This is a genomic window from Bacteroides sp., assembly GCF_028690125.1.
GTDB lineage: Bacteria > Bacteroidota > Bacteroidia > Bacteroidales > Bacteroidaceae > Bacteroides.
In genome coordinates this window covers 57672-115342 of sequence record NZ_JAQVBV010000013.1, presented here as the reverse complement: position 1 = coordinate 115342, position 57671 = coordinate 57672, and the positions used below count along the sequence as shown (strand labels likewise).

The 57671-nt window shown below is 38.7% G+C and carries 35 protein-coding genes, 1 tRNA gene and 1 pseudogene (2 of these 37 cut by a window edge); 17 read left to right on the top strand and 20 right to left on the bottom strand.

What is annotated here, in order from left to right:
* On the bottom strand, nt 1-1147 hold the 5' portion of the coding sequence (locus PHO71_RS10745) for a glycoside hydrolase family 99-like domain-containing protein (RefSeq protein WP_300202909.1). Its footprint begins 29 nt before the window's first position; 1147 of the gene's 1176 nt are visible here — the first part of the coding sequence; its start codon is at nt 1145-1147; its stop codon lies off the left edge, out of view.
* A gap of 325 nt (nt 1148-1472) precedes the next feature.
* Between PHO71_RS10745 and PHO71_RS10740 the strand changes: the two genes are divergently transcribed.
* The 5 genes from PHO71_RS10740 to PHO71_RS10720 all read left to right on the top strand — a co-directional run bounded on the left by PHO71_RS10740 (nt 1473) and on the right by PHO71_RS10720 (nt 7513).
* Nucleotides 1473-2372 (top strand): AraC family transcriptional regulator, encoded by a 900-nt coding sequence (locus tag PHO71_RS10740; RefSeq protein WP_300202906.1) that lies wholly within the window; start codon nt 1473-1475, stop codon nt 2370-2372.
* Between the two features lie 358 nt (nt 2373-2730).
* Nucleotides 2731-5376, top strand: coding sequence for a DNA gyrase/topoisomerase IV subunit A (locus tag PHO71_RS10735; protein ID WP_300202903.1), 2646 nt, complete (start codon nt 2731-2733; stop codon nt 5374-5376).
* A gap of 55 nt (nt 5377-5431) precedes the next feature.
* Entirely contained in the window at nt 5432-6304 is an 873-nt protein-coding gene (locus PHO71_RS10730) for a DUF3316 domain-containing protein (protein WP_300202928.1), read from the top strand.
* Between the two features lie 32 nt (nt 6305-6336).
* A complete protein-coding gene (locus tag PHO71_RS10725) occupies nt 6337-7359 on the top strand; it encodes a S41 family peptidase (protein ID WP_300202900.1) in 1023 nt (340 codons plus the stop codon).
* 72 nt (nt 7360-7431) lie between these two features.
* Nucleotides 7432-7513: transfer RNA gene (locus PHO71_RS10720), tRNA-Leu, on the top strand.
* A 110-nt stretch (nt 7514-7623) separates the two neighbouring features.
* On the opposite strand, the gene PHO71_RS10715 is transcribed toward PHO71_RS10720, so the two are convergent.
* Together PHO71_RS10715 and PHO71_RS10710 are read right to left on the bottom strand one after the other, a co-directional pair.
* Nucleotides 7624-8322, bottom strand: coding sequence for a hypothetical protein (locus tag PHO71_RS10715; RefSeq protein WP_300202898.1), 699 nt, complete (start codon nt 8320-8322; stop codon nt 7624-7626).
* A gap of 84 nt (nt 8323-8406) precedes the next feature.
* Nucleotides 8407-9207, bottom strand: a complete 801-nt coding sequence (locus PHO71_RS10710) for a hypothetical protein (RefSeq protein ID WP_300202895.1) — start codon at nt 9205-9207, stop codon at nt 8407-8409.
* Nucleotides 9208-9979: 772 nt separating this feature from the next.
* On the opposite strand from PHO71_RS10710, the gene PHO71_RS10705 reads away from it, so the two are divergent.
* The 4 genes from PHO71_RS10705 to PHO71_RS10690 all read left to right on the top strand — a co-directional run bounded on the left by PHO71_RS10705 (nt 9980) and on the right by PHO71_RS10690 (nt 18366).
* On the top strand, nt 9980-13027 hold the full coding sequence (locus PHO71_RS10705; protein ID WP_300202892.1) for a TonB-dependent receptor: 3048 nt from the start codon (nt 9980-9982) through the stop codon (nt 13025-13027).
* 23 nt (nt 13028-13050) lie between these two features.
* Nucleotides 13051-14586: a RagB/SusD family nutrient uptake outer membrane protein gene (locus PHO71_RS10700; protein ID WP_300202890.1), complete on the top strand. Its 1536-nt coding sequence runs from the start codon at nt 13051-13053 to the stop codon at nt 14584-14586.
* 15 nt (nt 14587-14601) lie between these two features.
* Nucleotides 14602-16920 carry a beta-glucosidase BglX gene (bglX, locus tag PHO71_RS10695; protein WP_300202925.1) on the top strand — a complete coding sequence of 773 codons (2319 nt, stop codon included), beginning with the start codon at nt 14602-14604 and terminating at the stop codon, nt 16918-16920.
* A gap of 72 nt (nt 16921-16992) precedes the next feature.
* Nucleotides 16993-18366 carry a glucoamylase family protein gene (locus PHO71_RS10690; RefSeq protein WP_300202887.1) on the top strand — a complete coding sequence of 458 codons (1374 nt, stop codon included), beginning with the start codon at nt 16993-16995 and terminating at the stop codon, nt 18364-18366.
* Nucleotides 18367-18377: 11 nt separating this feature from the next.
* Here PHO71_RS10690 and PHO71_RS10685 read toward each other — a convergent pair whose 3' ends face one another.
* The 5 genes from PHO71_RS10685 to PHO71_RS10665 form a co-directional block, all read right to left on the bottom strand.
* Nucleotides 18378-20927 (bottom strand): TonB-dependent receptor, encoded by a 2550-nt coding sequence (locus tag PHO71_RS10685; protein WP_300202884.1) that lies wholly within the window; start codon nt 20925-20927, stop codon nt 18378-18380.
* Between the two features lie 409 nt (nt 20928-21336).
* Nucleotides 21337-22194 carry a DNA/RNA non-specific endonuclease gene (locus PHO71_RS10680; RefSeq protein ID WP_300202881.1) on the bottom strand — a complete coding sequence of 286 codons (858 nt, stop codon included), beginning with the start codon at nt 22192-22194 and terminating at the stop codon, nt 21337-21339.
* Between the two features lie 293 nt (nt 22195-22487).
* Nucleotides 22488-24572 (bottom strand): DUF6359 domain-containing protein, encoded by a 2085-nt coding sequence (locus PHO71_RS10675; RefSeq protein WP_300202878.1) that lies wholly within the window; start codon nt 24570-24572, stop codon nt 22488-22490.
* A 20-nt stretch (nt 24573-24592) separates the two neighbouring features.
* Complete coding sequence (locus PHO71_RS10670) at nt 24593-25450, bottom strand: DUF5689 domain-containing protein (protein ID WP_300202876.1); 858 nt, start codon at nt 25448-25450, stop codon at nt 24593-24595.
* A gap of 41 nt (nt 25451-25491) precedes the next feature.
* Nucleotides 25492-28023 carry a TonB-dependent receptor gene (locus PHO71_RS10665; RefSeq protein ID WP_300202873.1) on the bottom strand — a complete coding sequence of 844 codons (2532 nt, stop codon included), beginning with the start codon at nt 28021-28023 and terminating at the stop codon, nt 25492-25494.
* Nucleotides 28024-28223: 200 nt separating this feature from the next.
* Between PHO71_RS10665 and PHO71_RS10660 the strand changes: the two genes are divergently transcribed.
* Nucleotides 28224-29249 (top strand): endonuclease/exonuclease/phosphatase family protein, encoded by a 1026-nt coding sequence (locus tag PHO71_RS10660; RefSeq protein ID WP_300202870.1) that lies wholly within the window; start codon nt 28224-28226, stop codon nt 29247-29249.
* A 95-nt stretch (nt 29250-29344) separates the two neighbouring features.
* Complete coding sequence (locus PHO71_RS10655) at nt 29345-30475, top strand: DNA/RNA non-specific endonuclease (protein WP_300202868.1); 1131 nt, start codon at nt 29345-29347, stop codon at nt 30473-30475.
* Nucleotides 30476-30603: 128 nt separating this feature from the next.
* Here the strand turns inward: PHO71_RS10655 and PHO71_RS10650 are convergent, their stop codons facing one another.
* The 5 genes from PHO71_RS10650 to prfB form a co-directional block, all read right to left on the bottom strand.
* Nucleotides 30604-31899, bottom strand: coding sequence for a DUF4010 domain-containing protein (locus PHO71_RS10650; protein WP_300202865.1), 1296 nt, complete (start codon nt 31897-31899; stop codon nt 30604-30606).
* A gap of 45 nt (nt 31900-31944) precedes the next feature.
* Entirely contained in the window at nt 31945-32415 is a 471-nt protein-coding gene (locus tag PHO71_RS10645) for a CYTH domain-containing protein (protein ID WP_300202862.1), read from the bottom strand.
* Nucleotides 32416-32434: 19 nt separating this feature from the next.
* Nucleotides 32435-33487, bottom strand: coding sequence for a porin (locus tag PHO71_RS10640; protein ID WP_300202859.1), 1053 nt, complete (start codon nt 33485-33487; stop codon nt 32435-32437).
* Nucleotides 33488-33671: 184 nt separating this feature from the next.
* Complete coding sequence (locus tag PHO71_RS10635; RefSeq protein ID WP_300202856.1) at nt 33672-33806, bottom strand: hypothetical protein; 135 nt, start codon at nt 33804-33806, stop codon at nt 33672-33674.
* Between the two features lie 85 nt (nt 33807-33891).
* A protein-coding gene (gene prfB / locus PHO71_RS10630) for a peptide chain release factor 2 (RefSeq protein ID WP_300202853.1) occupies nt 33892-35008 on the bottom strand; the annotation gives its coding sequence in 2 pieces (ribosomal slippage) (nt 33892-34944 and nt 34946-35008; 1116 coding nt in all).
* A 98-nt stretch (nt 35009-35106) separates the two neighbouring features.
* On the opposite strand from prfB, the gene PHO71_RS10625 reads away from it, so the two are divergent.
* Nucleotides 35107-38025 (top strand): pitrilysin family protein, encoded by a 2919-nt coding sequence (locus tag PHO71_RS10625; RefSeq protein ID WP_300202850.1) that lies wholly within the window; start codon nt 35107-35109, stop codon nt 38023-38025.
* 227 nt (nt 38026-38252) lie between these two features.
* On the opposite strand, the gene PHO71_RS10620 is transcribed toward PHO71_RS10625, so the two are convergent.
* The 6 genes from PHO71_RS10620 to PHO71_RS10595 all read right to left on the bottom strand — a co-directional run bounded on the left by PHO71_RS10620 (nt 38253) and on the right by PHO71_RS10595 (nt 47228).
* On the bottom strand, nt 38253-41144 hold the full coding sequence (locus PHO71_RS10620; RefSeq protein ID WP_300202848.1) for a glutaminase family protein: 2892 nt from the start codon (nt 41142-41144) through the stop codon (nt 38253-38255).
* A 112-nt stretch (nt 41145-41256) separates the two neighbouring features.
* Nucleotides 41257-42711, bottom strand: coding sequence for an O-antigen ligase family protein (locus PHO71_RS10615; protein ID WP_300202846.1), 1455 nt, complete (start codon nt 42709-42711; stop codon nt 41257-41259).
* Nucleotides 42712-42723: 12 nt separating this feature from the next.
* Nucleotides 42724-43392 (bottom strand): hypothetical protein, encoded by a 669-nt coding sequence (locus PHO71_RS10610; RefSeq protein ID WP_300202844.1) that lies wholly within the window; start codon nt 43390-43392, stop codon nt 42724-42726.
* A gap of 242 nt (nt 43393-43634) precedes the next feature.
* Nucleotides 43635-44306: a hypothetical protein gene (locus PHO71_RS10605; protein ID WP_300202841.1), complete on the bottom strand. Its 672-nt coding sequence runs from the start codon at nt 44304-44306 to the stop codon at nt 43635-43637.
* A 97-nt stretch (nt 44307-44403) separates the two neighbouring features.
* Nucleotides 44404-45162, bottom strand: a complete 759-nt coding sequence (locus PHO71_RS10600; RefSeq protein WP_300202839.1) for a hypothetical protein — start codon at nt 45160-45162, stop codon at nt 44404-44406.
* 44 nt (nt 45163-45206) lie between these two features.
* Nucleotides 45207-47228: a transglutaminase domain-containing protein gene (locus PHO71_RS10595; RefSeq protein WP_300202837.1), complete on the bottom strand. Its 2022-nt coding sequence runs from the start codon at nt 47226-47228 to the stop codon at nt 45207-45209.
* A gap of 354 nt (nt 47229-47582) precedes the next feature.
* On the opposite strand from PHO71_RS10595, the gene PHO71_RS10590 reads away from it, so the two are divergent.
* From PHO71_RS10590 to PHO71_RS10575, 4 genes and pseudogenes are all read left to right on the top strand, one after another.
* Nucleotides 47583-48383, top strand: a complete 801-nt coding sequence (locus PHO71_RS10590; RefSeq protein ID WP_300202835.1) for an IclR family transcriptional regulator — start codon at nt 47583-47585, stop codon at nt 48381-48383.
* 14 nt (nt 48384-48397) lie between these two features.
* Nucleotides 48398-50176, top strand: coding sequence for a cytochrome D1 domain-containing protein (locus PHO71_RS10585; protein WP_300202832.1), 1779 nt, complete (start codon nt 48398-48400; stop codon nt 50174-50176).
* 39 nt (nt 50177-50215) lie between these two features.
* Nucleotides 50216-50785 (top strand): annotated as a pseudogene (locus PHO71_RS10580) (hypothetical protein); the annotation flags it as partial.
* 28 nt (nt 50786-50813) lie between these two features.
* Nucleotides 50814-54809 carry an SUMF1/EgtB/PvdO family nonheme iron enzyme gene (locus PHO71_RS10575; protein WP_300202829.1) on the top strand — a complete coding sequence of 1332 codons (3996 nt, stop codon included), beginning with the start codon at nt 50814-50816 and terminating at the stop codon, nt 54807-54809.
* Between the two features lie 163 nt (nt 54810-54972).
* On the opposite strand, the gene PHO71_RS10570 is transcribed toward PHO71_RS10575, so the two are convergent.
* Nucleotides 54973-56778 carry a long-chain fatty acid--CoA ligase gene (locus tag PHO71_RS10570; protein ID WP_300202826.1) on the bottom strand — a complete coding sequence of 602 codons (1806 nt, stop codon included), beginning with the start codon at nt 56776-56778 and terminating at the stop codon, nt 54973-54975.
* A gap of 110 nt (nt 56779-56888) precedes the next feature.
* Here PHO71_RS10570 and PHO71_RS10565 point away from each other — a divergent pair, with 110 nt between their 5' ends.
* Nucleotides 56889-57671 carry the 5' portion of a M20 family metallo-hydrolase gene (locus tag PHO71_RS10565; protein WP_300202823.1) on the top strand. Its footprint extends 285 nt past the window's final position, so only the first 783 of its 1068 coding nucleotides appear in the window; the start codon lies at nt 56889-56891; its stop codon lies beyond the right edge, outside the window.

Here is a 57671-nt window from a genome sequence, read left to right as displayed (position 1 = left end):
TCAGATAGCCGTATCCATAGACATTGCATGGTACGAGATAACTTGTTTCTGTCCACTCGTTCCAACTATTGATGGTAATGAGAGGAGCTTGTTCGGGATGTTTGTCTACAAAGTCGCGAGCTTTTATCAGTGCCTTTTCAAAATTTTCCGGAGTATTGTTCCTGATTACAGCACTATGTCCGGTACGCGGACTGTTATCCCATCCTACACTAACATGAGGGTAATATTTGCAATCGAATACAGAATCAATGCGATACCACTCTTTTTCTGCACGATCTACAACATTGGCATACTCATCGTCTACATTAGTAAAGTGTACAAACTGATAATGAGTAGCACTTGTAAAGCCCAGCATTTTCACAAATTCATTTTCAGGACTAGTGGTTTTCCCTGCGTCAAATCCGCTATAATTAAGGTTTATTCCCCACATGGTTATTTGCAAATCCAATCCGGGGAAACCCGCTTTCTTCGTTTCCTGTGTGAACCAGTTTAATGCATCAACTGTCTCTTTAATTCCACCCAATCCTGATATCAATTGCGGGATATCATAAATCATAAATACCGGTTTGCCATCTATCTTATAATACTGAGGATGCTTAAAATATTTTTCAATATTGCGTTTGCAAATCTTTTCAAATTCCTGACGGTCTACCTTACCTGTCCAGATTACATTGTTTTCATTGACACGTGCTAGACGGGTATCCCATAAGTTTAATACATCATGGTTCGCCCACATCAGATAAAATTTCATCTTAGAAACATTATCCGCTTTCAGAAAGCCATTATCCAAAGTCGTTTCCATAAAAGGACGACCATCATACCAATACCAATCGAAAATAAAAACGTTTACTCCATGATTGGTAGCCTGTTCAATTTCCATAGACATTACTGACGGATCGGCTTCATTAATATATCCCCAAAGAGGCTTACGGTTCCAATAATGATTCGGATAACGGTTCTGTACAGTCATTACAGTTTCCCACTCTCCGATACCCATGGGCCAGAAGGGACGCAAACGGGGATCATCCGATGCATAAGCAGGATACAGAAAAGCTGCAACATCATATTTCTGCCGTATTTCTTTCTTTTGTGCTTTCAAAGAAAAGGAAATTCCAAATAGGAATAATAGTAACAAAATGTGTTTCATGAAAAATATGGGTTATTAGTGTTTATAAATTCCAGTCATTAAAATAGACTATATATATCTGACTGTTATCAATCAAATAGTTGTCATAAATATTAGTTTCAGTAAAGTTAGAAAACATCTTTCATATAGTACAATAAAATGAGCTTTTTAACTACAGGAATTGGTATCATTCCCATACATTTCTAAAAAAAAATATCAATACTGACATATAATTTTCCATTTTTGATAAAACTGATTTGTTAATTACAGTATATATATAAATGAATATTCCTGAAAATGTTTTATTTTGCAACAATTATCACTCTATCTTAATTTATACGTTCAAATGAAAATCACAGAGAGTCGCAATATCAAATATTTCAACATCAGCAACACGGATGAAGCTTGGGGGATTGTGGTTACCACTGTAGGGTATCAATCCATTCCATCTAATAGTTCATATCCTCCCTCCCAACATCCTAAATCACATCTCTTTGACCCCAAAAATGGAAGGATTCTGAAAGAATATCAACTCATTTATATATCTGATGGAAAAGGCTGGTTTGAATCTAAATCATGCAAAAGACAACGAGTGAAATCAGGAACGATGATTCTGCTATTTCCGAATGAATGGCACACCTATGAACCGGACAAAGAAACCGGATGGTTTGAATACTGGGTAGGATTCAGAGGAGAGCATATTGACAAGCGAGTAAATAAAGGCTTTTTCTCTCCCAAAAATCCGGTATTTTATTTAGGCTTTAGTTCTTCTATTATCAGATTATACGAAGACATTGCCAACTATGCGCTGCAAGAAAAAAGTGCTTACCAGCAAATCATTTCAAGTATCGTCCTTTATATTCTGGGAACAGTTTATTATAAACACAGAAATGAGACATTAAATGATTCTTTTGCCATCAATAAGATAAATGAGGCACGGGATATCATGAAGCAAGATGCGGGATATAATTATTCTCCCGAAAGTATTGCTGACAGTCTGGGAGTAAGCTATTCCTGGTTTCGAAAGAAGTTCAAACAGTACGTCGATGTATCTCCGGCACAATATCAATCTAATATGAAATTGCTCCGTTCAAAAGAGCTACTCGATATTATGAGTATGAGTATTACAGACATTGCTTACAAACTGGGCTTTGAAAACGTAAGTCAATTTTCAAAATTCTTTCGTAAGAAGACGGGAATTCCTCCTTTGCAATATAGAAAGGAAGGGCAACACTTTAAAAAATAGAAGAAAAGAACACATTTATTATATATATCATTGCATAGGGTAATATCAAAAGCGGAGATATATCAGAATCTCACAACTACTATCTTTTAGGCACGAAAATGTTATAATTCACACTATAAATTTAGCATTTTTATCGCTATACATTTAATATTAAACAAGATAATTGTTGCGATTATATTATGCTCACGTTGAGATAAAATATCTCAAAATATTGCAAAAAATAAAGTACAGTCACCTTGATTCTTCCTCTTTATCAGCTTTTAACACTACGAATCTCTGCCTTTCTTTATTAGATTCTCTTTTATTTTTTGTATTTTTGCGTGCGTATGCGTTAAAATGAAGTATATAAAGCAAATTTATGAGTGACGAAATTAACGAGATAACAGAAGGACATTCAGATTATAAACCGGCTGACGTACGGGACGAAAACTTAAAACATCAACTTACAGGTATGTATCAGAACTGGTTTCTGGACTATGCTTCGTATGTGATTCTAGAACGTGCCGTACCTCACATCAATGATGGTTTAAAGCCTGTGCAGCGTCGTATTCTGCATTCTATGAAACGTCTGGACGACGGACGATATAACAAGGTAGCCAACATAGTGGGACACACCATGCAGTTTCACCCTCACGGCGATGCTTCCATTGGCGACGCACTAGTACAGTTAGGACAAAAAGACCTCCTGATAGACTGTCAGGGAAACTGGGGTAATATACTCACGGGTGATGGTGCGGCTGCTCCCCGTTATATTGAGGCACGTCTTTCAAAATTTGCACTTGACGTTGTCTTCAATCCCAAAACTACAGAATGGAAACAATCCTACGACGGACGAAATAAGGAACCGGTCACACTTCCTGTAAAATTCCCCTTATTACTGGCACAAGGTGTGGAAGGTATCGCTGTGGGACTCGCATCCAAAATATTACCGCATAACTTCAACGAGCTTTGCGATGCCTCTATCGGCTACTTACGTGAAGAACCTTTCCAGATTTATCCGGATTTCCAGACGGGTGGTTCAATCGACGTAGCCAAATACAACGATGGCGAACGGGGAGGTGTAGTAAAGGTACGTGCTAAAATCAATAAGATTGATAATAAGACCCTAACTATCACGGAAATCCCATATGGAAAGACCACTTCTAGCGTCATTGATTCTATTCTGAAAGCCGTCGATAAAGGAAAAATCAAGATACGTAAAGTCGATGACAACACTGCTGCCAATGTAGAAATATTAGTTCACCTGGCTCCCGGTACTTCATCAGACAAGACCATTGATGCGCTATATGCCTTTACCGATTGCGAAGTGAGTATTTCGCCTAACTGTTGTGTGATTGATGACAGCAAGCCACACTTCCTCACTGTCAGTAAAGTGCTGAAAAAATCGGTAGACAACACACTGGACTTGTTGAAGTTGGAGCTGGAAATAAAGAAGAACGAAATATTGGAAGGACTTCATTTCGCATCTCTCGAAAAAATATTTATTGAAGAACGAATCTACAAGGATAAAGAGTTCGAGCAATCCAAAGATATGGATGCTGCCTGCAAGCACATTGACGGGCGACTAGCTCCTTTTTACCCGAAATTTATCCGTGAAGTAACCAAAGAAGATATTCTCAAACTGATGGAGATCAAGATGGGACGTATTCTAAAGTTTAACTCGGATAAAGCAGATGAGCTGATTGCCAAAATGAAAGAGGATATCGCAACGATAGATCACCATTTGGCAAATATCATAGAATATACCATCGACTGGTATCAGATGCTAAAAGAAAAATATGGCAAAAACTTCCCACGCCACACGGAACTTCGTAACTTCGATACCATCGAAGCCGCAAAAGTGGTAGAAGCCAATGAAAAGCTCTATATTAACCGTGAAGAAGGATTCATAGGAACTTCTTTAAAGAAAGACGAATTTATTGCAAACTGTTCGGATATCGATGATGTGATTATATTCTTCCGTGACGGAAAATATATTGTAACTCCGGTAGCAGATAAGAAGTTTGTAGGGAAAAATGTGCTTTATGTCAATGTCTTTAAAAAGAACGATAAACGTACCATTTACAATGTGGCTTACCGGGATGGCAAAGAAGGCACTTCCTATGTAAAACGTTTTGCTGTTACTTCTGTTGTACGCGACCGTGAATATGATGTTACTTTGGGTACACCGGATTCACGCATTACTTATTTCAGTGCCAATCCAAATGGAGAAGCTGAGATTATTAAAGTGACATTGAAACCGAATCCTCGCGTACGCCGCATTATCTTCGAACATGATTTTAGTGAAGTGGGAATCAAAGGTCGTCAGGCACGAGGCGTTATCCTCACCCGGCTCCCTATACATAAGATAGCACTGAAACAGAAAGGAGGATCTACTTTGGGAGGACGTAAAGTATGGTTCGATCGCGATATACTACGCCTCAACTATGATGGTAGAGGTGAATATCTGGGAGAATTTCAAAGCGACGACACCATTCTCGTTGTACTGAATAATGGTGAATTCTATACCAGTAACTTCGATCTGAGCAACCACTATGAAGATAATGTAAGTATTGTTGAGAAATTTGATCCCAACAAAATATGGACTGCCGCGCTTTATGATGCCGATCAGCAGAATTATCCTTATCTGAAACGTTTCTGTTTTGAAGGAACTAACCGCAAACAGAATTACTTGGGAGACAACAAGAATAACCGTCTCATTCTGCTGACAGACGAATATTATCCAAGGTTCGAAGTAATTTTCGGTGGACACGATAGTTTCCGTGAACCAATGATCATTGATGCGGAAGAGTTTATTGCAGTGAAAGGCTTTAAGGCAAAAGGAAAACGCATCTCAACGTTCGGTATTGAAACAATCAACGAGCTCGACCCACTCCGTTTACCCGAACCGATGCAGGAAGAACAGGAGGAAGCCGAAGAGGAACTGGAAAATCTGGACCCAGACAGCGATAAGAGTGAAGGAGACATCATAGATGAAATTACAGGGCAGATGAAATTATTTTAAAGTCTCCCTTTCATCCCCTTCCCATCCGGAAAGGGAATTAAGATAGAACAGAATGATAAAATTCAGAAGAAGTATAATAGTATTAATTGCATTGATAATCCATGCGCTCCCTAGTTTGGGACAGGATAAAAAAAGTTGCGGGGAAGGCTTTTCCGATCCGGTCCGTTACGTGACACGTTCCACCATGTACGGTGTCGGTTTTACCAATGTATTCGACACTTATCTCTCACCCCAGGAGTACAAAGGAATTGATTTCCGTATTTCGCGTGAGACGATGCGAATGACAAAACTGTTCGACGGAAACGTCTCCGTACAGAATTTCTTTCAGGCGGACATAGGGTATACACACAACCGTGCCGACAATAACAATGCTTTTTCCGGATTGGCAAACTGGACCTATGGACTCCATTATCAGTTTCGATTGACTGAGAACTTCAAGTTGTTGGCAGGAGGGCTATTCGATGCCAACGGTGGATTTGTTTACAACCTCCGCAACGGTAATAATCCGGCTTCTGCCCGTGCATTTGTTAATCTGGACGCCTCAGGGATGGCAATCTGGCACTTGAAAATCAAGCGTTATCCGATTACACTCCGTTATCAGGTCAATTTACCACTGATCGGATTGATGTTCTCTCCACATTACGGACAGTCTTATTATGAGATCTTCTCGTTGGGCAACGCAGGCGGAGTAGTTCAGTTTACTTCTCTCCACAACCAACCCTCCCTTCGCCAAATGCTTTCTGTGGATTTGCCAATAGGAGACACCAAAATGCGTTTCAGCTATCTGGCTGATTTGCAACAATCGAATGTAAATAAAATCAAAACTCATACCTACTCACACGTGTTTATGGTAGGATTTGTAAAGAACCTGTTCCGTGTTTCAAATAAACAGGCAATATCCTTGCCACCTGCTTTAGAGGCCTACTAAAAACGATAAGCAGAAAAATGAAGAATGTAAGAATGAAAAATAAAATAATACACCTATTCCGATTACTTTGTTGCATCCCCCTACTAACGGGATGTATCGGAGAAGACAATTACGCTGATGATCCTGTAGGTAACTTCGAACAATTATGGAAGATCATCGACCAACAATACTGCTTCCTTGATGAAAAAGGGATCGATTGGGATGCTGTGCGCCAAGAATACAGTAAATATATTTCGCCAGAAATGACCAATGAAGACTTGTTCGACAAGTTAAGCGAAATGCTATTTATTCTGAAAGACGGTCACGTAAATCTTTCCTCTGCCAGCCGTACCTCCTATTATGATGCCTGGTACGAAGGATTTCCCTGGAATTACCGGAAAGACATTCTTTACCAAAGCTATTTAGGCAGTGCCAGCTCGGGTTATCGTACCTCTGCCGGAATGAAATATAAAATATTTGATAACAATATCGGATATATCCGTTACGAAAGTTTCAGTTCCGGAGTAGGAAACGGAAACCTGGATGAAATTCTAGTCTATCTCTCCACTTGCAACGGTTTGATTATCGATGTACGCGATAACGGTGGAGGAAATCTAACATATTCCGAGCGTATCGCCGCACGCTTTACAAACAAAAAAGTACTGACAGGATTTATGCAGCACAAAACCGGACCGGGACATTCCGATTTTTCAGATCCGGAGCCGATTTATTTAGAACCCTCCAATAGCATTCGTTGGCAGAAAAAAGTAGTGATCCTGACTAACCGCCGTTGTTACAGTGCAACAAATGACTTTGTAAATGTAATGCGTAGTATTGAAAGTGGTAATATTATCCAGTTAGGAGATCAGACGGGAGGAGGTTCCGGACTTCCTTTCAGTTCAGAACTACCAAATGGATGGAGTATTCGCTTCTCCGCCAGTCCACATTATGACAAAAACATGAAACCGCTAGAGAATGGAATCATACCTGATATTTCCATCAATATGACGGAAGAAGATCAACTTAAAGGCAAAGATACCCTGATTGAAAAAGCATTCGAAATTCTAAGTGAATAACTTTATTGCTTAATTATTTGTCAAATCAAAAAATCTTCCTATCTTTGCACCGCTAAACAAAAAGCGACATTTGCGGATGTGGCGTAATTGGTAGCCGCGCCAGACTTAGGATCTGGTGCCGTGAGGCGTGTAGGTTCGAGTCCTATCATCCGCACAAAAACTAGAAAGCCTTCAAGAATCTGTCTTGGAGGCTTTTCTAATTAGCTTCTATAGGAGCCAACATCAACTCTACATTTGAGTGTGAGTTTCACCACATGACTTTCACTATTGGGCAATCAGATTAGAGAAATCAGTTCCGGCTTGAGTGGCACATTCATTCAGATAAGAAACTAATTCATCTCCTTGTGCAATTTTTCGCTTCATTGCCCCTTCTAGTTTTACCTCTTTAACCCCGCCCATCCGTGTATCAGTAATCTTCCAAAGAGCAGTGTACTTCATGACAATGTTTCCAAACGAACTCCCGAACATACCACCCGACTCATAAGCGGCATTGGTCATTGCAACAAAAGGAATATTGTGTGCCGAACCTCCCGATTGTAGTTCGCCGATTATCTGAATCGAAAATGCACTCAAATCAATCCATACATCTGGATGATAGTCATTCGTAACTTTCTGAATATCCAAACTTTTATCAGAGTTACGATACTCATCACTTCCAATATAAACTTTCCCATTTTTGGTATCTCCCTTCTTATATGCAGTTTGTAAAGTAGAAGTCACCAGGTATTGAGACTGAATAAGGGTATCCATTTTAGCGACAGTGGAACCTGCACCGGATAATTTCAAATCTCTGTTCGAATGAATAAAATTGGAAGAGGTGGTTACTTTCAGGATATTCATATCAGGATAAGTGTGATCGTAAGAAGAAGTAGCCACATAGCAAACCCGTCCTTTGGGAAGTATGTAACTCTTGGGTGCAATAGAATCCAGCGTTGACATATCAACAGCTTTACAGAAAATCATGTTTTTGCCGGAATGACATGCACAGCATAAAACTAGCAATAGTGTAACAGACATTAGCCTCATTGTTGTATTTATTAATCAGTACTAATGAATTTTCATTAAAGTCAAAAAAGGTTGGGTTATCCTCTCAAAATAAGTTGCATACAAGTAATGTTTGTCATTATTTTCGCAAGTACTACTATAGAACCTTATTTCATAATGACAACTAGGATCATATGAATAATTTATAACTGTAACATCGGGGACTACTTTCCCAGACTGAACTAGTTCCAACTCAGACCAAGATTTTTGTTTATATATTTTATAGCTGTCTACTTTCATATAGTTTTTTTTATCCTCTATAATAGAACCTGAACTCTCTGTTTTTAGAATAATGCTAGAATAATTGGTCTGCATGGAATATGATAAATAATTCCTTTGACAATCTCCCAACGGACCAAGAGTTCCAGAATCTTCCTTCACAACAAGACTATAGGTTTTCTTACATGAAGAGCAATTAGAAGATATTAGTTCTTTGCAGGAAAACGTACAAGTAAAAGTATAGTTTGTCGAATTATTTGAGAAGAAAAGGCTTCCACTTGAACTAATACTTTCGGAAACAGTATAACCAGATGCCAATTTATATGAAAATATTAGATTTTCATGAGGGGTATATCCATATGTCCAGGTAACCATAGTCCCGGGAGTTGACGAATATTTATTCAGATGCGTAACTGTAACAACAGGCAAGCACTGTCCACTTCCATTACAAGAGTATGCAGAAGACAACTCTTTCAAGTCTTTTTTAGAATCTTTTTCTAGTGCTAATTCATCATACTCATTAGTACAACTTAATAGAAGCAAACCAAAAGTAAATAACTTACAGCAAAATGTTCTTTTTTTCATAATAGTTCAATTTTATATTAATAACATAAACAAAAAGTATCTGGCATTAATTATTTTAAGAACATATGAATATAATTCTGCATCCTTTAACTGCAATATTAAAGAAAAAAAACAATATATCCTATTTTTTCAACAGAAAAATAATTGCAAATAATTCTATAAGTACCAACAAATAAAAAAAAGCACTATACTAAAAAGAAATTCACACTAGTGGGAAACTAGTCATCAGAAGAAAAGATGAGCGTTTCACGCTACAAAAATTGAGAAAAGAAACCGCACCGACATAAAGCACATCCTTAAATTTTACAAGGTATTGAAATATCCGCTTATCTTGCCTTAGACCAATCAATAATTCATCATACTATCTATCGGTAAAATGACAAAGAAAAAAACACATATATCCATTCGAGGCTAAATTCGGTGGTACTAGTCTTTTTTCTATCTTAATTTTTGAGTTCAACGTTAGATTCGCTAAAAATAAATCAAGTGTGGAAAAGCAACTGTGGTAGCAAAGTAAGAGCATGGTAACAAAAAATGCTCACTAATTGCAAAGAGTCCGTTGAAGTCTTATTTGAAATAATATATCAAAATCATATTAGTATCTGTACTACTTAACAACTGTTTTAGTTTACCCTTACCCTTGTGTTAAAAACAGGCATTCTACCCTTTTCCAAAATCTTTTTTGCATTTTATTTGTTGCATTTAAGACTTTGGCCTAAGAGGGCAAGAAAGACTTCAACCTAAATAATAACAAATAGAAAAATTTAATGCAATGAGGACTAGATCTTTACAACATCTTCAACAAAAAGCCTTCAGGTTTAAGAGCATCATGATGCTCGCTTGCTTGTTGCTGACTTCTGTTTCCACTTTTGCACAGACCAAAACGGTAACAGGAACAGTAACAGACTCTGCCAATGAACCGTTGATAGGCGCAACAGTGCTCGTACAAGGGACTTCTACCGGTGCCATCACAAATATAGATGGTAAATATTCAATTTCTGCAACCCCGGAAGACGTGTTAGTATTCTCGTATGTGGGAATGACTCCACAAAGTATCAAAGTAGGTACACAGAGTGTTATTAATGTCATCCTAAAAGATGATTCACAGTTATTGGACGAGACAGTTGTCATCGGATACGGTAGCGCGAAGAAAAGGGACTTGACAGGTACCATTACCAACATCAAAGGAGACGAAATTGCTAATAAACCGGCAACAAACCCTCTTTCTTCGCTTCAAGGAAAGGTAGCCGGTGTACAAATCGTAAACTCCGGACGGGCAGGTTCTGATCCTGAAATACGTATCCGTGGTACAAACTCCATCAATGGATACAAACCTTTGTATATTGTGGATGGACTATTCAACGATAATATCAACTTCCTTAACCCGGAAGATATTGAGTCTATGGAAATTCTGAAAGACCCTTCTTCATTAGCAATCTTTGGTGTACGCGGTGCAAACGGTGTTATCATTATTACCACTAAGAAAGCTAAAGAAGGACAGACATTAGTGAACATTAATACTTCCTTTGGCTTCAAAAAAGTAGTAGACAAAATAGATCTTGTTAATGGACCACAATTCAGACAACTCTACAGCGAACAGCTTTCCAACCAGAAAGATAATCCGTTCGACTACACGGGCTGGGATGCCAATACCGACTGGCAGGATGAAATCTTCCAGACTGCTTTTGTTACCAATAATAACATCAGCATTACCGGTGCTTCTCCTAAACACAGTTTCTATCTAGGTGTAGGTTATTCTCACGAGCAAGGTAATATTAAGCATGAAAAATACAGTAAAGTAACAATCAATGCAAGCAATGATTACAAAATCACTGATTACCTGAAAGTAGGATTCCAGTTCAACGGAGCCCGTATGCTTCCGGCAGATGCCAAACAAGTATTAGGTGCACTCCGTGCCACTCCTATTGCTCCCGTATATAATAATGAATTCGGTCTTTATGCTGCTTTACCTGAATTCCAGAAAGCACAGATCAACAATCCTATGGTCGATGTGGAATTAAAAGCCAATAAAACTAAAGCTGAAAATTATCGTGCATCAGGAAGTATCTACGGCGAAGTGGACTTTTTGGACCATTTTACTTTCAAAACAACATTCTCTATGGATTATGCTTCCAACAACGGACGGACTTATACGCCCATCGTGAAAGTTTATGATGACGCCGTTAGTGGTGATGTTTCTACTTTAGGAACGGGTAAGACTGAAATCAGCCAATTCAAAGAGAATGAGACAAAAGTGCAAAGTGACTACTTAGTGACTTATACCAACAGTTTTGATAATGGTAACCATAATCTGACAGCAACTGCCGGTTTCACCACCTACTATAATTCGTTGAGCCGCCTTGGCGGAGCTCGTAAACAAGGAGTAGGTCTGGTCATTCCGGATGATCCGGACAAATGGTTTGTAAGCATCGGGGATGCAGCTACTGCAACCAACGAAAGTACCCAGTGGGAACGAAGTACCGTATCTTTACTCGCACGTGTCATCTACAACTATAAAGGAAAATATCTATTCAACGGTTCGTTCCGTCGTGACGGTTCTTCAGCCTTCTCATACACAGGTAACGAATGGCAGAATTTCTTCTCTTTAGGAGGTGGCTGGCTGATGAGCGAGGAAGAATTTATGAAAGATATCACTTGGCTGGATATGTTGAAAGTCAAAGCATCTTACGGTACTCTGGGTAACCAGAATTTGGATAGGGCATATCCTGCCGAACCTCTATTATCAAATGCTTATTCTGCGGTATTTGGTAAACCATCTATCATCTATCCGGGATATCAGCTTGCCTATTTGCCTAATCCTAACCTTCGGTGGGAAAAAGTAGAAGCATGGGAAGTCGGATTCGAAACAAACGTGCTTCGGAATCGTCTGCACTTCGAAGGAGTATATTATAAAAAGAATACGAAAGACCTTCTTGCAGAAGTTCCCGGTATCTCAGGAACAGTTCCGGGCATCGGTAACTTAGGAGAGATTGAAAACAAAGGTGTGGAAATGGCTCTTACCTGGCGTGACCAGATAGGCGATTGGGGATACTCAGTCAGTGCCAATCTCACCACAATCAAGAATAAAGTAAAGAGCCTCGTTCAGGATGGATATTCCATTATTGCAGGTGACAAGCAACAAAGCTATACCATGGCCGGTTATCCAATCGGATATTTCTATGGTTACAAAGTGGCAGGTGTATACCAATCACAGCAAGATATCAACTCTTCTCCTAAAAACACACTCGCCACTGTTACCCCTGGTGACCTGAAATTTGCTGATGTAGATCGTAGTGGGGATATCACTCCCGAAGACCGTACCATGATCGGTAATCCTACTCCAGACTTTACTTACGGTTTGTCTCTGGGACTGACTTACAAAAACTGGACTTTAGGCATTGACATGATGGGACAGCACGGAAACGAGATTTTCCGTACCTGGGATAACTATAACTTTGCACAGTTCAACTATCTGGCGCAACGCCTGGATCGTTGGCGTGGTGAAGGTACCTCCAACAGCCAACCGCTGTTGGACTCCAAACATTCCATCAATATGCTGAACTCTGATTATTATATTGAAGATGGTAGTTTCTTCCGCATCCGTAACGTACAACTGGCTTATGCTTTCGACAAAGGACTACTAGAAAAGATCCGCTTGCAAGCTCTGAAAGTTTACGTCAATATACAGAACCTTAAAACCTGGAAGCATAACACCGGTTACTCCCCTGAATTAGGTGGTACAGCTACCGCTTTCGGGGTAGATAACGGAAGTTACCCTGTACCTGTTGTTTATACATTCGGTATTAACTTAACCTTCTAAAACCATTAATAACTGATTGAAATATGAAACTGACTAAATATATCTTATCGACCTTTATCGCTGCCGCAGCAATAGCTATCAGTAGCTGCAGCGACTTTCTGGATCGCAGCCCACAGGGACAGTTCACTGAGGATGATAATCCGAATGCACTGGTGAACGGAAAAATTTACAACGTGTACACACTGATGCGTAATTATAATATTACTGCCGGTCCTCCTGCATTTGCCATTCACAGTTTCCGTTCCGAAGATGCGGAAAAAGGTAGTATTGCCAGTGACGGCTCGGACATAGCTGAAATGTACGACGACTTTGTTTACACAGCTACCAACGGACTATTAGGAGCTTATTGGGGACAGAATTACGCTGTTATTTATCAGTGTAATGATATTCTCGAAGCGATTGCCGCTAAAGAAACAGCCGGTCAAACAGAAACTGAGGACATGATCAACAAGGGTGAAGCCTCTTTCTTCCGTGCTTACTGTTATTTCAATCTGGTACGGGCTTTTGGTCAAGTTCCATTAGTTACTTACAAGATCAACGACGCTTCCGAAGCTAATATTCCGAAAACTACTGCCGAAAAGATCTACGAACAAATTGATAAAGATCTTAAGACAGCAGAAGAAAATCTCCCCGATACTTGGAGCAGCGAATATACTGGACGACTCACTTGGGGAGCAGCCCGTTCCTTACATGCACGTACTTATATGATGCGTAACGATTGGAACAATATGTACACCGCTTCAACCGATGTCATCAATAAAGGATTATATAATCTCAAAACTCCGTATGACGAGATATTTACGGATGATGGAGAAAACAGCGGGGGTTCTATATTTGAGCTTCAATGTACCGCAACAGCTGCTCTTCCTCAAAGTGATATTATTGGCAGTCAGTTTGCAGAAGTACAAGGAGTGCGGGGAGCTGATAAATGGGACCTTGGATGGGGTTGGAATATGGCAACTGAATATATGGCAGAAGCTTATGAACCTAATGACCCGCGTAAAGATGCAACTCTACTCTATTTCCGCAGGTCGGATAGTGACCCTATCACCCCGGAAAACACTAATACGCCTTATGGAGAATCTCCAGTATCGCCGGCAATAGGTGCTTACTTCAATAAGAAAGTTTATACGGACCCGGCATTACGCAAGGAATTTACCAATAAAGGATTCTGGGTGAACATCCGTCTGATCCGATACGCAGACGTAGTATTAATGGCAGCAGAATCGGCAAATGAAAAAGGAATCCCCGAAGAAGCCGTTGATTTTCTCGAAATGGTACGTGCACGTGCCAGAGGCAAGGATACAAGTATACTGAGTAAAGTGACAACGAATGACCAGACAAAACTTCGCGAAGCTATCCGTCACGAACGCCGTGTAGAATTAGGAATGGAATTCGACCGTTTTTATGATTTGGTTCGTTGGGGTATTGCCAGTGAAGTATTACATGCTGCCGGAAAGGTAAATTACCAACCTAAGAATGCATTGCTCCCATTGCCTCAGTCAGAAATTGATAAATCAAAAGGAGTGTTAGTACAGAATCCTGACTATATTCAATAAAAACTAGCTAGAATGATGAACTGTAAGAAATTAAGTTTACTAGTCCTGCTACTTTCGGCAGGACTTATGAATGTGGCGGCACAAAAGTCGCCACAAGATATGAATCGTTTTATCGATGCTCTCATGAAAAAAATGACTCTGGAAGAGAAGATTGGACAGTTAAATCTTCCGGTGACAGGGGAAATTACTACGGGGCAAGCCAAAAGCAGTGATATTGCTGCCAAAATAAAGAAGGGCGAAGTAGGAGGTCTTTTCAATCTGAAAGGTGTAGACCGGATTATGGATGTACAGAAACAGGCCGTAGAGAATTCCCGTCTTGGTATTCCGTTACTTTTCGGAATGGATGTGATTCATGGATACGAAACGATGTTTCCAATTCCGTTAGCGTTATCTTGTACCTGGGACATGACTGCAATTGAAGAATCGGCACGTATCGCTGCTGTTGAGGCTAGTGCAGATGGCATCAACTGGACATTTAGTCCGATGGTAGATATCTCACGTGATCCCCGTTGGGGGCGTGTATCCGAAGGTAGCGGTGAAGATCCATTTCTGGGAGCAATGATTGCCGAAGCAATGGTAAACGGTTATCAAGGGAAGAATATGCAACGAAATGATGAAATTATGGCGTGTGTAAAACACTTTGCATTATATGGAGCAAGCGAAGCCGGACGTGATTACAACACGGTGGATATGAGCCGCCAACGGATGTTCAATGACTATATGTTACCCTACGAAGCTGCTGTAGAAGCAGGTGTAGGTAGTGTGATGGCATCGTTCAACGAAGTAGATGGTGTTCCTGCTACTGCCAATAAATGGTTGATGACGGATGTTTTGCGTGGTCAATGGGGATTCAATGGTTTCGTTGTTACCGACTATACGGGAATTTCTGAGATGATAGACCACGGAATCGGTAATCTGCAAGAAGTATCTGCACGGGCTATCAACGCCGGAGTCGATATGGATATGGTCAGCGAAGGATTTGTTGGTACACTGAAAAAATCTGTTGAGGAAGGAAAAGTTTCAATGGAAACATTGAACACAGCTTGCAGACGTATTCTGGAAGCTAAATATAAGTTAGGATTGTTTGATAATCCATATAAATACTGTGACCCGAAACGTCCGGCGCGTGACATATTTACAAAAGCGCATCGTGATGCAGCTCGCACAATTGCAGCTGAAAGTTTTGTTTTGCTGAAAAACGATCCTGTACCAGGACGCCCGGGAGTAGCTCCGGAACCTTTGCTACCTTTCAAGCCGAAAGGTAATATTGCTGTGATAGGCCCGTTAGCTGACAGTAGGGCAAATATGCCGGGTACTTGGAGTGTAGCAGCTGTATTGGATCGTTGTCCGTCATTGATAGAAGGCTTGAAAGAGATGACTGCGGGAAAGGCTAATATCCTCTATGCAAAAGGTAGTAACCTGATTAGTGATGCAGCTTACGAAGAACGTGCCACAATGTTCGGGCGTTCACTGAACCGGGATAACCGGACAGATCAGGAATTATTGGATGAAGCTCTAAACGTAGCCCGTCAGTCTGATATTGTCATTGCAGCTTTAGGTGAATCTTCGGAGATGAGTGGAGAAAGTAGTAGTCGGACAGACCTGAATATTCCGGATGTACAGCAGAACTTATTGAAAGAGTTAATGAAAACAGGGAAGCCTGTAGTACTTGTATTATTCACCGGGCGTCCACTCACACTAAACTGGGAACAGGAAAATGTACCTACTATACTGAATGTATGGTTTGGCGGTAGTGAGGCAGCCTATGCTATTGGAGATGCCCTGTTCGGTTATGTTAATCCGGGAGGTAAGCTGACAATGAGTTTTCCTAAGAATGTTGGTCAGATTCCTCTTTATTATGCACATAAGAATACGGGACGACCACTGGCCGAAGGTAAATGGTTTGAAAAGTTCCGCACTAATTATCTGGATGTAGATAATGAACCGCTTTATCCATTCGGTTATGGGCTTTCATATACTACCTTCTCTTATAGCGATGTGGCTTTATCTCATTCCAGCATCGATATGACTGGTGAACTGACAGCCACAGTGCAGGTCACCAATACAGGAAACTGGCCCGGTACAGAAGTAGTACAGCTTTATATCCGTGATCTGATGGGCAGTTCTACCCGCCCCGTCAAAGAATTGAAAGGTTTCCAAAAAATATTTCTGGAACCGGGAGACGTGAAATATGTTTATTTCAAAATAGCACCGGAAATGCTGAAATACTATAATTATGACCTGCAATTTGTTGCCGAGCCGGGTGAATTTGAAGTTATGATTGGTACGAACAGCCGGGACGTAAAATCAGCAAAATTCACATTACGCGAATGATAAACCAACCTGAGCTCGATTAACTATCTATCGAGTTCAGGTTGATATCGCTCATATTAAACCTATTGAAGTATGATAAAAAACTATATTTACTTGCCGCTCCTTTGCTTACTTTTAATAGTAGGAGCCTGTAAAAACAAACCTGCGGGACAGACTGTTGATAGTGGCACAGAAATCTCCGATGACGCATTACTGGATACAGTTCAACGGCGTACCTTTCTTTATTTTTGGGACGGAGCAGAACCAAACAGCGGACTTGCTCCCGAACGTTATCATGTAGATGGTGTTTATCCTGAAAATGATGCAAATGTCGTTACTTCCGGTGGTAGCGGATTCGGTATTATGGCTATTCTTGCGGGAATAGATCGCGGTTATGTCACCCGTAAAGAAGGGTTATCACGCATGGAGCAAATCGTTTCTTTTTTGGAGAAAGCAGATCGCTTTTATGGAGCTTATCCGCATTGGTGGTATGGAGATACCGGAAAAGTAAAACCTTTCGGCCAGAAAGACAATGGAGGCGACTTGGTGGAAACAGCCTTCCTGATACAAGGATTGCTTGCCGTTCATCAATATTATGTCAATGGGAACGAGAAAGAAAAAGCATTGGCCAAACGTATTGACAAGATTTGGCGTGAGGTAGACTGGGACTGGTATCGCCAAGGAGGGCAGAATGTTCTCTACTGGCATTGGAGTCCTACCTACGGTTGGGAGATGGATTTTCCCGTACATGGGTATAATGAATGTATGATTATGTATATTCTTGCCGCTTCCTCTCCTACACATGGAGTACCCGCAGCTGTCTATCATGATGGATGGGCACAGAACGGAGCTATCGTTTCTCCACACAAAGTAGAAGGTATCGAATTACATCTCCGCTATCAGGGTACAGAAGCCGGACCGCTCTTTTGGGCACAATACTCCTTCCTGGGACTTGATCCTGTGGGATTAAAAGATGAATACTGTCCTAGTTATTTCGACGAGATGCGTAATCTGACATTAGTGAATCGGGCTTACTGCATTCGTAATCCAAAGCATTACAAAGGTTTCGGACCTGATTGTTGGGGATTGACAGCCAGTTATTCAGTAGACGGATATGCAGCTCATTCTCCGAATGAACAGGATGACAAAGGTGTCATCTCTCCTACTGCTGCACTTTCGTCCATTGTCTATACACCGGAATACTCGATGGAAGTTATGCGTCACCTGTACAATATGGGAGACAAAGTTTTCGGTCCATTCGGCTTCTACGATGCTTTCAGCGAAACGGACAACTGGTATCCGAAACGTTATCTTGCTATTGACCAAGGTCCTATTGCCGTTATGATAGAAAATTACCGGACAGGATTATTGTGGAAACTCTTTATGAGCCATCCTGATGTACAAGCAGGATTGACTAAATTAGGTTTCAACAATTTCAGACAGGATGCCAATAAGAAAATAGGATAACCGAAGGGAGGCTATTGAACGCCTCCCTGTGTTTCTTCTCTCCCTGCTTCTTTCACATCATCATTATTTATAGTCCGGGCGGCTTTTTTCACACTGGCCTTCAGTTCGCCAATCCGGTAGCTGAGGCTAAATCCGAAATAACGGCTCGGATATTTACTGGAACTCTTCGAGATAAAATTAATCCCTTCCGTATGATTATCGAAATGCCTGTATTTCTCAAAAATATTGCTGCAATAAACGTTCAGTGTCAAGCGTTCTTCTTTTAGGAACGAACGGTTGATTCCAAAGCTATAGTATTGAAAACCGGAGCCTTTACCCTGTAAACTAATATTTGGAGTTCTTCCTCCTGCATTCAGACTCAAACGAATTTTCCAAGGAAGAGTATGTTGAATACCGCCATGAACTGAAGCATTCCAACCATAATTATGTAATCCTTGCGCCTCACTGCGCAGATCGGTGTAATCTCCACGTCCATTCATATAGATACGTGTTTTGGAGGTAGCATTCCAGTTCAGAAATAAATTCAGTCCGGTCTCTTTTCTCTTTCCAATATTAGCATAAGTGCTATATAAAGCACCTTCTGGAGCCAGATGTTCAGGATTATCATCAAAAATCTCTCCACCCGGTGCAGTGATCAGACGACTGATATTTTCAATTCCATTATTCTGGAAAGAATAACGCAGTGCCACATTGATATTGAACTTAGCCGTGAAGTTGCTATATGAGAGGTCAAAAGCATGGCTTTTTACCGTTTTCAGATCTGGATTTCCCTGACTAATAAACATCGGATTCTGATTATTAAAATAAGGATTCAGGTTCCAGATGCCCGGACGCCAGATACGCATACTATAACTACCTCGTATATTTTGTGTTTTTCCCACCTGCATCCCCAAAGAAGCAGAAGGGACCCAATCACTGAAATTGGAATTGAAGTTCTCTCCCGGACCGACGATGTATTTCACACGCTGTATGGTTTGTTCATAACGTACTCCGGGTTTAAAAGAGAATACTTTATATTTCAATGTGTATCCGGCATAAGCAGCCAAAATATGATTCAAATGGCGGTAATCACTACTACGGTCTTCATTATAGAGGTAATCGTCACTTACTCCTGCCGCTTCAAAAAATTGGTTATCACTGGAATTACGCCGTAAAATATACTTTGCTCCGGTTTCAATGGTATGAAGTTTCCCAATTGGGGTGGTATAGTCTACCTGAAAGGTATGTTCGATGTTGTTCGTTTTACCGTCCGAATGATAATTTCTTAGTAACAAACGATCTACGATATTATCAGTCTGATCCTCCGGAGAAATATCGAGATAGGTATTATAAGAATTATCTGTCTGTGGTTGAGTATTTATCTTATAAGAAAGAGTGATCATCCGCGCTTTATTACTTCGGGCTGTCCGCTGGTAATCAATATTCCCATTAATTGAGTACCAGGAAGATTTACCATGATTATCAGTACGGTAACGATAAGCAATATCTTGATAATTTGCCGCATACATTGCTGTTGTACCATCGCTATTATTTTTGCTACCACCGCCATACATACCAAAAGCCACAGTCAGCAGCCTCAAAGAGTCAATTTCATAGCTCGCTTCCAGATTGCCATGCTGAAAGCTTCCTCTTGATTTTGATCTACTCTGAGATTCCAAATATTTTTCCGTATCCGATTCATAATTTTCGCGGTAACTGTTGGAATAGCTGTTCGGACGATAATTATAGTTGTAGTTATAATTGGCAGAAAGTGTCAGTTTATCTTGCTTTATCATTGCATAACCTCCGATTCCCGAATCATTATTCCCCGCACTTGTACGAATAGTAGCGGTATAGCCGTCGAAGCCACCTCCAACGGTCACAATATTAAGAATTCCCCCGATTCCTTCGGCATCATATTTAGCTCCCGGAGAGGTAATCACTTCGATATACTTAATCGAATTAGCAGGCATACTCTTCAATACATCTTTAGGATTACTACTCATCATATTATTAGGTTTTCCATTGATGTGTATTTTGAAACTGCTGCTACCATTCACCTGAACATTATCTTCTCCGTCTACCGTGACCAAAGGAACTTTCCGAAGCATCTCCAGGATACTATTGGATTTAGAATCTGGATCATCTTCTATGTTATATTCTATCTTATCAACATCGACCTTCACCAGTGGCTTCTGTGCTACAACCTCCACTCCTTTCAATTCATTAGTGGCTTCTGCCGAAAGCATTGTTCCCAAATCAACGATCCGGGCAGAAGGCTTCAAGCTGAATTCCCTTACAACAGTAGTTTTACCAATGGAAGAAACCGTTAGTATATAATCTCCTGGTCCAACATTCAATTTCTCCTGAAACTTTCCATTTGCACCTGTCACGGCCATCTTTACCGCTTTATCCGGTGCGTCTTTATTTACTATCTTAATTGTTGCATACGGCTCCCCCTCCTGAGTCAATGAATCCAGAAGCACTCCTTTAACAGTATAAAAAGATACCGAGTTTTGTGCCCAACCACTCATTGATAAGGTGAACACGAATAGTGATAAAAGAAATAGTTTGTGTCTCATGCCTAGAATAATTATCTTTTAGTTTATTCGCCTTTGTCATATTGGGGGCTATGATAAAAACGTGATAAAAGTAAGTGGTTTCTTTGCTATTACGAAGCCTTCGGAGTTAAGAATATAAAAAGAAGAGATAAAAAAGATTATTACTTATTGTAATGGGCTCATACATCCATACTAATTATCGTAAATCTCAATCATAGGTTCACAACTGATATCATACAATTTATTGGGTATATATGCCCATCATGGTGGGTATATATACCCAATAAGACCTCTATTAACTACAAAATTGATAAATCTTATATCGGCCAAATCGCATAGCTATAAGAAAAAAATCTTCCCAATGTTTGAGTACGAACATTAGGAAGATTTCTTCAAAGATACTTAGTGATTTTTTCAAACTATACATTGTTTATAAACCATTCCAAGCCTTTACTGAATATGTTGCTTCTAGCACATTCTCTAACTTATCATTTAAGTTTGGAAAGAAATCAATTCCCGTCTTTTCTTCCAACTCATCAATAGAAAGTACATAATCTGCAAGGTTCTGGGATTTAGGTATATCGGTATGTTCCAACCAAAAGGCAATGGCTTTAAATGAATCGCTCTTTTTAAATAATAAAGCCATATAGTAATACTTCGGAACTGGTTTACTACGGTCATCACCAATATATTTAGCTATCTGATCTTCTCTATCAATCGTCCCCCCTTTCACTACATATAATGTATCCGAAGTAGTACAACTACGTCCCCATGTCTGTACTTTTGCTTCCAAATCTCTCCAAATTCCAACATTAAATTTATTCCTTTGAGGGCTCATATTTGAATAATAAAAAGTTTGCTCATTTGCTTCATTTGAATAAAGCCGGTCGGCAGAAGCACAAAGATGTCCCCTATCATATCCCTGCCTCCCAAAATCGGCCTGGACACGTAAAAATTGCTGTGGTATAAAAGGGTCTGCATCAAAAGGCTCATTGCTACGAGATACATTAGTCTGTTTTGTCTGGCTATCAAATCGAAAAGCTATCCAACGTGAATGCTTTTTACTTTTATCATATTCCATGCTGAAAGTAGTCACTTTCTTACCATTAAATGTAGTAGAATGGGTTACAAACATATCATTCGCCCCATTACGCAAAGCCGGTAGTTCGACAATACCAATTGCAAAATTGTCAGAGCTGAGTTCTTCTTCATCTTTACTACAGGATACAAAACTTAAGCATAAAAAGCTCAACCAAATATAAAAATAACGTTTCTTTCCAATATTCATAATATATTAATCTTGTTTGAGTATATATTTTTAATAAGCAGTAGTTGCTTACCCTACAAGGAATACAAAGATAAGGATAATCCGCCTTAGGGCTCAAGCTTTTATTTTATTTTCAATCATCTTCACGTTTTCTTTTATCTATTTATACTATATCAATTTACCATGAAGCATCTTTTTACTTTTTTTGCGCAAATATAAAGTTCTATAAATGTACTTCAAACAGTTCTTGTACTTTCATAAAAAAAAGGGAACAGTGATCTGTTCCCTTTTCTTATCAATTATCAAAAGCAGCATTAATTGACATTAATACCAAAGATTACTGCACGTTTATCTGCTGACTCATCAGCTGTTTTAAATTTGATTGTAGAAGTAGCTGTAATTCCTGTTAAAGCAAATTCATGATAATCAGAATCAGCAGGAGTAATCGTAAACGGATAATTACCAGTAGCCCCATCATTTCCTGCTAAATTGATTTGTTTAGAGCTCTCACCTCCTTCAAATGCTCCACCATTTTCAATTGTTACGGTCAGAATGCCAGACTTTCCTTTCCAACCAACAGCATAAAAAGCTAGTTTACTTTTGGCAGCTCCTAATGCTGGTGAACTCCAGACACCTGCCAGTTTCGCCGTTCCGAGTTTCACAATAGGATATTCTGTCGCATCTGTTCCAATCTTAACAATACCACCATAAGCCGCATCAGATGAATTACTCCATGATGTTTCAGGCATTGTTATATTACTTGTATAAGGGCTATCCGGAGTCGGTTCATCACCTCCATCTTTCACGCCAATCAATCTTACATTATAAAGAATGAATCCCATTGTATTATCTGCTCCGATAGCTGAGAATTTCAATGTAGAACTTGCAGTTCCTTTCACATTCAGTTCAACCTGCATCTCAAAAAAGACATTAGCGTCATTATTATCTTTGCTAACAATTTTACTTGAAGCAGTTCCCTCTACGTCATTTAATGACACTTTCAATACATTCAAATCAATAGAGCTTCCAGCACCAAATACATTGGCGCCTAATTCATATTTAACAATGAATTTACTATAGTTTGATGCATCAATATTCGAAATGGTAAATGAATGATCAAAATTAGCTGGGAACCAAATACTGTTCACCTTGTTTGTTTCGGTTCTGTTGCTTTCCGTCATATGTGCTTTAGCACGAATATTACATTTTGGGTCAGCCACAGTAAAAGTAAAATTCTGATTATCCCATCCAGTAAAGTTTGCTACATTAGTATTAGCACTGACAGGTGTACCAAAAGTCTCTGTGAAAATAGTGTTCTCCTCCGGCGTAGGGTCTGGTCCTTCACCACCTGCTTCTACTCCCACATATAAATTATCAATCTGATAAGTACCTGTAGCTGTAGAACTACCAGTATATTTAAATCCGATAAATCCAGTCTTACCACCAAATGAAGACAAATCACCTGTTAAAGTAACAACGTCAGAATACGCAGCATCAGTGTTTTGTGGAATATTGCCTACATTAATCAATGTTTTCGTCACGTTATCACCATTTTTCTCTAAGAAATAAACTTCGAATTTTGTACCTTCTACAAAATAAGCAGATACACAATCAAATGTTACTTTCTTAACTTGCAAATCATTAATAACAAGTGCCGGAGTAATAAACCATGCGATATCAGAAGCATCCTTACTTCCAAAGGCTGTTGCCTGAAGGCGCATATCTGTACCAGCAGCTTTGCCTCTCCAAGTTCTTGTACCAACCTCAGCAAAGTTCACATAACCTTCTTGATTATATTCAGCGTCATTCACTGCATTATCGAACTTATTAACAATTGATGGAACAGTCTTTGTCGGATCAAGTAATGAAGCTAAATCACCGCTAGGTTCAGAACCGCTATCTCCAATTTCTACACCATCAAGTATAGCAGCCGTTGGCGACTTCAATCCCGGAACACCAAAATAGCCGGTTAGAGTACCCTTTATAGTAACAACTTTACCTAAGTTGCTTTCATTATCTTTCAAATTAAGGGCAGCACGTACATCTGTACCCGAAACTAATTGTACAGGAATACAGTTTTTATAATTAGTTTCAGTCGCTGAAGCAGCAATTAGAATGTTTGCAGGATTAGTAAAAGGTCCTGTAAATTCAGAATCTGTAGATATGGATTTATCCTTTATGCTACCTACAATATATCCCATTACCCAAGCTTCCGAACCATCTTGCTTTTTCATTGCAGCTGCTACGTCATACGGATCTTCTTTTGTGCCGCTTCCAACTGTCTCTGTATTATCATCCCCTTCACTCTTAATATCATAAGGAGAAGGAACATCACTACATCCACTAAATGTGATCACTGCAAGCAGTGTCAAGAATAAAGCATTTAGAATCTTTTTCATAATTGTGTATTGTTAGTTTATTAATTATTACGTTGAATATCATTACTGGTACGAATAAGTAACTGCCAGCTAGCATTATAGCGAGTCAAGATACCAGTCACATCTGTATTTCCTTGTGGAAGCACATCCTTAGAAAAATTTGCATAGATACTGGTATGAGCAACTGCTTTACATGGTGTACCGTCTGCAAAATTGATAGTCCGTTCTACAAAACTTAAAGTTGAACCAGCAACATCTTCTTCCGGTGCGAAAGCCACCTTGCCATCTGCCTGCGGGAACTTCACATTTTTCAGTGTTACCAATAACGGAGCACGTTTCATATCTATCGCTGCCAATTCCGTAGCATTAGAAATCTCAAGTGGTTTCAACTCTTCATAAAACATCTGTGGCTTATTGATAATACGCACATGCTTGTTCCATACATATTCCGGCATACGACCTACTTTACCTTCATAAGTAGTACCGATCTGAGCCAATTTACGATAACTGCCAATTTGCAATCCTTCGCAATCAATAACGACTTTCTGACCTACCGGACAAGCTGCATAAAGCCCTGTATTATTAACACCCACAATGATAGCTCCTGTCTCATCAGCCACTACCAACTGCTTGTAGATATTACCACTTTCATCATCTCCTACAATCACACCTTCAATACGTGTTTTACCTTCAATGGTGGTATATGTATCCGTACTGGTATCTATAAATCCGTCATATTTTTCTTTCAAGTTGGCAATTGTTATTGTACGTTCTGGCTCGATCGAGTTATTACCAAACGCATTGCCTGTAACCGGAGTATCAAAGTCGTTCATGCACGAGCTGAAACTCAAAGCACACACCAACATTCCGGTACATCCTATAGATAATATTTTCTTCATATTCATTTTTCTTTATTTATTAATTGTACCAAAAATACATTTTAGAATCTGTAACCGATATTCAAGAATGCATTGATAGCCGGCGCATAATAATATTTAGAGTTCTTAGAGAACATATAAGTACGCATAGAACCATCATCATAAGTATCATCACGATTCTGTTCATAACCGCCAGTACGCATATTTGTATTATTCAGAACATTATTCACACTCAGATTAATACTAACACTCTTACCATTTCTCAAACGAATGTATTTACCGACAGAGGCATCAAGCATAAATCCACCTTTCAGTTTTTCCTGTGAAGGAACTTTTACACCTACCAAATTACCATTAGCATCTACCGAACCATCATTATCACGAGTCAATACACTTTCCAAACGGCGGTAAGCAGAGAAGTCCAGATAGATACGGTCATAGTAATTTCCGGTCAAATTGAAGAACCAACCTTTAATATTATAATCCAAGCCCAAGCTGTAAGCAGAAAGCGGAGTACCGTTAGCACGCATACCTTTTGCATATACGCGGTCAGGATTGGATTCGCTCTCACTCTCGTAAGTACGGGTAGCTACCGGGTTATTCATGTATTCTGCTTCCGACCATGTACCGATTGCAGTCAAAGACAAGTTTGTAGTCAAACGGAAAGTAGCAGCAGCTTCTACACCCCAATGTTCTTTCTTAATGCCATTCATAGACAAGTAAGTAAAACGGGATTCATTATCGTTATAGAAAGCTTCCAACTCTACTTGATTCTGCAAACGGGTATAATATCCTGTAATGCGTCCCATTACAACCGGAGTTGTGAAATTATAAGTAAAGTCGCCACCATAAACTTGTTCTGTCTTCAAGTCACTGACAAAATCGTTCTTGATACGTGGAGCAACAAATGAGTTATATGCTAACGGAGCACGATCTTCATATCCGGCATTCAACGTAAATGAGTGGTTACCATTAAGGAAATAAGTTAAACCGGCTTTCACACCACCTTCCAAGAATTTTGCAGTACCACTGCTACCCAAAGACTTCAACGGAGCACGACCATTACGCATCAAACCGTCACGGAACATCTGTGTAGAACCAATTTTACCAGAAGCGAAATAGCTGAAAGAACCGCTTTTACCCTGATAACGTAACCAGGCACTCTGTTTGTTTACAAATATATTGTAATTGTAACCGAACTTATCACCTTCTCCGATACGACGATTCGGATGATCCAAATCATTCTGGATAATATAAGAGTTTTCTCCATAGTCACGAACAGAGAACTTATCGATATCAGTATATAACTCACCACCGAGCAAATCTTTCATTTTTTTGTAATGCATACCTTTCGTCGTATTAACTGCAATACCGGCTGTATAACTACTGTTTTCATTGATGGTATGATTAAATACTGAATTGAAATTAAATGCCAACTGGTCATTGTGACGTTCTTCTACGTAATACAACGTTTCCTTGTCCAGTGCATTTGCCTGTTGATTAGAGAAATACATCAAATCCCAATCAAGCTGACGGTAAGATTTGTTATCCTTCCATAAGTCAGTCACTTCATCAAACTGTTTCAACTGTTCCGGTGTCGGAACATCATTATAAACATTGAAGATAGAACTAGGCATTTTCTTATAGTAATCAGGACGTGGGTCGGCAGCATTTCCATTCCATCCCAGTGCACTGGTTCCATAATTACTATACTTAAACCCTGCACTTGTCACCAACTTCATATTATCTTTAATCTTGAAATCCCATGCAGCAACTACAGAAGGCTCAAACGAATTTACTACACGCGAATTACGTTTCTTTCCATTCTGATAACCCCAGTTAGGATTATAATAATGACTATTAGCTAAATAATAAGCTTCTTCTGTTGATGCACCCTGTTGTCCGCGTTCGGTAGGAGCTCCCCAGGTAGCAATAGACAAACTATGCTTGTCATTGAAAACCTTTTCAGCAGCCAGAAAATAAGAAAAAGCATTGTAGAAGGTACCTTCTATATTACCTTCATTTGCCCAACGATAACCTGCCGATCCGGTGAAAGCCCAGCCATTCTTCATCAGACCTGTAGAATAAGTATACATTCCGCGGAGAATATAACTACGATTACATCCTGACAATGACAGCTTTGATCCTGCTGAATACTGGCTGGCTCGGAGATCTATATTTGTTGATCCTCCAATCGCTCCAAAAGTAAAATAATTGTTTTCAAAAGGACCGATTCCCTCCTTGTTTCGAGTAGCATCATTCAATCCTCCGATTAATCCGTAGCTGAAACGTCCCGTTTCTACATCATTAAATTGTACTCCGTTAATGTACATGTCATTGTACTGAGAATCGTATCCTCTCACACGAAATCTCATCGGACTGAACAAATAACCAACATTAGACAGATAAACATCATTGTTTGAAGAGACTAATGCCTGCACACTTTGAGCCGCATCGTCATCTTCGTTCAACTGTGATTCTGTGAACATGAAAGAAGCATTGTCTTCACGAGCGTTTTGCTTTGCTTTTTGTTGCGCGAAAATAGTTGGCGCTAAACAAAATAATACGATCGCTAACCCTAATCGTTGTTTCATAATTTAATTTATATTAATGTTAATTGGTCTCTACCATTGAAACGTAGTTAAAATAAAAGGTCGTACAAAATAACAAAGAATTTCATAAATAGCAATGAAATTAACAAAAAAATTACATGGTTTAGGCGGTTTTTCCATTTTCTTTTTAGATATTTGTCACAGATATGATATATAGCTCACTTCTAAAATCAATTTTAAAGATGAAAAAAAGTTTAATGACTTTTGGTATACTCGTTCTTTTCGTCCTTATGTCCTACGGACAAGAAAAGAAATATGCGCTATACAGTGTTGCGTTTTACAACTTGGAGAATCTATTTGATACCATCCATGATGAAGGAAAAAATGATTACGAGTATTTGCCTAACGGTACTAATCAGTGGAATACAATGAAGTACAAGGCTAAACTGAAGAATATGTCGGAAGTATTAAGCAAACTTGCAACAGACAAGCTTCCAATGGGTCCCGCTATTATCGGCGTATCTGAAATAGAAAACTACAGAGTGCTGGAAGACCTTCTGAAAGAACCGGCATTGGCAGAGAGAGGTTATAAATATATTCATTACGAAGGAGAAGATCAGCGTGGAGTGGATTGTGCATTCTTCTATAACCCTAAACTGTTTGAACTTGATCATAGCAAACTCGTACCTTATATATATATAAATGACACCGTGCACAAAACCCGTGGTTTTTTGATTGCCAGTGGAAAAATAGCAGGAGAGAAAATGCACTTCATTGTAAACCACTGGCCCTCTCGTGGAGCTGCTTCTCCTGCCCGCGAACGTGCCGGAGAACAGGTTAAGGCAATAAAAGACTCTTTACTTAATGAAGACCCAGAAGCTAAAATTGTTATTATGGGGGATATGAATGATGACCCGATGGATAAAAGTATGGCAGTTTCACTTGGAGCCAAACGCAAACCTAACGAAGTAGGTCCAACAGATTTGTATAATCCTTGGTGGGATACCCTGAAAAAAGGATATGGCACTCTGATGTATCAAGGAAAATGGAACCTATTTGACCAGATCGTCTTCAGCGGAAATCTGTTGGGTACTGATCGCAGTACATTAAAGTACTATAAACATGAAATCTTCAACAAAGATTTTATGTTCCAGAAAGAGGGTAAATATAAAGGATATCCCAAGCGTACTCAAGCAGGAGGAGTATGGCTCAATGGATACAGCGACCACTTGCCAACTATTATTTATCTAATTAAAGAGGTAAAATAAACCCCTTTGTATATACAGGTCAAATACATTTTGAAATTTTGACCTGTATATAACTTCCTTCTGTCTATTCCTAAACTTATAAAATACTATCCAAAATGACGAAGCAATTATTTAGACTATTCACATTTTTTTTTGTCAGTTATATAGCCATATCATGTAGTGAACAAGATATACCGGATATTCCTGGAAACTCCGGAAATACCGATCAAGGAATCGCAACTATTGATCAGAGTGAAATAAAAGCAGAAGGAGGTAGTTTTATTATCCGTATTAAAACAGATGGCGCATGGCAAGTTTCGAGCAGTGAAACATGGTGTACGCTAAACAAAGTATCCGGAAACGGTAATAGTTCCATCACAGGATACTTAGAAGCTAATACAGGAGTAGAGCGTAATGCTACGATTACGGTTGAAGCAGGAAAAGAGAGTGCCACAATTACCCTGAAACAGGCTAGTGGTACTGGAACATCCCCCATTTATGCAGGAAGAATTGAAATTCCCAAGTTAAAAGGAGGAAACATGAATCTATTTATTACTCATACGACCACTGTCAATGGGAAAGAATTGCCAACTTTCAGTCTGGAATATGACTGTACACAAAAAAGTGCCCGTTGGTCAGCTTGTACTTTCAGCACAGCAACTCCTGACAATGATGCAGGCCGTGGAGATAAGTTCACGGAAGATCCGTCAATACCAACCCAATATCAAACCCACTACACCGATTATACTAATTCAGGATATAGTAGAGGACACTTGATAGCGTCAAGTGACAGACAATATTCTGAAGAAGCTAATTTACAGACTTTCTATATGTCGAATATAAATCCACAAATTCAAGACGGATTTAATGGCGGTATATGGGCGAATTTGGAAAAATGTGTCCAGAGATGGGGAACGATTACCAACAACCAAGATACCCTTTATACTATAAAAGGAGGAACTATTGACAAGCAAAATAATATTATTAAATATATAAAAGCGGATCATACAATTCCGGTTCCTAAATATTTCTATATGGCAATTCTCTCACTAAAAGGTGGCGAATATCATGCAATAGGTTTCTGGTTCGAACATAAATCATATCCTAGCAAAGAAAGCTATAAAAGTTATGCCGTCTCTATAGATAAACTTGAAGAATATACTGAAATTGACTTCTTCCACAACCTCCCGGACAATATAGAAAGCGTGGTTGAAGCAAATTATAAAGAAAGTGATTGGAGCTGGTAATCTCCGCCTATCAGATTAAATTTCAAAATGAAGTGCATCCCAAAAGTTTTAAAACCAACTCTTGAGATGCACTTCATTTATTAAGGCATATTATGATTCTTATTGGTAAATCCAACAAAAAAGTATCTTTATAAAAAATAAAAGAGCAGCAACAGCACAAAATTTATTCCCACCACTGTACCAAATCCTCCCAGAATCCAAGGACGAAGTTTACTATCTTTTCCTGCAAAGAACAGAGCATAGCACATATTCACCAATATATTACTAATAATTGCCTGCATACTGCAAGCTGTAACAACCAATGCTGCTACACTTCCTGTGTTTTGTAACAAGTTCAATATAAAAGGAGTGATATCACTAAAACCTGAAACGAAAGAAAGCAGATTCAATCCTTCTGTACCTGCATATATCAAGGTATAATGAGTCAATATTGTAAAAATTACAAACAGTATGGCAAAGATTAAAGCAACCTTAAATTCCAAGGGGTTACTACTATCCTCCTCTTCCCCATCCGTAGTCATATCTTTGGGACGATGCTGCCGAGTATGTACAAACCAAGCCACCAAAGCTGATACAACAGCCATAATCAGCAAATACGGATAAATAGAATGGAAAATTTCACGACTAAAAATTAGAATTAAAATCATAAAACGCAAAAACATCATACTGACTGCCAACAACATAGCAGCAACATATTCAGTTGATTCCTGTTCCGAGGCTTTACGACTCTTTCGAGCTAATACGGAAATCGTGGCAGTACTACTGTACAATCCTCCGACAATACCGGAAACCAATACACCTGATTCATGAAAGACATATCGCTTCAAAAGATATGACAGGTATGAAATACCGGAAACAACAACTGTTGCCAACCAAATAGTATAAGGAGTAAGATTTATACCAGGAATCAAGTTTTCTTTGGGAAGCATAGGCAGTATGATACCACTGATTGCCAAAAACTTAGCCAACGTAATCATTTCATCATTCTTCATTCGTTGTGCAAATTCCGTAAAAGTATGTTTTAATTCCGTTAGCAGTAGAACAGTAACAATCACCATTACATAAAACCAGGAAGGCTGAGTAACTACAATCGGAGCAATACAATAAGTAATAAGAGCAATAATGATCGTAGTGACACCAAACACGTGAAACTGCGATTGCTTTACATAATAGTTTAGTCCCAATAAAAGACCAAGAATCGCACCACCGCCCATAAATAAACGCATATCCGTAGGATCTAATATATATAGAAGATAACCTAGAATACCGATGAAAGTAAATGTACGGTCCGTACCGAAAAGAGTCGTTTCTCCTTCACGCTTTAAACTGATCCGGCGTTGAGAAAGCCCGATAAGCAAAGAAAACAAAGTTACCAATACAAAAGTCACCAATTCTCTTGGCAGGTAATTATACAATTGCTCCATACACAGTCCTTTTATATTAGAACAAATATATTGTTTTTTTGTTACTCATCGCCAATTTTTATACGGTTTTTTCATTAATTGGGAGTTATAGTAACGCCTATCGCCTGTTACCTCTTCACCAATAAAAGATGGTTTATCAAACGCCTCATCCTCCGAGGTTAATTCAACTTCAGCCACAACCAACCCGACGTTATCACCGTAGAACTCATCTACTTCAAATATGTGACTGCCACTACGCACCAGATAACGAGTCTTATCAATAACTCCCGACTCACAAAGTTTCATCAATTCTTCCGCCTCCGCCAACGGCAATTCCCGCTCCCACTCATATCGACTCGTACCTGAAACATTAGAAGCTCCCTTTATAGTCAAATAACCTTTATTATCACGGATACGCACCCGCACCGTCCGTCCCCGGTCGCTACAAATATATCCCTGAATAATACGATCCTGAGCAAAAGCCTGCGACTTGAACTCACCAGAAACCAAAAACTTACGTTCAATCTCTTGTGCCATGCCACAAAGATACACATTTTTAGAATCGAGTCATAAACTCAATTACAATTTTATCTCGTTCCGACTCTTTAGCAATGCCGGAATTTTTATAAAAGTATTTTTCGAAATTCAGACGAAGATCAGCAATGAAGGCTTTAGAAAGGCTCAACGTAATTCCGCTCGTCACACGATGGCGGGCATAATCATTTATTTTTAATATTCCCGTTTCAGTATCGGTCCTTCCGTTACTATGATCGGTCATCATATCATAACGGGCCAAAAAAGAAATCTTATTAAATACTTTTTTCAGAGGCAGATCATAATTCACAAAGCTGTTTACAGAATGTACATCATCAAAAGCATTGTGTCCGTACATTTTATAAAGGTATTCGGCTTCAATATGAAAGCGATTATTTTGATAATAAACACCGGCATCATACATATTAATACGCACGTCTCCCGGCTTTATCATTTGAGTGCTCAGAGTCACGTTCCAGTTCTTATTTGGCAAAAGCTGAGCTTTTATCGAATAATTCAATGTCTTGTGCCACACCTTTTGATTAGTCAATCCGGAGCCATTGAACAGCCCTCCTTCAAGAATAAAAGGAAAATTATCTTTCTGACTATATGTTGTCACAAAACCAACATCGCGGACATCTCCTACTTGTTTGGCTATAAAAGAACGGTTTGCGAAGTATTGTTGATGAGGAGAACGGTGCGCGTCAATAGTGAAAGGTACACGCATTTGACCAAGAGTAAAATTCAAATCTTTCACAGGGAAAACACGTGCATAAGCATCTAACGTTCTAATTGTACCTTCGTCAGAAAGATCGATCTCCGCTTTGTAAGCTACCATAGGATGCACATTTCCCGAAACACTAAAACGTGCATTACGTACTTCGAAACGGCTTTCGTTTGTTTCTGTCTGATATTCATATTTTGCCCGGATCGTTCCATGAATTTCAGGCAAATAATCCTTCAGTTCCATCCTCTGCTTATTCAGCATCTTGCCATCCCCCGCGTCTTCTTTTGCCTGTCCAAAAGCCATAACTGTCATCAATAGCGCGAAAACAGTAATTGTAAATTTCTTCATCCTAGTAGTTTCCTTTACTAATTTTGGCACAAAGATACCACTGTGAAGATACGGGAAAATTACGAAAAAATTACAATCCTATTACAAAAATTCACCACAGATTACACGCCTCATACAGATTAACTATTAATCATTGCTTGAACAATGCAATAGAATCTGTAAAACCCGTGTAATCTGTAGTGAATTAACCGAGGAAGGAATATGCAATCAGCATAACCAGTGCCAAAATAACCAATGAGATAAATACTATTTTGATTACCTTTTGCGCCTGTTGTTCTTCCTTCTTGCTATGTACTACTTTTCTTTTACTCTTACCCATAATAGTTAGCTTTAAAGTTCAACGCTAACAAAGTAAGAACAAATCTTTTAACTTTCCAAAAATAATACTCGCTATTTTTCGGATTTTATGATTCCTGCGAAGAGAACTCCATCAGATAGGACTTGATAAAGCCATCGATCTTTCCGTCCATCACACCATTTACATCAGAAGTCTGATAGTTAGTGCGGTGATCTTTCACACGCCGGTCGTCGAACACATAGCTTCGTATCTGCGATCCCCATTCGATCTTCATCTTCCCGGCCTCCACTTTTGCCTGCTCAGCCAAACGGTGCTGCAACTCCCTATCATATAAAATAGAGCGCAACTGGCGCATTGCATTTTCACGGTTCTTCGGTTGGTCGCGAGTTTCAGTATTTTCAATCAGAATCTCCTCTTCTTCACCACTATAAGGATCTTTATACTGATAACGCAGACGAACTCCGGATTCTACCTTATTCACATTCTGTCCACCTGCACCACCACTTCGGAATGTATCCCAAGAGATACGAGCAGGTTCGATATTCACTTCAATACTATCATCTACCAACGGAGTGACAAATACGGAAGCAAAGGATGTCATACGTTTACCTTGGGCATTATACGGAGAAACACGTACCAAGCGGTGCACTCCGTTTTCTCCTTTCAGATAACCATATGCAAAATCTCCTTCGATATTGATGGTACAGGTTTTGATTCCTGCTTCATCACCTTCTTGAAGATTGGCAATGGTAGCCTTGTAACCGTTTGTTTCAGCATATCGCAAATACATACGCATCAACATAGAAGCCCAATCCTGGCTTTCCGTACCACCGGCACCGGAATTGATTTTCAAGACACAGTCCATCTGATCGGCTTCTTCACGCAACATATTCTTGAGTTCCAATACTTCCAATGCTTCCATTGCTTTGGCATAAGCAGCGTCTACATCTTCCTCCGTTACCAACTCTTCTTTATAAAAATCAAAGGATAATGCCAGTTCGTCCGACAACGTTTTGACTTCGTTATAACCTTCAATCCATTTTTGCAGGTCTTTCACCAGCTTCATCTGAGCTTCTGCCCTCTTTTGGTCATCCCAAAACCCCGGAGCCTGAGTTCTTAATTGTTCTTCTTCGACTTGAATTTTCTTCGCATCGACGTCAAAGATACCTCCTCAGCGCATCCGTGCGCTCTTTCACATCTTTAAGTTGTTCAATAGTAATCATCTGATTTTCAATTTTATCTTTTATAATTTACAAATTTCGTTGCAAAGATAAGCAAAAATCTGCTACCTTTGTTTTTGTCATCAAAATGTTGTCATCATATGAACAAACTACTGAAACTTTCATGCTTGTCACTTTTCCTTGTATTAGTGTTCAGCAGTTGTAGCTCACAAAAGAAGTATAGCTACGAAACAGTCCCCAACGATCCGCTAAAAGCCCGTATTTACACATTGGACAACGGATTGAAAGTTTATCTCACCGTGAATAAGGAAACTCCGCGCATCCAGACTTACATAGCAGTACGTGTAGGCGGAAAGAACGACCCGGCAGAAACTACCGGACTGGCACATTACTTTGAACATCTTATGTTCAAAGGAACTGATAAATTCGGTACTCAGAATTACGAAGTCGAGAAACCATTACTTGACCAGATAGAACAGCAGTTTGAGATTTATCGTAAAACAACGGACGAAGCTCAACGTAAAGCGATTTATCATACTATCGACAGCCTTTCTTACGAAGCCTCCAAGTATTCTATCCCAAATGAATACGATAAACTGATGGCAGCCATCGGTGCGAATGGTACGAACGCTTATACCGCCTACGACCAAACTGTTTATGTAGAAGACATTCCTTCGAATCAGATAGGGAACTGGGCCAAGATACAAGCTGATCGCTTTGAGAATAATGTCATTCGTGGTTTTCATACAGAATTAGAAACTGTATACGAAGAAAAAAATATGTCTTTAACACGTGATAACAGAAAAGTGCAAGAAGCCATTTTCTCTTCTCTTTTCCCTCACCATCCTTACGGAACACAGACCGTGCTGGGAACACAAGAAGACCTGAAAAATCCTTCGATTACAAATATCAAAAACTACTATAAACAATGGTACGTCCCTAATAATATGGCTATTTGTATGTCAGGTGACCTTGACCCGGATAAAACCATCGCTATCATCGACGAATATTTCGGGCAAATGAAACCAAATCCGGAACTGCCTAAACTCAATTTACCGAAAGAAGAACCGATTACCCAACCTATCGTACGAGAAGTATTGGGGCTTGATGCTGAAAGCGTTGCGCTGGCATGGCGTTTCCCCGGAGCTTCAAGCAAAGATTTTGAGATTCTTCAAGTTATCTCTCAACTATTATACAATGGTAAAGCAGGACTTATCGACCTCGATTTAAACCAACAACAAAAAGTATTGAGTGGATACGGCTATCCTATGGGTCTGACAGATTACTCTATGTTTATATTAGGAGGAGTTCCCAAACAAGGACAAACATTAAAGGAAGTACAAAATCTTTTGTTAGGTGAAATCCAAAAGCTATGTGCCGGAGATTTTGACGAAAAAATGTTGCAAGCCAATATCAATAACTTCAAGCTTTACCAGATACAGAATATGGAAAGTAATGAAGGCCGTGCCGATATGTTTGTCAATTCATTTATCAATAATATAACCTGGGAAGACGAAGTTAATTCGATTGATCGTATAGCCAAATTTACTAAGACAGAAATTGTGGATTTTGCTAATAAATATCTAAAAAAGGACAATTATGCAGTCATTTATAAAAAACAAGGCAAAGACCCCAACGAAAAGAAAATGACAAAACCGGAAATCACTCCTATTGTGTCAAACCGTGATACAGCAAGTATCTTTCTCACTGAAATACAGAACAGTGCTGTTAAACCTATTGAACCTGTATTCCTCGACTACCAAAAGGATCTGACTCAACTAAAGGCAAAATCAGATATACCGGTTCTCTATAAGCAAAACGTTGCTAATGACCTCTTCCAGTTGATTTATGTATTCGATATGGGTAATAACCAAGACAAGGCACTAGGTACAGCTTTCAATTATCTCGAATATTTGGGAACCTCTGATATGACACCGGAACAACTAAAGAGTGAATTCTATCGTTTGGCCTGTACTTTCTACATTTCTCCGGGTAATGAACGCACTTATGTCGTTCTTTCAGGGTTGAACGAAAATATGCCGGCAGCTATGCAACTTTTCGAGAAACTAATGGCTGATGCACAAATCAATAAAGAAGCCTACAATAATATGGCAGGAGACATCCTGAAAGCTCGTTCGGATGCCAAACTAAATCAAGGACAGAATTTCTCACGCTTGATGAACTTTGCCCAGTACGGTGCTAAGTCACCCGCAACCAATCTATTAACTGAAGCTGAACTTATCAGTATGGACCCACAAGCATTAATCGATCGGATTCATAATCAGAATAGCTACAAGCATCGTATCTTATACTATGGCCCAAGCAGTAGTAAAGAGATATTGGATATTATCGATAAGAACCATAAAGTACCAGATACATTAAAAGAGATTCCTATAGGAGACGAATTCCCTTATCTCGAAACTCCTACCACTAAGGTATTAATAGCACCTTATGATGCTAAACAAATCTATATGTCGCAGATTTCAAATACTGATAAGAAATTCAATCCGACTATTGAACCTACACGGTCACTTTATAATGAATACTTCGGTGGAAGTATGAATTCGATCGTTTTCCAAGAAATGCGTGAGACCCGCGGATTAGCATACTCTGCCTGGGCTGCCTTAACTCAGCCAAGCTATTTGAAATATCCATATATGATCTATACTCAGATTGCAACCCAAAATGATAAAATGATCGACGCTATCAATACGTTTAACGAGATTATCAGCAATATGCCTGAATCGGAGAAAGCTTTCCAACTGGCTAAAGATGGATTAATCAACCGTCTACGCACTGAACGCATCATTAAAAGTGATGTTATCTGGAGTTATATCAATGCTCAAGACTTGGGAGAAAATGTAGACTCACGTATCAAGCTTTACAATGATGTGCAAAACATGACATTGAAAGACATCGTTGATTTCCAAAAAGAATGGATGAAAGACCGTACTTATACTTACTGTATCTTAGGAGATAAAAAAGACCTCGATATGGATAAGTTAAAAGCGGTAGGTCCTATCGAAGAACTAACGCAAGAACAAATCTTTGGATATTAAAATAAGAAAAGCCACACCCGAATAACAATGAACGAGGATGTGGTAAAATCCTACTATTACTATCTTTTAGGCACGGATTACGGAATATACGTTTTTTATTAATCAAAGAACCGTGAAATCCGCGAAATCCGTGCCTAAATAGTTTTATATGAAGAGCTTGTTTTACTTCCGATGCAACCTCATCTGTTATCTATAGAAACCATAAATCTTTAAAATTGTACTATATCTTATTTACTCTCATTTAATTTCTTTTCCAACAACCGGATAAAGTAACCACCCACCACCGGTCTTCCCCAGTATTTAGTTAAAGTCCCCTTATCATAAACATTATAAGCATCCGGCATCGGTACACGTGTCTTTGTCTCATTCATAAACTGATAAAGTGGGAGAAGGAACTTACGGAACTGTACACTATCCTTATTTAATGCAGCAATCCACACCATCCATTCTGCCTTTACATTGTTGGTTCCACTATCTAAGGGACAACCGTAAGCACTCAGCTTAGTAGCATAGAAAGCGGTTTCACGTTCGATAACTTTATCAGGAAAAACATTCAATCCCAGCAACTGGTCCCAAATAAGATTATACTTCTGTCCCCAACTATCCAACTGATCAAAAGCCAGTCGATAATGATCTCCATTAAAAGCTAACTCTTCCCATTTCTTAGCCATCTCCTTAGCTGCCGTTGCATATTTTTCGGATTCTTCCTGTTTGTTCAACATCCTCGCCAGTAAAGCATACGAAGCAACTCCCAAAATTCCTTTCGCAGACAAGTTAGCATTATGAGGGCAGCGACCATCAAAACTACCTGCATTGATTTGATCTCCCGTATCTGTCCCATTTTCCAATAGATAGCCAGCCCATTTTGATAAAGTTTCCCAATGTTTTTCAGCGTAAGACGCATCTTGCTCAACTTTAGCCATTGCAGCAATCATAATCAACATATTTCCAGCCTCTTCAACGGGAAGATCAGCCCCTTTGGTAGGTCCATTAACAAAAGGATATCCTCCTAAATTATGAGCTGGAAAGGGTTTATTCCATTTTCCACTCTCACTAAAATAAAAGAAAGGATTAAGCATTGCTTTCAACACATCCGAATTATAATAAAGAAATAAAGGTGAAGCCGCATAATACTCATCTATCGAACCAACCAATGGAGTGAAATAAAGCAATTCGTTATCCGAAGTTTCAGATACCTGAAAAGAGGCTACTGTCTGGTGATAAGCCAAGGCACAAAGTTCAGCATATTCTTTTCCTCCCGCAGAGTAAGCATCAATCATCATCTGACGGTCAAAAGCATAACATTTCGCCATCACCTCTTTATAATCCTTTTCCGCTTCATCAAACAGTTTTTCAATACCCTTTGCTCCATCTTTATTCCAATAAGGTTGTAAATCCTCTCCGAAATAAGCCATCGTACACAGTCCGTCAAAAGACACAATCAAGTGTTGCGGAAGTTCACTACCTACTTCCAAATCTTGTGCGATTGCTGCATAACGTTTTTCATCCGATTTACGTGTCTCCTTTAAGTTACCCTCCTTCATAAAGTGTGCCCGCATTTCAGCAGCATCTCCTTGTGCATACGTTACATCATTTTTTGCAACCAAATATAAATATCCCCATCCGGGTGCATCTTTCTCCTTATCTACCCACAACTCCTGATTCTCCCGACCGGTTTTCATCAAAACAAGTCCATCTTTCTCATACATTTGTGTAGACTGCCCTGCACGAAATGCTTTATGTGGATCCAATTCAAAATAAATAGCCACATTGTGTTCTTTACCGTCCAATGCCTTAGCTTGATAAGAAATATAATTGACGGGACGACTAAGAACTTCCAGATCATTCAACAGATATGGAGCTGTAAAAGTGAGTTTCAACTCTACATCACCGCATTCAAATGTATAATGGGTTTGAGTAGCTTGCACATCTACAGACTTTTGTTTAGCCAGTTTAGGCTCAGCATACAATCCAAAGTCTGCACAAGCACTCCCACCCCGGTTCTCACAACGGGCAGCAATCACAGCCTTCCCGTCTCTCATCGTTTCAACAATTGAATCTGGTATATCAGTACACACATCACTCTTCGCTTTAAACCCAGTGCTGACAAATTCTTTTCCATTGATATACAACCCAACAGCATCATTATGTGAATAATGAGCACAAAGCTGTTTGTTTTTTATCAGCAAAGAGTCAAAAGTTACTTTCCTCCTTACCCACAATTTCGAAGTATTCCAAGGCGTATGGACATCCTGTCCCCCTTCTGTTCCAAACACTGCCTTTCCTACTGTCCATGCGCTATCGTTAAAATTCATCATTGCCCAATTTCCCTCTGGTTGTTCAGTAGTATATCTTCCTTCCCATTCACCCATAGGGGCAATCCTTTCTATAAGGATTCCCGGTTCTTCTGCAAACAACCCAAAATCAAGCAATGCACTCTTCATTTTGTTCTCACAATGTGCGGCAATCAAAGCTTTCCCCTCTTTCATCGTAACCAGAATAGAATCCGGCACTTCTATTTTAAGATTCGCCCCAATTCCATCTTTCGTACTGACTAAATGTTTGCCATTAATGTACAACTGGAGACCGTCGTCATGAGAGTAGCGCAAATAAATTTTTCTATGTTCAAGCAAATAAGGGTCTACCTCCACCTCTCTTCGTACCCATAAATCAGACGAGAGCCATTGTGTTTTCACCTCCCGTTTATCCTTTGTTCCAAAAGCTCCTTCTCCAACCTGCCAGTATTTGTCATCATAATCGGGTTGTTCCCAACCTTTATTCGGCATAAGACTAGTGAATTTACCTTCCCATCTTTCGCCGTCGAAAGCCATTGGTGCAATTGCCTGCATGGGTAACTCCCTGCTTCCCATAAAACGATATATGATCCCATCTACCCGTAAAAAGCCGGTAAACGGCAATGTTTTTCCATTTGTAAAAGAGATATTTTTCTCCGTCAATTTATCCGCACAAGACCACATACGCACTTGTGGATGAAGTGATAATATTGGATTTGATGGTGCGCGAAGTTCATTCTTTATAGTCTCATCAGAGTATTTCGTACTTCCCGTACATGCCACTACTGAAAAGATGAACAGCAGATAAATAAGATATTTTGCCATGATTATCTTGTTAATTGATTCAACTTTATTTCATTATTGAGAAAGCACTATTATAACATCTCATAATTAGCTATAAATGCTCCCTACTTACACATTTATCAAACTAAAAAAATTAAGGTAAGAAACTTCTCTTTTCTAACTCTTCTCTAACCATATTTCTAACATATTCAGTCTCTAGCGAATTAATCTTATTTTTTTGATTTAAAATACGATATGCAATAGAAAGCATATCTTTCTCCTGATGGAGTTCCTTATACAGATTCATCAATAAATATAAAGGATATATCTTATGAGGAATTCGGTAATAAGCCTTATAAAACATCTGTTCAGCCAATTGAGACTTCCCTAGCTGTTGATAATTTTTCCCTAACACATTCAAAAACATAGGATCTCCACTATGCTTAAGTCCTTCTTGTAATATTAGATTACTTTCTTTATACCGTTTGATATTTGATAAACATTGTCCATATTCAAATAAAAATGCAGCATCAGATTTTAAATATGGATATAATGCTGTATAATTGTGAGTTATCTCACTATATTGCTCGGCATCAAAATACGGTTTTAGCAGAGTCCATTGCTCATATGCAGTTTTAGCACTTCCTAAATGTCCGAATGAAAAACATACTTTCCAAAAAACCACCAATAAAGAAAACAATATAAATCCAGACCTTAGAATCATATTCCTTAAACAAGCTTTTTCAGTTGGAAATAACATAACTATAATTATAATACATGAAGATAATAGACATGTATATATATTCCGAAAAGGATAAGAAAAAAATGCGACTATTAATAAGCTGATAAACATTCCTATAAGTGGCATTCGGTATTGAAAATTTATACGTGACAAATTATAAAACGAATAACTAATTACAAAAATAAGTATCAATAGTCCTTTTATGCCATATTCCACTATTATCTGTAGATATTCATTATATGCAAAATCTGGTGCTCCTGCGATATATTTTTCATGTTCTGTGCCTTTATGATCACGAAAATATTTTTCTTGCGCATCTCCATATGCACTGGAAAAATATCCACTCCCCACTCCACTTACAAAATTCTCTTTTATAATAGAATATGAAACTTTCCAAATCAGAAGTCTACCATCCGCAGAGTTTTTCTTAAGACCATATAAAAAACACACAAATATGCCTAATGAACAAATAAATACAGTTATAGTCCCTTTTCCTATTACAAAGTGCTTATACATTGCAATATATATGCACGTCATTATTCCACAACTAACTAATGCTGCTATCCATGCAGTCCTACTCATACTAAATGGAAGTACAAGAAAAGACAATAAAACATAAACAATTGACAATACAGTAATCAACCTATATTGATAGTTCTCAACAAGAAAAGATTTTATTCGTAAAATATAAAACCATGCAACAGGAATAATCATTACAATGAAAACAGAATAAAGTCCCGGATTATTAAATGTTCCACAAATGGTTTGATAAGACCAGTCATTAAAGAAAGCATTTACACATTGCCAAGACCCAATTCCAAGTTCCCAAATGCCTAGTAATAGAAATAATAGAAAAACAAATTGCATAGTATATTTCTATTACTTATCAATTGAAAAAGCAAATGCCCTCTCCAACTGATCACAATACTTTCTTCCTTCTACTTCATATTGAAAAGTACCTGCATAAGATCCTTGCAAACGATTTAAATTCTTTTGATAAACCAGTCCGATTCCTCCTTGAAATTTACAACACGATCCATTTGGTAGAATTTCAGACTTAATAATATAAACCTCTTTCTTTTGAGAATTATAAATATACCAAACTGTGCAAACTAGTTCTACACTGTTTGAGTTTACACTTTGATAAACACTAGCTTTCCGTTTACACAATTGAATATTTTCATCTATTTGATTCAGTTCACATAACTTCCACTGAAGAGTTGTATCAATAGGATTTTCTTTTGCAAAAGAAAATCCTGTACCAACTCGATGTGAAAATTCCCCTTTTTCTATTCCTTCACATATTTTTTTAAGTCCATCATAGATCTCTTGTTTCCGTTCAGGAGAAAGATCTGTTTTCAGAATAGAATAATCTATGTGAAATACACGACTCATAGTTTTCCATATTTCATATTCTTTTGGTGTAACTTTTTCTTTTACCCATTCAGGTACTGAGTCTAATGGAGCCCTATCACTAAAAGGGGTCTGAGCATTACCTGCTAATGATAATAACAAAGTAAATACAATTATTATATTTTTAATTTTCATATTTCGTAATTAATTATAAACATACATTATCATTAAATAAAAAATCCTTTATCCATTAAATAAAAAACTATGCTATGGGAAGAATCATAACAATAAATATAGAATATAGCCTTCTGGACTCTCAAATATCAAGCCAATCGTTTAATGAGAACAATCATTGAGAATTACATCTATAGATTGCATGGACCCTATTCCAATCTCTCAAATTCCTAATAAAATGAATAAAAGAAAAACAATCGGTATTATTTATTACTCGACTGAGGTGAAAAAGCAAAACTCTTGTTTAAATTTTGAAAATGCTCCTTATTCCATTTATCATAATATTGAAAGGTTCCTGCGCAAGATCCTTCGAATTGATTTAATTCTTTTTGATAAGAAAATACTACTGAGCCCTGAAATCTAGCCAAAGGCTCAACCGGTAAAACATCGTATTTAATAATATAAGCATCTTTCTTTAATGAATTATAAATATACCAAATTTCACAACTCAATTGCACTTTTTCCAAGTCTTCAACTTGATAAATAACTGCATTTCGTTTGCAAAATTGAATATTATCATCTATTTGAAACAATACATCAAATTTCCAGTTGAGAGTAGTATCCACATCAGCTACTATTGATATAGTAAATTGTTCACCTTTACTATTAGAATATTCTCCACTCTTTATTGAATTACATATTTGTCTAAGATTATCATAAAGACGTAATCTTTTTCCCGAGGATATGTCTTGTTTCAAAAAAGAATAATCTATTCGAAAAACACTACTCATTATTTTCCATAAATTATACTCTTCTACAGTAACTTTATTCTTTACCCATTCAGGAATTGAATCTAAAGGAGTATATATTTCTTGGGATTGCAATAATTGAGAATTAAATATTACCCAAAGTAACACAATTAAATATTTCTTCATTTCGACCAAATTAAACAAAAATAATTACAGCTATTTCATCACACAATTAAACTTCAAAAAATATAAAAGCTACAGGCTACTCAAATATTTATTTTACCTAAAAAATCGCCCCTATAGTCACAGACTTATTATAAAATTTAACAATCTTTTTATTCTCATTTTGTGTTACATAATACGTTAAAGTGCCTGAACCTTCAACTACAATTGCTGTAGTTCCTTTATTTGCTGTACAATCACCATTGAATGAAACAGCTTGTAATCCAGACGCAAAAGCATGAGGGGACTCTACACTTATTATCTCTCTTTTTTTCACATCAACACAATATATAATTGTTACAAGAACCTCAGCATCAATATTACTTGATACAGAATACAAACGCGATGGTCCTCCAACATGGTTTCGTTGATTGTCACTTTCACCATTACTTAGCCTTTCAACTTTACAAGTATTTATAGACTTAGCCAAATCATGAATAATAAAATATCCAGCATTATTCTTTGTTTTACCATCCTTTATATTTTGGACTAAGGGTCTTATAATACTATAAACAGAATCTTTTTGCCTTTGAGAAAGTTCTTCCTCTAGAACCGAATAATTAATTTCATACTTAGAACTCATAATCTTCCAAAGTTCATATTCTTCTAGAGTTACCTTTTTTTTCACCCATTCCGGTACAGTATCTAATGGCATATACAATGCTTTAGCTTCTAAAGCACTTCTCATTTTCAACTCCGAAATACTCTTTTCATTAGCTTCCAAACCCTCTGAATCAGAGACAAAATCATAATTTTGTTCACAAGCAACAAGAGCAACTAGTATTCCTACAAGGAATAAAGTGAATTTTAACTTTTTCATTTCTACTTTTATTTAGTTAAACAATAATTTTATTATAAACTTCATTATTTCCAAACCTGCTTTCCATCTTTATACGTAAAAATCCTTTCCTGCGTACCACGAGAATAATTTTTCAATAGTAGTAAAGCATTAACAGGAACATCTTTATAGACCAAAGTATCCGCTTTGGAAATTTGCACGCCAAAAGAATTCCACTTATCTCTTCCAGTACAGCAGAATAATTCGTATTCATCTCCCGGACGTATATAATTATCATAACTACGAGGTGTATAAACAATCTTTCCTATCCTCTTAGGACTACCTAAGTCCAAGCCAGCCCATCCACCGGTAGCTGCCAAACAATCGAAAGATGTCTCTATACTACCATCGAATGCATTAGGATATTCATGTGAACCATCTTTTTGATAACAACCGGGAGTACCGATCGCTCTTCCTTTCAACAGTACAGTATCAGAAACTGCATAAAAAGTAATTTCAGCCACATTACAATGTGCATCCTTAGGACCAACATAACGAACATAGCGATAAGGTTTCATAGAACTAAGATAAACAACTGTTTGCAGCCGTCTCGGTTTATGCCCTATCATATGTATTACTTCCTTCTGCCGGAAAGCCGGATCATTACTCACTTCAAAGGTTCCTCCAAGCATACGGTTCTGAAATTTTTCTTCCGACTGCAAAGAATATTTGGAAAACAGCGTAACATCCTGTACACTATCCAATGGAGTAAAGAAATGAAACTCATTAGAAATAGTCACTTCAAACGGATCAGTCCAGAAACGGAGATGTCCTTGCTCGTAAGTAGCTACCCGCATCACAGGACCTTTCTGTATATCTGCAAAAACCAAATTCTGTCCATCAAACTCAGCCCATGCTACAACTTCCCAACTCATACCACTGCTGGCACAGAGATAAGCTATTCGTGAACGTGGTTTCCCCTTGTAAAGTGAAGAAATGGGAATCTTCAATTCTTTTTTATAACTTTTAGCATACCAAGCTGTAACATCGATTATATGAGGGTTCTCGAAAAAAGGAGCAACAACTGTATCAAGTTTCTGCATTTTCTTCTGCATATCATTGTTAAGACTGAAAGTATTACGATAAACTTTGATCTTTGATGAATCATAGAGTTTATTTCGTCGAACTTCTTTCAAAGCATCCAGAAATTCCTGATAATATAAATCGCCATATTTCCCAGTAAATGACACCCATTGATGTCCATCATTCCCGTCACCATGAATCGGCATAAAATCTATAGCACATGGAATTCCTAGTGCACGACAAACATATACAACATAGTCAGAAAGTTCACGGCAACTTCCCGTTCTATTTTGAGCAACTTCGGGTCCAACATGAGGAAGTCCCGAAGGACCAGTAGTAGTAAAAAACTTCTGTCTTTTACGCAAAGAATCAAGTAAGCAACGAGCAGCAACAGCGGGATCTTCTTTATCAAGTACATTAGACATTCGTAATGAATCAAGCAAAGAATTATATTCCCGATAAATACCTTCACGCCACTCGCACAAAGTTTCATCAGCAATACGATAAGGGAGAACATATTCACAAAAATCTGTAAATGATACATTCTTTCCCCATGGTTGTTCTTTCCAAACCTTGAATGCCCATTCGATACTTTTACATAAATATGCAGAATCCACTGTCTCAATATCCTTATAACTCCGCAAAGAATCTAAATGAAATGGTCCGTACTTAGAATAGATTAAATCGACAACAGCCTGTGGAGTAATATTTGCCTCACGGGTTTCACGCAATAATGAATAATAAGTAAGATACTGTTCTAACTGTTCTCCTCTATAATAAGTATAATAAGGCATATTTTCTATCAAGAAACAGGCTGCCTGATATTTTAAACTATCTGCCGGATGTAACTGATAATGAGACAATACCTTTTCAAGTTCTGATCTATTTCCTCCCGCTTCTTGAAGAGCTGCTTCTAATAAAGAAACTACAGTTTCCTCATTTTCTTTCTCAGAACAAGAAAAAAAATATAAATTACCAAATGCGATAAACAAAAAAATACAGATCCACTTTATTAGTATTTTCATTATTATACTCAACTTTTTACAAAAACTACATATACTATTTTTTACAAATGTATAAAACATATTACTAATACACAAGGCTTTGTTACATATAATCACTTACAACATACTGATTATAAGTCCAATTCAAAATTAAAGATACTATTTTAAAGTAAATTTGTAACAATTCAAATAGATTTCAGAAGGATACAAAATTGCTACTTTACACAGCGAGACAATTTCTCCTCTGTTTTTAACAGAATCCGTAGACCCTCTTTTTATGTTTTACGGCATATTTAATATATTTTCGCATATGTCTCTTCTGTTTTTACCAACTCCCCTTTATATTTGATTCAAATATGAAACATTATTTCAAATATGAAAAACATGATTCCAAATATGAAAAAGCCAAAAGAGAATTATAAGGTCCCGAACTTGGAAAAAGGGATTGCCATACTTGAATACCTGTCTCTTTGCCCCCAAGGAGAAACGTTACAAGAGATTAAGTCAATTCTTTCTATATCCCAAACCACGGCTTATCGTATTTTGAGTACATTGACACGGTTGGATTATCTGATTTATCATGAAGATACAAAACGCTACAAACTATCCCGGAAGTTATTAACATTGGGATTTCGTTCATTGAACGAACATAATTTACTGGAAACGGTTTTGCCACGCTTACGAGATTTGAGGGATGAAGTACAGGAGACATCCTGCTTTGGAGTATTAGGAGAGAAAAAAGGAATTTTCATCGAACAAGCACAGGGAAACCATACATTTCGTTTTGTACTGTCACCAGGTAAATCTTTCGACTTGCATTGCTCAGCTCCGGGAAAAGCAATCATGGCCTATCTGCCAAATAATGTCCGGGACCGTTATTTATCACATATGGAATTTACTAGTTACAATGACCGGACTATCACATCTCTCGAAGCATATTTAGAAGAATTGGAAACGGTACGCAAACGTGGATATGCCATTGACAATGAAGAAGAATTGAATGGAGTTATTTGTATCGGTTGCCCGATTTTCAATTATATGGGCTATCCTTGCGGAGCAATCTGGATTTCGGGTCCTAAAGACCGGTTATCGAAAGAAGTGATTCGTACTTCAGCAGCCAGTATAAAGAAGATTGCATTGGAAATTTCAGTGGAGTTGGGATATAGTAAACGATAAAACAAGATATTACTATGAGAATAAATCAGCAAGATATAGTAAGATGTCTATGGGCGATTTGCTTAATCTACTGCAATATAGTTATTGTTTCAGCAGATAACTCACCTCTCTTTCCCACAAGTATTGCCATAAGTGCAAAAGGAGAAATCCTAATTTCAGAGAAAGGGGTAAAAAGAATAGATGTTCTCTCTCCTGATGGAAAAACATTATTGCGTTCTATCCCGGTAGATGATATGCCAACGGGTATTTTACCAGATGGAAATAAAATGTACGTGACGACTTTTGGAGCTACCGGACGTTTACAGATCTTCTCTTTAGAATCGGGAAAAGCAGAAAAGTCAATTATAACCGGTTCGGGAGCTTGTCATCCGTTGTTTAGTTCGGACAAAAAACACGTTTATGTATGTAACCAATTCCAAAATACAGTATCTAAAATTGACCCTGAAAAGGGAGAAGTGGTAGCTACAGTAAATGTGCTGCGAGAACCAAAATCTGCCGTACTTAGCAAAGACGGCAGATACCTGTTTGTGACAAATTTTCTGCCGGCACAACGAGCCGATCTCGATCATGTTACAGCTTGTGTTTCAGTGATAAAAGCAGATGATTTCACCAAAGTTAAAGATATCCGGTTGGCAAATGGTAGCAACGCTTTACGTGACATTTGTATCACACCCGATGGAAAATACATATATGTCTCCCACAATCTGGGACATTTTACGGTGCCTACTTCTCAATTGCAACAGGGATGGATGAATACAAGCGCTTTCAGTGTTATTGATGTTGCCAAACAAAAATTTCTAGGTGCAGTAGTCGTGGATGAACCCGAACGTGGAGCAGCCGGTATCTGGAGTATTGCCTGCAATGATCAATCCATCTACATTTCCCATTCCGGTACACACGAAGTTAGTATCATCGACCACAAAGCAATGTTGAATAAATTCTTCAATTATCAAGATAAATCAGCATTAGATTATGATTTAACTTTCCTTTATGGGATACGTAAGCGTATTCTTTTAAATGGAAACGGACCACGCAATATGATTCTAACAAATACCAAACTGATTGTTCCCACCTATTTTGCGGATATTCTGAATATCATGGATATTCGCACACAACAAATCACAACTGTGGAACTGAATCCGGGACGCCAAGAGAGTTTGGAGAATAAAGGAGAACGTTATTTCAACGATGCTTCACATTGTTTTCAGAACTGGCAAAGTTGTAATGGTTGTCACCCGGGAGATGCCCGTACAGATGGTATGAACTGGGATTTAATGAATGACGGAGTAGGTAATGCTAAAAATTGCAAGAGTTTATTATTCAGTCATGTGACACCTCCTAATATGATTTCAGGTATTCGTGAACACGCGGAGCGTGCCGTAAGAGCAGGTTTTAACTTTATCCAGTTTTATGATATTTCGGAAGAAGACGCAGTTTGTGTCGATGCCTATTTGAAGTCACTTCGTCCTGTTCTGAGTCCATATTTGGTTAATGGAGAACTGTCGGAAAAAGCAAAGACCGGAAAGAAAGTATTTGACCGGTTACAATGTGGCGAATGTCATAGCGGACCTTTTTATACAGATATGAAAATGCACCGGATCGGTGAGGATATCGAGTTTGAGAAAGGTTGGGATACTCCTACTTTGCGGGAAGTCTGGCGTACAGCTCCTTACCTTTTTGACGGACGGGCTGCAACAATGAAGGAAGTCTTTGAAATACACAAACATGGCATTCCTAAAAAGGTATCGGAAAAGGATATAGAAGCATTGACTGAATATGTAAACTCATTATAACAAATTAATCAATAACTAAAATTTTAAACACAAAAGAATATGAAGTATTTTAAGAAGTATACGAACGCTGATTTTTATAAAGACGGAAAGTTTCAACAAGACGTAGCTATAAAAGCAATGAAAGAGATGTTTGCATTTTATGAAATTCCTTTCACAGAATTAATGGCTAAAGACTTGTGGGTAACAGATTTCCGTTTGGGCGATTTTGAAAACGTAGGAATGGGAGGAATTTTCTGGGTAAATGATGCCGAATATAAATACTTTGCTCATGCCATTTATTTATTACCAGGACAGATGATACCCGAACACGCACACGTTGCTACCAATTTTCCTGCTAAACATGAATCGTGGATGGTAGAAAAAGGTTGGGTCTACAATTTTTCTGAAATAGGAGATGAAACGAGCAAAGCTCCAGCCATTCCCACCAGTCATGGTCCTATCAAAAGTAAAAACTATGTGATTCAGAGAGTGGGAGATGTACTTCGATTGAAAGAATTGGGAACTTTTCATTTTATGATGGCAGGACCTGAAGGTGCTGTTGTGAGTGAGTGGGCTTGCTACCACGATAATGATGGCCTGCGCTTCACTAATCCGATAGCTGCTTTATAACAAGACGTATTACTTTATCATTTGCTACATGAACAGATTTTATATATTATCATTTCTTTTGCTTCTTTCTTCGGTAGGATTTGCCAGTCCCACACAGAAGAAAGTTGAAACATGGGTTGAAGCTTCTGTAAGAACGAAAGCAGAGATACAAACAATGCTTAAAAAGCGTGGAATGCCTGTCACTTCGGCCTGGATGAAACACCGGAGTAAAGCTGAACCTTTCACGGTAGATTTGAAAGGAGTTGATAAGCTGGTACTTGTTACTTCCGGCGGAACCGACGGAACGAGTTACGATCATGCTGTCTGGGCAAATGCACGACTTATAAAAGCAAATGGTACATCCGTCTGGCTAGATGAACTTTCATATGAATACAGCATCACCGGCTGGGGAGGTCCTAAGGTGAATAAGAATATATATGATAATGACATTATGATCGCTGGTAAGAAATATCCGCATGGCGTACTTTGCCATGCGGATGGAATATTAGTTTATCCGATCAAGGGAGAATACGTCCGGTTTGAAGCTGAAGTCGGTATTGATGATGCATCAGTAAATGGAAGTGCCTATTTCTCTGCATTGAATATTGCACCCAACTTTGTCATTAAAGAATTGGCGACAAAATACCCTTACGAAATGGCATTGTTCTCGACTACTGTAGAAAATCTGGAGAATTGGATCATAACTCCGGATGCATCTATTGAACAAAAAGCAGTAGAAAAGATAACTTCGAAATTGAAGAATAAAGTTTATTATACAAATGTAGCCAAGCAAATAGCGAATGAGAAAGATATAAATGTACAGATACGTAAATATCTGGAGTTGTTGGAGAAGGTCCAAGAAGTATATACACTCCAAAGTGAGTTGGAGTGGCTGAATATAAATGCAATTCAAGCTGCTTTTAATGATATGAAAAAGCAAACAGGATATAATGTCAGCAAGTATGAACCCTTGTTGGAAGAATTAATCCGGCTGGAAAAGAAAGGTTTTGAAGGTATTTACTCCGGAGATGAACAAGCAACAACCGATGCGCATAAAGCATTAAGCTACAAACAGGATATCTTATTGGGTAATACTTTATTGGACGTTAATAAAATAGTTGCCGCACGTTTTAAATTAGGAATGAATGCCCGCCAGGCAATGGCTCCAGAGTTAGGAACCCAAGCTAATAATTGGAGTAATCAAGAGTCTGCCCGTCGAGAAGGTTTTGATGCTGAAATTGTCGAACTTTCCAATTTACGCGGAGATATCGAAATGCGTCGAATTTATAAACCATCAAACGGTTCTTCTATTTCCGATCTCAAGCTTCATTGGGAAGGAGACAGAGTCATGTTTTCCCAGTTGCAAAGTGATAAACGGTGGAATGTATTTGAAGCGAAGTTGGATGGTTCCGGTTGCAAACCTCTTTTAGAAAATGAAGAACCGGATCTGGAATTTTATGACGGGACTTATTTACCCGATGGTCGCATTGTAGCCGTCTCCAATATCGGCTATCAGGGAGTGCCCTGTGTTAATGGATCCGATGCAGTAGGTAATATGGTGCTTTACAATCCGAAAGATAAAACGATGCGTCGTTTAACCTTCGATCAGGATGCCAACTGGAATCCGGCTATCATGAATAACGGTCGTATCATGTACACTCGTTGGGAATATACAGACCTGACACATTATTATTCCCGTATCGTAATGCACATGAATCCGGATGGAACAGAAAATAAAGCACTTTATGGCAGTGGGTCCATGTTTCCGAACAGTACTTTTGATATGCAGCCCTTACCGGGGTATGGTTCAGCATTTGTAGGAATCATATCCGGTCATCACGGCATAGCTCGTTCCGGGCGTTTGATATTATTCGACCCTACAAAAGGACGAAAAGGAGTATCGGGTATGATACAAGAGATTCCTCATCGGAATCGTCCAATTCAGGAATTAATAAAAGATGAACTCGTAAATGATGTCTGGCCTCAATTCATTAAGCCGACTCCCTTGAATGATAAATATTTTCTGGTTGCTGCAAAGTTATCTCCCAATTCATTATGGGGAATTTATCTGGTAGACATTTATGATAACGTAACCTGCCTGATGCAAGCAGAAGGAGAAGGTTATATCAGTCCGATTCTGGTACGCAAGACAAAAACTCCTCCTGCAATTCCCGACCGGGTAAAGTTGGATGATAAAGAAGCCACCTTTTTTATACAAGATATTTATGAAGGTGAGGGATTAAGAGGCATTCCTCGGGGAACAGTTAAATCTCTCCGTCTGCATGCTTACGAATATGCTTATGTCAATACTAAATCAGACCATAACTGGCAGGGCATTCAGTCCGGATGGGATATTAAACGATTGTTGGGTACCGTTCCGGTAGAAGAAGACGGTTCTGTGATCTTTAAGGTTCCCGCCAATACCCCGATTTCTATACAGCCTTTAGATAAAGAAGGAGTAGCTATTCAGTGGATGCGTAGTTGGGTAACCGGGCAACCGGGTGAGATTGTGTCTTGCGTGGGCTGTCATGAAAATCAGAACCAAATTGCAATTCCCAAGCGTGTAATAGCATCACAAAAAGCTCCGGCTTCGCTGACTCCTCCGGAAGGAGGAAAGCGTTCTTTCACGTTCGATCTGGAAGTGCAACCTATTCTGGACAGAGCGTGTATTGCCTGTCATAACGGGGAAGGGAAGGCTTTCGATTTGCGCGGAGGAAAAAAAGACGAGCAAGCTTACGGAACTTCTTACCTGAATCTGCATCCATATGTACATCGTCAGGGAGGTGAAGGAGATATGGTAGTGTTGCAACCTTATGAATATCATCCTAATACAAGTGAACTGGTTCGCCTCTTGAAAAAGGGACATTACAATGTAAAACTGACAGATAAGGAGTGGAAAACACTTTATAACTGGATTGATTATAACGCTCCGGATAAAGGATATTTTAATGCAAACGTATTGAATTATTTCCCATATAAAGGATTTGACCAAGTAAAGCGCCGTATGGAACTGAATAATAAATATGCCGGTGGTTCTGGGGTAGACTGGAAAAAAGAAATAACCGAATATGCTGAATATTTAAAGAAACAAGGAACGATAACTCCTGTAATACCTGAAAAAGAAACAGTCCGGGAAGTAAAGGAAATTAAAGTCAAAAGCTGGCCTTTTGATGTCAATACGATAAAAAGTATGTTAGCAGACGAAAAAGAGATACGTAAGGTTGTTGAAATAGCCCCCGGAGTAAAAGTTGTTTTCATCCGTATTCCTGCTGGTGAGTTCGTGATGGGGAGCAAGAATGGTGAATCGGATGCTCGTCCTACCTGCAAAGTGAAAATAAAGAAAGCATTTTGGATGGCAGAGCTGGAAACGACCAACGAACAATTCAATGTCATTTTTCCGGAACACGATAGCCGTTTTGTCGATCAACAGTGGAAAGACCATGTAGTTCAAGGATATCCGGCAAATAAACCGGAACAACCTGTAATTCGTGTTAGCTATAACGATGCGATGGAATATTGCCAAAAGTTAAGTGAAAAAACCGGCTTGAATATTACACTCCCTACCGAAGCACAATGGGAATGGGCTTGTCGTGCCGGAAGTGATAATGATTTCTGGTATGGAGACTTACACACTGATTTTAGCAAAAAAGAAAATATGGCGGACAAGACAACATTATTACTTGCAGTCTCGGGCATAGATCCGCAACCTATGTCCAAGTCTGATTATTGGTATAAATATTACACTTTCTTACCGAAAGAAGAAAGTGTTGATGATGGAAATCTGGTTCAGGTGGGTGGAAAAGTCTACGAAGCAAATCCATTCGGTTTGTATTGTATGCATGGAAATGTAGCCGAATGGACTCGTTCCGACTATTTGCCTTATCCATACAAAGAAAAGTCCCAACCGACTTCTGAATACAAAACAGTACGTGGGGGCTCGTACATCGAACGCCCGAAGTTCTCCACTTCATATTCACGTAAAGGCTATTATCCGTATCAACGGGTATTTAACGTTGGCTTTCGTATGATTATTGAAGATAAGTAAATAAGGAAGGATTAATATATCAATGAGTTTATATTAGAGATATATTGATATTTACATGATTTAGGCACGGATTGCACAGATTTCACGGTTTCAGTTATATAAAAGAACCGTATTTTCCGCGTAATCCGTGCCTAAAATATAATAATTCGTAATTTCTAATTAATTACTCTTCATACATCTTTTCAATCATATCTTTATAATTAACAGCTACAACAGAACGTTTTAATTTTAAGGTATTGGTCAGTTCTCCACGTTCCATACTAAACGGTTCGGGAAGCAAAGTAAAACGTTTAATCTGTTCATAATGGGCAAATTGCTGTTGCAAAGTCTCAATTCGTGCACGGAACAAGCCTTGTATTTTAGGATGGAGCAAAAGCTCATTCATATCCTTAAATTCAATCCCCTTTTCCTTTGCATACTCTTTTACGAAGCCATATACGGGCACGATCAATGCAGAAACAAACTTACGTTGGTCAGCGATAATTGCTATCTGGTCAATATAACGGTCGATAACCAACTTTGTCTCCAAAGCTTGCGGAGCAACATACTTACCGTTGGAAGTCTTAAACAAATCCTTGATACGTTCCGTCAGATACAATTGTCCATTTTTAAAATAACCGGCATCTCCCGTATGGAACCAGCCATCAGTATCAATGGCTTCAGCAGTTGCTTCCGCTTTTTTGTAATACCCTTTAGTGATACTTTTACCACGAAGCAATATTTCATCATTGTCTCCGATCTTCACTTCCACTCCTGGCAATACTACACCTACCGAACCGATATCATAACCGATCGGCAATGCGCACGACACAGTAGCAGTAGATTCAGTCAATCCATACCCCACTATCATATTGATTCCCACAGAATGCACAAATTCGTTGATTTCGTCGGGAACAGCCGCTCCTGCGGTTGGAAAGAAGTTACCATTCTCAATACCGATTGTCTTTTTCAATAAAGAGTAAATCGTTTTTTCATAAAACTTATATTTAAGCTGATTCATAATCGGAGGAGTCTTGCCCAGACGCAGATAATCCAGATTATGAACTTTACCTACTTTAATAGCATCCAACATCAATGCTTTTTTCACACCTGTAGTCTCATTTATCTTCTCTTGTACCCCTGCGTACACCTTCTCCCAAAAACGGGGAACACTGCACATAAGCGTCGGACGAATTTCTTTGATCGTAGTCTGAATATCAGCAGGGCGAAGATTAATACAGATCTGCACCCCTTTATGAATGCAGAAGTAACACCATGTCTTTTCAAAAACGTGTGTCAATGGAAGGAAACTCATCGACACATCTTTATCCGACATGGTAGTCAAGCGTTCGTCATGAGTTTGAAACTGTTCCAGATAACAGGAATGATGAAGCATTACTCCTTTCGGCTCTCCGGTAGTTCCGGAAGTATAAAGAATATTCGCCAGGTCATCATAAGAAGCACGTGCTGTCCGTTCTTCCACAATTTCATTATGGGTAAACCCTTCGCCCATAGCCATAAACTCATCAAAATATATAGAAGATACATCGCGCGGATCTTTTACTACGGATCGGTCGAAAATTATCAGTTGTTTCAAGGATGAGCAGAAACCGAAGATACTGAAAGCTGAATCATACTGATACTGTTCTCCGACAAAAAGATAGCGGATTTGCGAATCATTGATAATGTATTGTGCTTGTGCAGGAGAACTGGTTGCATAAAAAGGAATAGCCACAGCCCGGTTTGCAAAAGCTCCGAAATCTACATAAAACCATTCGGGCATATTTTGTGAAAAAACACCAATGTTTTCTTGTTCTTCAACTTCCAATGCAACAAATGCATTTGCTGCTTGCTTTACAGTTTGAGAAAACTGGTTCCAAGTGATTGGAAGCCATTGTGCTGTCTCGTAGTCCCGGTATTTCAGTGCCACTCTGTCGCCATACTTTTCAGCCTGACGATGTACCAAGACAGATAAATGATGATAAGTCATACTCTTTGTATTAGTAAATATGCTACAAAGGTATTAGTTTTATTTGAAACAATTGCGCAAAACGACTATCTTTGTGCAATATAATGTTCTATCTAAAATCAATCTACACAATGAACTATGATATTTCGTCTATGACCGTAGAGGCTATAAGCCTTCTCAAATCACTAATCAGTATTCCTTCACTCAGCCGGGAAGAAAGCCAAGCCGCTGATTTTCTACAAAGTTACATTGAAGCCGAAGGGATGCAGGCAGGACGTAAAGGTAACAATATTTGGTGTCTCAGTCCAATGTTCGACCTGAAGAAACCCACTATCCTGCTCAATTCTCATATCGACACCGTAAAACCTGTAAACGGCTGGCGCAAAGATCCATTCACTCCACGCGAAGAAAATGGGAAACTATACGGATTGGGAAGCAATGATGCCGGAGCAAGTGTAGTGTCTCTATTACAGGTGTTCCTGCAACTATGTCGTACCTCACAAAGCTATAACCTGATTTATCTGGCTTCCTGTGAAGAGGAAGTGTCCGGTAAAGATGGCATCGAAAGTGTATTGCCGGGACTCCCTCCAATCAACTTTGCAATTGTCGGTGAACCGACGGAAATGCAACCTGCCATTGCCGAAAAAGGATTGATGGTAATGGATGTTACTGCGACCGGAAAAGCAGGACACGCCGCGCGTAATGAAGGTGACAATGCAATCTATAAAGTGTTGGATGATATCAAATGGTTCCGTGATTATCAATTCGAAAAAGAATCTCCCCTATTGGGCCCCGTAAAGATGAGCGTCACAGTCATTAATGCCGGTACACAACACAATGTAGTTCCTGATAAATGTACCTTCATTGTCGATATCCGTAGCAATGAGCTTTACTCCAATGAAGAATTATTTGAG

Coding starts and splice junctions, on each gene's coding strand:
- PHO71_RS10690 (WP_300202887.1), top strand. CDS start 16,993: ATGATAAAAAACTATATTTACTTGCCGCTCCTTTGCTTACTTTTAATA.
- PHO71_RS10715 (WP_300202898.1), bottom strand. CDS start 8,322: ATGATTTTCTGTAAAGCTGTTGATATGTCAACGCTGGATTCTATTGCA.
- PHO71_RS10625 (WP_300202850.1), top strand. CDS start 35,107: ATGAACAAACTACTGAAACTTTCATGCTTGTCACTTTTCCTTGTATTA.
- PHO71_RS10585 (WP_300202832.1), top strand. CDS start 48,398: ATGAGAATAAATCAGCAAGATATAGTAAGATGTCTATGGGCGATTTGC.
- PHO71_RS10605 (WP_300202841.1), bottom strand. CDS start 44,306: ATGAAGAAATATTTAATTGTGTTACTTTGGGTAATATTTAATTCTCAA.
- PHO71_RS10680 (WP_300202881.1), bottom strand. CDS start 22,194: ATGAATATTGGAAAGAAACGTTATTTTTATATTTGGTTGAGCTTTTTA.
- PHO71_RS10675 (WP_300202878.1), bottom strand. CDS start 24,572: ATGAAAAAGATTCTAAATGCTTTATTCTTGACACTGCTTGCAGTGATC.
- PHO71_RS10735 (WP_300202903.1), top strand. CDS start 2,731: ATGAGTGACGAAATTAACGAGATAACAGAAGGACATTCAGATTATAAA.
- PHO71_RS10710 (WP_300202895.1), bottom strand. CDS start 9,207: ATGAAAAAAAGAACATTTTGCTGTAAGTTATTTACTTTTGGTTTGCTT.
- PHO71_RS10610 (WP_300202844.1), bottom strand. CDS start 43,392: ATGAAAATTAAAAATATAATAATTGTATTTACTTTGTTATTATCATTA.
- PHO71_RS10700 (WP_300202890.1), top strand. CDS start 13,051: ATGAAACTGACTAAATATATCTTATCGACCTTTATCGCTGCCGCAGCA.
- PHO71_RS10575 (WP_300202829.1), top strand. CDS start 50,814: ATGAACAGATTTTATATATTATCATTTCTTTTGCTTCTTTCTTCGGTA.
- PHO71_RS10600 (WP_300202839.1), bottom strand. CDS start 45,162: ATGAAAAAGTTAAAATTCACTTTATTCCTTGTAGGAATACTAGTTGCT.
- PHO71_RS10640 (WP_300202859.1), bottom strand. CDS start 33,487: ATGAAGAAATTTACAATTACTGTTTTCGCGCTATTGATGACAGTTATG.
- PHO71_RS10635 (WP_300202856.1), bottom strand. CDS start 33,806: ATGGGTAAGAGTAAAAGAAAAGTAGTACATAGCAAGAAGGAAGAACAA.
- PHO71_RS10620 (WP_300202848.1), bottom strand. CDS start 41,144: ATGGCAAAATATCTTATTTATCTGCTGTTCATCTTTTCAGTAGTGGCA.
- PHO71_RS10650 (WP_300202865.1), bottom strand. CDS start 31,899: ATGGAGCAATTGTATAATTACCTGCCAAGAGAATTGGTGACTTTTGTA.
- PHO71_RS10615 (WP_300202846.1), bottom strand. CDS start 42,711: ATGCAATTTGTTTTTCTATTATTTCTATTACTAGGCATTTGGGAACTT.
- PHO71_RS10660 (WP_300202870.1), top strand. CDS start 28,224: ATGAAAAAAAGTTTAATGACTTTTGGTATACTCGTTCTTTTCGTCCTT.
- PHO71_RS10725 (WP_300202900.1), top strand. CDS start 6,337: ATGAAAAATAAAATAATACACCTATTCCGATTACTTTGTTGCATCCCC.
- PHO71_RS10590 (WP_300202835.1), top strand. CDS start 47,583: ATGAAAAACATGATTCCAAATATGAAAAAGCCAAAAGAGAATTATAAG.
- PHO71_RS10655 (WP_300202868.1), top strand. CDS start 29,345: ATGACGAAGCAATTATTTAGACTATTCACATTTTTTTTTGTCAGTTAT.
- PHO71_RS10645 (WP_300202862.1), bottom strand. CDS start 32,415: ATGGCACAAGAGATTGAACGTAAGTTTTTGGTTTCTGGTGAGTTCAAG.
- PHO71_RS10595 (WP_300202837.1), bottom strand. CDS start 47,228: ATGAAAATACTAATAAAGTGGATCTGTATTTTTTTGTTTATCGCATTT.
- PHO71_RS10705 (WP_300202892.1), top strand. CDS start 9,980: ATGAGGACTAGATCTTTACAACATCTTCAACAAAAAGCCTTCAGGTTT.
- bglX (WP_300202925.1), top strand. CDS start 14,602: ATGAACTGTAAGAAATTAAGTTTACTAGTCCTGCTACTTTCGGCAGGA.
- PHO71_RS10685 (WP_300202884.1), bottom strand. CDS start 20,927: ATGAGACACAAACTATTTCTTTTATCACTATTCGTGTTCACCTTATCA.
- PHO71_RS10740 (WP_300202906.1), top strand. CDS start 1,473: ATGAAAATCACAGAGAGTCGCAATATCAAATATTTCAACATCAGCAAC.
- PHO71_RS10570 (WP_300202826.1), bottom strand. CDS start 56,778: ATGACTTATCATCATTTATCTGTCTTGGTACATCGTCAGGCTGAAAAG.
- PHO71_RS10665 (WP_300202873.1), bottom strand. CDS start 28,023: ATGAAACAACGATTAGGGTTAGCGATCGTATTATTTTGTTTAGCGCCA.
- PHO71_RS10670 (WP_300202876.1), bottom strand. CDS start 25,450: ATGAAGAAAATATTATCTATAGGATGTACCGGAATGTTGGTGTGTGCT.